Consider the following 57671-nt stretch of genomic DNA (forward strand, 5'->3'; position numbering starts at 1 on the left):
GTTGACCTCGGCACTAGGGACGACAATACCGAATCCGCATTCACTAAGCGCGCCGGACTGACCTACAAGATCAATTCCAATCTTGCCGCCTATGTGAATTATTCTGAAAGCTTCCAGCCTCTCGTGACGCCATCCGCCAATGGCTATGCATTGAGCGGTTCGCTCAAGCCTCAGCGGGGCGAGCAGTATGAAGTCGGCCTGAAATATCAGCCCGACAATTTCGATGGACTGTTCAGCGCCGCCCTGTTCGATCTGACGCAGACCAATGTGCCGACCTACGTGACGCCGCTCATTCAGGAGCAGATCGGCAAAGTGGGCGTGCGCGGCATCGAGCTGGAGGGCAAGGCGGCCCTGAACGATCGTGTCAACCTTACGCTGGCTTATTCCTACTGGGACGCCGAGATCCGTGAAGATGGAACGGGCGGAAATATCGGCAACAGGCCACAGCGCGTCCCGAAACATCTTGCCTCGGCCTGGCTCGACTACACCATCCCCGGCGAAGGGCAGCGCGGCGATCTGACCCTCGGCGGCGGTGTCCGCTATATCGGGCAGACCTATGGCGACGACGCCAACACGGTCTCCGTCGGGGGATATACCGTGTTTGACGCGGCGGTCACCTACAACGTGACCAAGAACGTCAGGCTTGCGGTCAACGCCACAAATCTCTTCGACCGCAAGTATGTCGCGACCAGCTACTATGGGACCGAGTACTACGGCGATCGACGCAAGGTCATTGGAACACTGAAATATACTTGGTGAGACATTGAGCGAGCGATTGAATTCCGCCCAAGCCTCATCGAAGCAACCGATACCGTCCGCATCAAAGGATGCGGACGGCGAGCGCGATCTCGGTGCGCTGTTGGTCCACCATGGCGGAGAGAAATACGGTTTCTGCCGCGGGAAATTCTTGCTGGACGCGCCGGCAGGCTGCGATGTCATCGCGTGCTCGGCGCTTTGCGAAGCAGATTGCTTCAACAGCATCATCGACCGATACGGGGCGAAATTTTTGCCGGCCGATCGCCGCGCCATCGTGTCGCTCTGGACCCTTTATTACTTCAGCATCTTGACCATCAACACGGCGCTCGCATGGCTCGAGCTGCGACGCTGTCTGCCGGTCTCGCTTGACGAGGTCTCGCTATGCCTCGACCGGGAAACGGCAACGCCGGTATCGTTTCTTCTGCCCAATCTCGGACAGGTGCGGGAACTCGACATACACGCCGCAATAAGACCCCTTGTGCGGCAGCACATAGAACCCTTGGCCAATGCGATTTCCCATCATGCCCATCTAAGCGGCAAGCTGCTCTGGGGAAATGCGGCTGGCTATCTCGATTGGATCATCGATGAAACGGGCCGTCAAAGCGCTCCCGCATTGGCTGAGGAAGGGGCGCCGCTGTTTTCCGATCCCACGTTTCCTGATGGCGAGAAGAACCCGTTATGTGGTACCCTGCGCAGCATGCAGGACGAGAGTGGCCTTCCATTCAAACGCCGCAAAGTCTGTTGCTTGCGCTACTGCCTTCCGGATATCGGCGGATGCGGTCTGAGCTGTCCGCTGCCGCAGGGACGGCAATAGACCGGAAGCAACATTGCTGCCTGCACCGTTGCGATAGACTGAAGCCGTCCCAAAACCATGCTTCCCCGTGGCGATATAAAGGTGGCATTGTGGAGGACGTGCGTCTGGTCGACCGGCAGTTCGGCATCACCGCCGTCCGAAAGCGCAGCACAAAGATTTACGTCAGCCGGCAGTCATATCTGCAACAGCGCCGTTCCTGCGTGAAACCGACGCAAGGGAGCTGCCCCGACCGATGAAATGCTTCCACAAATGGAAAAGCGGCGGTCAGCACCTAGATAATTATGGAGGAGGAGTATGCACTATGAACGTGTTGATTGTCGAAGACGAGGGACTCGTCGCCCTCCAACTTAAGAAAATAGCGGCCGATGCCGGGTTTTCGGTTCTCGGCCCGGCATCCGGCGTTGAGCAGGCGTTGGCCTATGCCAGACGCGCCGATATTGCCTTGGTCGATGTCGGCCTTTCGGAGGGAAAAAGCGGCCCCCAGCTCGCCCGCCGACTGATCGATCGCTTTCATACAACGGTTATTTTCGTAACCGGAATACCCGAGGCGATCCGGCAGGGATTCGGCGGCGCCTTTGCGATTATTCCAAAGCCGTTCAGCGATAAGCAAGTTGCCGACGCCCTGGGTCGTGCCCGCGACATGCGGATGAGGGGAGAAAATCAAATCACGCCTCACGGGGCATGAAGCTGAACGGAGGACGATTGGTTTGACCAGGTGCTTCGACGATCAGAAAGATGGTCGAAGGTCGCTCCGCTGATGTCGCCTGAACCTGATGACTGTATTTGGGAATTTGCTTCCGCGGTGACCGGTGGCGTCAATGGAACCTTTCAACGGTACCGGCATTATCGTCGTTATTCTGCCTATATGGGGGGATGGCGATGAGCATGGAATCAAATTCAGCGCCAGCCTCGGCAAATTTCCTCTCCTTTGTTGGAAATCCAACGGCATTGCAGGTCAGCCAGGACTTCATCGAAAGGCTGCCCGTGGCAATTTACGCCTGCGATGCCGACGGTCGTATCCTCTGGTTCAATTCACTTGCCGCTACTTTATGGGGCCGCTCGCCTCTCATCGGCGATGACAGTGAGAAATATTGCGGCTCATACCGCCTTTACACTGGCGGCCGGCGAATTCGTCGGGACGAAACACCGATGGCAACCGTGTTGCGCACCCGCGCTCCGGTGCATGGTGTCGAAGCAAGAGTCGAGCGGCCTGACGGCTCCTCCATCTGGGCCATGGTTCACATCGACCCGGTGGAAGACGAAACAGGCAAATTGATCGGCGCCATCAACTGTTTCCACGAAACCACAGCCCTTCATAACGCGAACGAAGATCTCTCCGAATTTTTTGAGAACAGCGCCGTCGGTCTGCATGTCGTAGCCGATGACGGAGTGATACTCCGCGCCAACCAGGCCGAACTCGCCATGCTTGGCTATGCCGAAGGCGAATATGTTGGCCACAATATCAAGGACTATCATCTCGATCCGTCAGTCATCGGTGACATTCTCGATTGCCTGCGCAATCACCGGCCGATCAGCCAGTATCCCGCCAAGTTGCAGGCAAAGGATGGCTCGGTCCGCCATGTATTGATAACGTCGAACGGCCGCGCCCGCGATCGGAGAGCAACCGGCACACGCTGCTTTATGATCGACGTCACCGATCGGGCCGAGGCCGAGGCTCTTCTCCACGAGCAGGAGCGCAGGCTTGCAACCACTTACGAGCATGCCGGTAGCGGCATCGCAGAGATCGATGCCGGCGGGCGACTATTGCGCGTCAACTTGCGGCTTTGTGAATTGATGGATTTGACCGCCGACCAGCTCATCGGCCGGTCGATCTTTGACGAGACGTTTTCTGAGAATGTCGAGCATGATCGTGAGCAGTTTCAGCGTCAGGTCGCCGGCAACATCGATCGATACTCCGTCGAGAAGCGGATTTTACGAAAGGATGGCAGCTCCTTCTGGACCTCGGTTACCTCATCGAGCGTTCGCGACGCGGACGGACGCTTTCTCTATGCGGTGCGCGTCCAGCACGACATAACCGAGCGCAAGCAGGTGCAGGAGGAGCTCGCCGCCCGCATCCAGGAGCAGGCGGCACTCTACCGGCTCACAGACAGGTTGCAGCATGCGCGATCCCTTGGTGATGTCTACGAACTGGCTCTGGATGCCATTCAAGAGGCGTTGCGGTGCCAACGCTCATCGATCCTTTTGTACGACAGCGCCTCGATTTTGCAATTCGTGGCTTGGAGGGGGTTGTCCGACGCCTATCGTGCGGCTGTTGAAGGCCATTCGCCTTGGAAAGCGAATGAGGAAAATCCGCAGCCCATCTACATTGCGGACATCAGGCGGGCAGCGCTCCCGGAATCTTTGAAGAAAACCATACTCGCTGAAGAGATACGGGCTATGGCCTTCATTCCCCTGCTGGATAGTGGAAAGCTTGTCGGGAAGTTCATGGCATATTTCGATAAACCGCATGTCTTCACGAACGGGGAGATCGACATAGGGTTGGCGCTCGCGCGTCAGCTTGCTTTCGGCATCGAGCGAATGCGGGCTCAGAAGGCGGCGCAGCATTTGGTCTCGATCGTCGAATCCTCGCACGATGCGATCGTGAGCAAGAATCTTGATGGCATAATCACCACCTGGAACCGCAGCGCGGAACGGCTGTTCGGCTATGCCGCCAATGAGGTGATCGGCAAATCGATCACCATTATCATTCCGCCGGACCGGATGGATGAAGAGACGGAAATTCTAAGGTGCATCCGCACCGGCGAAATGATCGATCACCTCGAAACCGTGCGACGGCGCAAGGACGGCAGCCTTGTGGATATTTCGCTGACCATATCCCCGGTCCGCGACGCCAAAGGGCGGATTGTGGGAGCCTCCAAGATCGCCCGCGACATTACCGAGCGCAAGGAAGCGGAGACCAGGATTCGAGCGAGCGAACGGCAGCTTCAGGATCTCCTGGCAGCCATTCCGGCGGCGATCTATACGACGGACGCACGGGGTAAGATCACATATTTCAATCAGGCGGCGGTGGAGTTCGCCGGCCGCACTCCGACGCTCGGCAGCGATGCGTGGGCTATCAGTTGGAAGCTCTATTGGCCGGACGGAAAGCCGCTGCCGCATGAAAAGTGCCCCATGGCGATCGCCCTCCAGGAGAAGCGGGCGGTGCGCGGTGTCGAAGCCGTGTCGGAACGGCCCGACGGCACGCGTGTTCCGTTCATTCCCCACCCGACGCCGATATACGACGCGGATGGCAATATTGTCGGCGGCATCAACATGCTGGTGGACATCAGCGAGCGCAAGCAAGCCGAAACACAGCAGAGAATGCTGCTCAACGAACTCAACCATCGGGTCAAGAACAACATGCAAATGCTGCAGTCTTTGCTTTCAAGCGCCGCAAGGCGGAGCCAGAGCGAAGAGGCGCGGCAAATCCTCGAGGATGCGACAGGCCGGATCAGCGCGATGGCGGCTGCCCAACGCGTCTTGTACGATACGATCGATGCGACCAAATTCAGTCTGCCGCAGTTTCTGGATGCCGTCTGCTTTGCCGTGCAACAGACCCTGCCATCATACGCAACAATTACCCGCAAGGCCGATGCCGGCGAGCTTCCCAATGACGCCGCCATGCCACTTGCGCTGATTATCAACGAGCTGGTCACCAACGCCTTCAAGCACGGCGGTGCCGCCGATGCTGATTTTAACGTTCGGGTCTCGCTGCTTCAGGAAGGGGAGGCCGACGTTCTCTCCGTTGAGGATGACGGACCGGGTTTCGAACTGAGTTCGGTGCGTCACAGATCATCCGGCCTTCGGCTGGTTGAAGGCCTTGCCCGCCAGCTCGGCGCCACTTTCACCGTAAGCTCAGGTTCGCCGACGCGCTGCAGTGTCGCGTTTTCGCGAATGGCTGAGAGGCAGGGCTGATCTTGAGTAACGATACCATTCTGATCGTCGAAGATGATTTTTTTATCGCCATGGACGTTGAGGCGACACTGACCGCTGCGGGATATTCGCTCGCGGGCATCGCCTCCTCGGCGGAGGAGGCGATCCGGCTCGCCGTTGCGCGTCGACCGGCTCTGGCGATCATGGACATAAGGCTTTCGGGCAAACGCGACGGCGTGGATGCGGCGCTGGAGCTCTTCAGAGACCACGGTATTCGCTGCATTTTCGCGACGGCTCACGCCGACCACGACATCATCCAGCGCGCCGGCCCGGCGTGCCCGCTTGCGTGGCTGCAGAAACCCTATTCGATGCCGTCCCTGATCAGCGCGGTTCAGAAGGCTTTGAGCGAGATTGCGTCAAAATCCGACGATCAGGAACCCGGCTAAGCCTCGCGCCGTTGGACGAAAATGGGCACATCGAGACTATTTGCCATCGCGATACCAGCGCAGCGACAGGCAGGAGAGACCTGCATCGATCCTGCCGATTTCGGTGGTCTTCATCGGTGCAATCCTGTAACCGAGCTTATCGAGCATCTCCAGCGTGCGCGGATAGTCGGAAGGGACCATCAGGACGTCATTGACACGCAGAGCATTCGCCGCCGGCTCTTCGCCTTCCGGAATGATGATCTGCTTGAAATCCTTGAAGACGCCGGAGCGTGCAAGGCGGGCGGTCGAGAGCACGGTTTCCTCGTCCAGCAGCGAGCAATCGGTCTTGAAATGAAGCACGCCTTCTGGCGTGGCAACCAGTTCGGCTTTGCGGCCGAGCTTATCTAAGCAGCCGGCGAGAGCCTCGGCGCCCGCTTTGTCGGTTCGCGCCGAAAGGCCGATCATGACACCCTTTGGTGTCGTCAGAACATCGCCGCCGTCGACGAACCCGTGACCCGGGAGATCGAGGACGATGTCGAACCTCTCACGCAAGGCGGATGCGATGGCCGCTGACTCGCCCGCGCGGCTTGCTGCGCCCGGACGAAGCAGGATCGCACCCTCGGTGAACACGAGAGCGGGATCCTCGACGAAGATGGAGTCGGGAAAGGCCTCCAGCGCGGGCAGGATGGTCACTTTCACACCAGCGTCGCGCATAGCGGCAATATAGTCGTCATGCTCCGCTTTTACGCCTTCATAAGTCGGGCCGGCATGCTCCCCGGCACGCAGGCCATCAACGACCGAGCGCGATGGCTCGCGAACGATGGCGGAGTTGAAATGATAAACTGATCTGGGTGAGGACATTTCCTAATACCTTATTGCCATTCAGAGCGCTTCTACCGTGCTTGCCGATGGTCGTCGACAACGCTGTCCACGGCCGGCAGGCGGGAATATGCCCTAGCCTTGGCGCTGATGTCATTCGTTGGTTGTGAAATCGTAGCGTCTAAAATCTACAAACGCGCACCTGTCCGGGGCAAGCGCTCGCCCCGGCGGCTAGCTCGTATTTGCGAAGAACGGATCGCTCAAGGATCAATCGTCGATCCGAAACCCGACCTTCATCACCACCTGATAATGCGCGACCGCGCCATCCTTGATGTGTCCCCTGATTTGATCCACCTCGAACCATTCGAGGTTCCTCATAGTCTTCGAGGCGCGCGAAATCGCCGTTTCGATCGCGTCGGTCACCGAGGTTCTGGAACTGCCGATTAGTTCCACTTTCTTATAGACATGATCGTTCACGTTATCCTCCCAGATTCGTGCAGACTATGTTTGGCTTCGAACTCCCGGGCCGCGTTCCTGTGGCCGGCTACGAGACGTCTGTTATTTCAGATATCTCGCATTCACGATCCGGCAACAGTCGTCCTTTGTCAAACGGTGGAATCGCACTTGAGGCAGTTCCCGACCAGGCCTTCGCTCGGCCGCGATCATCGCCGCCTACGCGACCTCCCTGAGCGCGCTTAAGCGGCCCGATTTTTTGCTCAACGTTTCCACGGTGAGGAATTTTGTAAACCAATGTTTCCGGCAAGAATTTTCGCTGGTTTCGCCAGCGAAAAACCTTCTTTTGGAGAGGAGTTTGTATAAAAGTCTGAAGAAACGGAATATTGCCTATGACTGTGACCACCGCGCCTGACATCTTGATTGTCGACGACGACCACGAAATTCGTGCGCTTCTGAGCCGATATCTCGAGGAGCAGGGCTTTCGTGTCTCGACGGCAAGCGATCTCCGCGGCTGCAACGATGCCCTTAATCGGCGCCCCCCGGATCTCCTCGTTTTGGACGTCATGCTGCCCGATGGATCGGGCCTTGATCTTTGCCGCGATCTGCGAAACCGCCGTCCTCGTGTCCCGATCATTCTCCTGACCGCTCTCAAGGAAGACATCGATCGGATCTTGGGGCTTGAGATCGGCGCGGACGACTATCTCGGCAAACCGTTCAACCCGCGAGAGCTGGCAGCGCGTATTCGGGCGGTCCTGCGCCGGGTAAACGAGGATCCCTCTTCCGAGCCGGAGCAGCGTCGCTTTCTTTTTGCCGGGATGACCCTCGATCCGCAGCTTCGCCGCGTCACCAGGGACAACGGCGAAGTTATTTCATTGACCGGAGCCGAATTCGATCTGCTCAAGGCCTTTATCGAACGAGCCGGCCGGCTGCTGTCGCGAGACCAGCTGCTCGACTTGACGCAGGGGCGTGATCGCGACCCGGCCGATCGTTCGATCGACGTGCTGATGAGCCGATTGCGCCGCAAGCTGGGGGAGACGGCCGAGGAGCCAGTGTTCAGAACGATCCGAAACGGCGGATATCAGCTCGTTGTCCCGGTGACGGCCGTTAAGGGCGATCCATGAGGTCTCTAGGCGCCCGGCTGGCGATACTCTTGCTGACGGCTATCGTTCTGGTGGTCATCACCTCGTCTTTTGCGGCAAACCTGGTCATGCGAGGGCCGCGGCCGGAAGCAACCATGGAGCCGATGGCCCATCAGCTCTCCATACTTGCAAAGCTCGCGGAAAAAGACAGGGCTGCGGCGATTGCTGCTGGCGTAGTCATAGCTGCTGCTCCCGCAGACGGGCAACCCGATGAACCGCTTTCCGGATTTCTGATGGAAAGCCTGCGCCGAACCGGCGACGTTCGGGTGGCGACCGTATCTCGCCAACCGACCGGTACTATGATTGCCTCTCTCTACCTTCCCGATGGCAAGTGGATGGTGATGCCGTTGCCGGAACTAGGCCCGCCGCCTGGGGGGTGGAAGATACTGGCGGGATGGCTCGGCCTCATCATTGCAGGCAGTGTCCTGATTTCAATATTTGCCGCATCGAAGATAATGAAGCCGCTTCGCCTGCTTGAGCGCGCTTCAGCCGAAATTGGTCCGGACGGGACGCTCCCGCATGTTCCGGAAACCGGTCCGGGCGAAATTCGCGTCACGGCACGCGCACTCAACGAACTATCGGCAAGGGTGAAGGCTGCAACCGAGAGCCGGATGCGGCTGGTCGCAGCCGCCGGGCATGATCTCAGAACACCCATGACGCGCATGCGATTGCGCGCTGAATTTATCAAGGATGATGAGGATCGGCTGAAATGGCTCGCCGACCTCGAAGAGCTCGACACGATCGCCGATAGCGCCATCGGATTGGTACGCGAGGAAATCTCCAAGGACAGCCTGCAGTGCGTAAGGCTCGATACGATCGTGGCAAACATCGTGTCGGAGCTGACGGCGATGGGCATGGCTGTCAAAGCCGGCGAACTGCAGCCCGCGACGATTTGCGCGGGCTCTCTGGCGGTCACAAGGGCTCTGCGCAACCTTTTGATCAACGCCGCAACGCATGGTCAATCGGCAATCGTTACCGTCACTCGCTCCGGCGACAAGGCAATCGTCACAATAGTCGATACAGGACCCGGCATTCCGGAAGAACGCTTGAGCCAAGTGTTCGAACCATTTTTTCGGATCGATATCGCACGGCAGCGGTCTTTCCCGGGAGCGGGCCTTGGTATGGCCATCGCCAAGGAAATCATTTCCAGGTTCGAAGGTGAGATCACCGTGCGCAATCGGCACCCGAGAGGTCTGGAGCAGATGGTTGCATTCAAGAACCGCAGCGATAGACCCGCCGCTGGTTGAGAGGCCGCCTTTGTTCAATGGCGGAGTCCCGTTTCAGCGTGGGCGCCTATTATCAAACATAGGCCGTCCGGTCTCCAAATTCGCTATCCTTGTCGAAATTCGTTGATCCTATGCGATCGCTTTCGCCCGAAAGCGATGATTGCTGCTTGCTGTTCGAAGAGGTGGACTCGGAGCTGGTATTCGAAGCAGTGCCAGTTTTGGTAGATTGACCGGCGGTGCTCGACTGCTCGCCGGCGGATTTTTCCAGCTTGGCCAGTTTTGCCTCCAAGGCGGCGAGGGCCTTTTGCAGCGTTTCAGCCTCGTCAGGGTCTTTTGTATTGGCAAGCTGCGCCTTCTTCGCGGCGATCTGTGCCTCAATCTTCGCGGCATCGTCCGAGGTTGAGGAAGTTGTGGAGGTGGAGCTCAACTGAGATCCCGTTGTCGCTGCAGAGATTGCACTGACCATTTTACGTCCTGATCGTTGCTTCGTTATTCGGAAGCCAGACCATGATGCGTAGTGCATTAATTGAGCGTAAATAGTCGAACGCGCGAAATCGAATGTAATTTTGCTTGTCGCGAATGATGTATTCCAGCAATCTGCAAAACATATCAATAAATCCAGAGTGATATATGGATGCATCGAAAGATGTACTGGATAAATACAAGGGGCTTCGGTTATATTGGAAACGTCCGGACAAGAAATTTCCTAAAAATGCCTTGTTTCCGCAACGTTCGGAAACACTTTCGACGATAGTTGCTGTAAATTCATATGCGGTCCTGAGCCTTCAAATGCTCTGGTCACCCGCATGCCGGCTTCGTCAGACGCCCCCAACATGAATGGCGAAGCCGGTTTTTCTTTCTATGAGACGAATGATCAATCTTTACATACTGAGATTCTAGAGCATGTCCTGCGATTGATGAATCGATTGTGAGGTGACGGGGCCGGTCGAAGCTGATTCAACATCCACAGCGGAGAGGTGGATGATGGGACAGGCCCTGAGCGATGATCTCCGAATACGAGTTTTGAAAGCGTCTGCGTCGGGCATGTCGGCTCGGCAGGCTGCGGCTCGTTTCGGTGTTGGGATTTCGACAGCGATCCGCTGGATCGCAAGAGCGAAAGAGGGTGAGTTAACTGCTCGGCCACAGGGCTGGAGACGACCTTCGGCAGTGGATGCACACGAGGAATTCGTTGTCGCGTTGATCGACGAGCGTAGGGATGTGACGCTCGATGAGATGGTTGAGCGCTTGTCCTTCGAGCGGCAGGTGAAGATCAGCCGCAGCGCACTTGGCGCCTGGCTCCGAGGCCGTGGGTGGACCTTTAAAAAAAGACCGCACACGCACTGGAGCAGGACCGACCGGACGTCCTGAAGCGCCGGCGCGCCTGGTTCGATGGTCAATTGGACCTCGATCCGGAGAAACTGATCTTCATCGACGAAACCGGCCTCTCGACCAAGATGTCACGTCTGCGCGGACGTGCATTGCGAGGTGAGCGTTGCCGTGCCGGCGTGCCGCACGGCCATTGGAAAACAACGACTTTCACCGGTGCGTTGCGGCTCAGCGGAATGACCGCACCATTCGTCTACGATGGCGCGATGAACGGCAACGTCTTCCTTGCTTATGTCGAACAGGTGCTGGTGCCGACCCTGGAGATCGGCGACGTGGTCATTATGGATAACCTGCCTGCACACAAGATAGCCGGTGTCCGCGATGCCATCGAACGTGCCGGCGCCAAGCTCATGTTCCTTCCGCCCTATAGCCCGGACTTCAATCCAATCGAGAACGCATTCTCGAAGCTGAAAGCCATGTTGCGAGGCCGAGCCGAGCGAAAGATCGATGCTCTATGGGATGCGGTCGGGGCCTTGATGCCTCGCTTCACTGCGGCAGAATGCGCAAACTACTTTAAGGCCGCTGGATATGACCCAGATTGAACAGGATTTGCTCTAGTCAGCCACGATCAGTCTCGTGAAAGAGCTGCCACGGGATCGAGCCTTGACGCATTGCGCGCCGGCAGGTAGCCGAAGGTAAGCCCGATCGCACAGGAACAGGTAAATGCGAGTGCGATGGTACTTCCCGAATAGACCATGGCGAAGTTTGACCCCAACCGGTTGAAGGCAAGGCCGAAGCCAAGCGCAAGGGCAATCCCTAGCGCGCCGCCCAGGAGGCAGACCAGCACGGCCTCGATCAGGAATTGCTGCAATATATCCTGTCGGCGGGCACCGACTGCCATGCGAACGCCGATCTCGGCGATACGCTCGGACACAGAGACGAGCATGATGTTCATGACGCCGATACCCCCGACAAGCAGCGAGATGACGGCAATTGCGGAGACAAGCAGGGTCAGCGTCCGCGTTGTGCTTGCAATCGTCTGACGGATGTCGTCGGTATTGAGAACGAAAAAATCCTTGGTGCCGTGCCGGCGCTCCAGGAATTGCGTCACCGCGGCCTCGGCGAGCGTGCTTTCGGTATCGTCTTTGACGCGCACGGTGACGCTGCGCAGCGACATATCGCCGAGGAACCGGGCCTGCACGCTGGTATAAGGAAGATAGATCGACAGATTGTCGCTGGAGCCGAAACCACCCTGCTGCGAGGCGATGACGCCGATGACGCGGACAGGCAACTGGCCGACGAATATCACCTGCCCGGTGGGATCGAGGCCCTTGCTTGCAAAGAGCGTTGTTGCCGTATTCTGATCGATCACGGCATCCTGCACCATCCGTCGCACGCCGTCTGCGTCGAACAGCCGTCCGGCCACAAGTTTCGAACCCTTGACCGAAAAATAAGCGTCGCCCACGCCATTGATCAGCGCATTGGCCTCCGTCGAGCCGAACCGGACCGTCTTGCTGGTCGAAACGGTCGGCGTGACGGCGGCGACATAGGTCAGTTTGGCCAGGGCATCGGCATCGGCGACCACCAGGGTCTTTATGCGCCCTGAACGGATATCTCCGAAACTTTTGCCTGGAAAAATCTCCAGCGTATTGGTGCCGAGATTGTTGATATTGGCCAAGACCTTGCGCTGCGATCCTTCCCCAAGCGCAACGACGCAAACGACCGAGGCGATGCCGATGATGATGCCGAGCATGGTGAGGAATGTGCGCAGCCGATGCGCCTTCAAGGCGAGGATCGCCATGAGAAAGGCCTCGCGCAACCGGTTGCCCAGCTCACGCCAGCCAGCGCTACCGCGCTCCTTCTCGGACATGGAGCCGTGATTGCTAGAAACCCGCGTATTTTTGTCGGATGAGCGCCTGTCGGCGACGATGTGGCCGTCGGAAATCTCGATGACGCGCTGCGCGCGGGCCGCGACCTTCATGTCGTGGGTGACGATCACTACGGTATGGCCTTCGGCATGCAGCTCAGAAAGGATGCCAAGCACTTCATCGCCGCTTTGCTGATCGAGCGCGCCGGTCGGCTCATCGGCGAGGATGACATTGCCGTTGTTCATCAAGGCACGCGCAATGGAAACACGCTGCTGCTGGCCGCCGGAAAGCTGACCCGGCTTGTGCCCGGTCCTGTCGCCCATGCCAAGACGGTCGAGTAGCGCGATGGCGCGGGCATGCCGCGCCTGATTTGGCTGGTCGGCATAGATCGCCGGGACTTCGACATTGCCAAGCGCGCTCAGCTCGGAAAGCAGATGATAGCGCTGGAAGATAAAGCCGAAATGCTCCCGCCTCAGCGTTGAAAGCGCATCGCTGTCGAGCCGATGCGTATCGGTGCCGGCGATCGCATAGGCGCCGTCGGTGGGGCGATCGAGCAGGCCGATGATGTTCATGAGCGTCGATTTGCCGGAACCGGAAGGGCCGACGATGGCGACCATCTCTCCTTCGGCGATCGACAGATCGATGTCCTTCAGCACGGCAATGGTACGGTCGCCGGATTGGTATTCCCGGCTCACTCCCTTCAGTTCTATGAGTGGGACAGCCATCGCTCAGAACCCCATGGGCGGCGGTGGCCCGCCGACACTGCTGCTGGTCGTCGTGCTTGTGCTTGCTTCGCCGATAACGACGCGCTCGCCTTCCGAGAGGCCCGACCGCACCTCGGCGGTGACGTTGTTGTTGAGGCCGATGATGATTTTTCTGGAGGTCTGCTGTCCGTCCGCTGCGACCACCTGCACATTGTAGGATCCGTCAGCGGCTTTCGCTCCAAGCGCCGATGATGGAATGACCAGCGCATTTTTCGCCGCGCCAAGCACGATATGGACTTCAGCCGACATATAGGTGCGGAAACGGTTGTCCTGGTTCGATACGGCGAAGATGCCGTTGTAGTAAATCGCAGACGACGATGAGGAGGAGGTCGACGTGCTGCTGGATGAGGTCGTGCTGGAAGAGGTGACGCTGCTGTCGCTGGTGATCGATTCCGGCGCCGGCTCAATCGATTGCAGCACGGCATCGTAGCGGGTGGCGGGATCTCCGAGGATGGTGAAATAGACCGGCTGGCCCACCTTGGTCCTGACGACGTCGGCCTCCGATATCTCGGTGCGAACGATCATCGTGTCGAGCTGGCCGAGAATGACGATCGTCGGCGCTGATTGGGCCGCATTGACCGTCTGGCCTTGCTGGTTGACGATGGCAAGCACGGTCCCGTCCATCGGTGCGGTGATGCGCGTGTAGGATAGATTGGCCCGCGCCGTCTCCACCGCGACTTCTGCTGCAACGATCTGCGCATCGAGCGCAGCGATCTGGGCGGTGATCTTCTTGACGCTGGCCTCCGCACTATCGAGATCCGCCTTGGAGCCGGCTTGATTGCGAAAAATCGTCTGCTGCCGCGTCAGCGTCTGTTGCGCATTGGTAAGGTCGGCTTCGCTTTCCTCGCGCTGCGCCTTGACATTGGCGAGCGAGGCCTGAGCGGTTTTCAGATCGTTGTTTTGCGTCGTGGAGTCGATCTCGGCAATTAGCGTATCCTTCTTGATCTCATCGCCGAGCTTGACATTCAGCGCGGTAATCCGCCCCGAGACCTGCGCGCCGACCGCGACCAGCTTGACCGGTTTGAACGTCCCCGACGCAAGCACCGCTTCCTCGACATCCCCTCGCGCAACCGTGGCGGTGATGGCGGACGAGCTCTTTTGGGCGAAGATATCGTCGTGAAACAGGAATGCAGCGGCGGCAAGCAGAGCGAATATGGCGAAAGCCAAGCCTGGCCGCCGAAACCGGTTTTTTCGCGGGGTGCCCAACGGTCGCGCGCGCAATAAGGCTCGGTCAGCTTCTTTCAGTTCGGTTCGTATCGTCATCGGGCTTAGGGAGTTCAGCATGGTGCGGACCGCTGTTGGCGTCGGCCATGGCGGGTCCGAAGGTATCGACCTCGCCTCCCAGCCTCCGCCCAGAACCTTGTTGAGGGCGACATAATCGGTGGCGATCAACGCCTGGCTCTCTATCAGGGCTTCTTCCGCACTGTAAAGCGAGCATTCGGCGGGTATTCTTGATAAGGGATTGGTCCGGGGATGCCGGGGCGGGGCTCCCCGGACCATGCCGCCTTTTCTGGGGTCGTCGCTCCTTCCAACTGACAGAGATCGGACAAATTACGTCCGGGGGGTCAATCCCTGTCGGGTGGAGATAGAATGGCTTGTCCATAAAGGCGGAAGCTTCCGGCTCCTAGTGGAACCGGCCAGGACCTGGATCGAGCGACCGTTCAGCATCCTCAAGCTTCTTGAGCTGATAAGTGGTCAAAACGGAGCGAAGTGCCGCCGCTTTATCTTTCAGCACGCGGGCCTTGGCAGCACGGTCCAGCATGTGATCGGCAATCTCTTCGCCGAACAATTCGGACGATTTACTCGAACCGGCATCAGGCGCCGATGGTTTCGTTTCGGTCTCCGAAACGGGCTTCGGTGGCATTTGCTCCGGAACATCGAGAAGGTCTGTCAATGCGGCGGTATAGTCCCTCCAGGCATCAAGCTGGGCGACATGGATACCGATCAGCGTTTCCATCGCCGATAGCCTGCTTGCAAGCTCCAATGCGTGATCCGGCCGAGGCGGGAAATCGGGAGGCGGCGCGTGAGGCGGCGGGAAGGGCAAACCGTTGTCAAATGCCATCATAGGGCCGCCCAACCGAGGGTCGCCGCGAAAGCCGGGGCATGGCCCTCGTTCCGGCCCCATCCACACCGGCGGAGGTCCCATCCTCTCAGCACCGACAGGTCCCTGTTCGATGCTCGGGATTGGAGACTCCTGGGCAAGAGCCGGAACAATCATGCCGCCGATGGTTGTTGACATTAAGATTGCGACAATACGCAAGTGCCTCATGATCAGTGCCTTCGAATTCGCTTCAATTCACTGATGCAAAGCTAGTCGGAGCATATAAACGGCATGCGTCTTTATGTTTCCAAGTATTTCTTCGCGGGGGATTGTTGCGAACGAAGTTTGCTGTAACCCTCTCAGCAAAAATTCATTACAAAATTTTTCTTCGTTTGTTCGTCCAGGCTTTGATATGGACGGAATGACGGATGGAGCAACCTGCGATTTGTCGCTACGTGCCTTGACGGATAGTTCTGGAGGAATTCGTGCAACCGCGAAGATTCAGACTTCATCAAAGAATCCAAGCTAAGTTCTTTTAAAATTTTGGATAAATGATTGTGGCCTGGCAAGTTCTGATCGGCAATGTTGCAGCCGTCTCGCTTCTCATTTCGGTGTGGATGCACCTCCACTACCGGCTCTATCGTCTTTCTGAGGTCCAGGCCAAAATCGCCTTCGGTCTGATGATGGGACTGGGAGCGATCGTTTCCATGGCGTTGTCCGTCGAAATCGATAGTGGCTACTATGTCGATCTACGCTCCACCTTGCTTGCCGTGTCGGCTGTTTACGGCGGGCCGCTGGCTATCTTGGTCACCGGCATGCTTACGGCAGCCTATCGGATCTCCATGGGCGGCGCGGGCCTTCAACCGGGCCTGATCTCGATCGCGGTCGTGTCGCTCCTCGGGACGTCGATGCATTTCTTGTTTCGCCGGCAGCCGATGAATTTCAAGAGAATTGCCGCCTCCGCCTTCACTGTAGCTTCGGTTTCCGTGGCAATGAGCCTTGCATATCGCGGCAATGGCTCCCCGATCACAGCTCTCGGATTCATCGCTATGGGGTTCGTTGCAACCTTGGTCGCGGCCTCTGTTATCACCTACTTCCACGCCTTCACCGTCGAGCGAGACATCTTGCGGGCTGCACTTACTCAAGCGCCCGACCTCTATTATGTCAAAGATCGCAAGAGCCGTTTCCTGGTAGCCAACCTGAACGTCGCACGAAACCACGGTCGCACGAAATCGTCTGACATGGCCGGTCTGACCGATTTCGATCTCTATCCTAGCGAAATGGCGCAGGCGTTTTTCGATCGCGAACAGGAGATCATGTCGACGGGAGATCCGATGGTGGATTTCGAGGAGCCCTATGTCGTCGAAGACGGCCGAAAGCGCTGGTTTCTGACGTCAAAGGTGCCTTTGCGAGATCGCTATGGCAATTTGATCGGGCTTGCCGGAGTGACGCGTGACATCACCGAGGAAAAGCGCCTGATACAAGAAGCCGTCGAAAGCAAGAATGTGCTTTCGCAGGCGATGGCGGAAATGTCTGACGGGCTCGCCATGTTCAATCCGGACGGCAAGCTGGTGTTCTGCAATGATCAGTACCGCGCCGCATTTCCTCGCTCGGGATATGCCAGAAAGCCGGGTGCGCACATTTCGGATATTGTCCGAGCCGTGGTGCGAAATGCGGAGAGGATCGATGTCAGCCCTGACGTCAGCGAAGAATGGATACAGGCTTCCGCCGCGCAGCTTTTCCTGACGCGCGACACTGAAATTCCTCTGTTCGACGGACGCTGGCTCAGCCTGCGCACCCGGTTGGCGTCCGATGGATCCGCTCTGGTGGTGGTCTCGGACATCACGTCGATGAAGCATTCTGAGGAACAATTGAAGCAGCTTGCTCAGAAGATGACCGGGCTTGCCTATACCGATGCATTGACCGGTATTGCCAATCGCCGGGTATTCGACGAAGTGATCCTAACGGAGTTTGCCCGCGCACGCCGAAACAGCTCTCCCCTTAGTCTGCTGCTCATAGACATCGATCATTTCAAGAGCTTCAACGACACTTACGGTCATCTTGAGGGCGACAAATGCCTCAAGGCCATCGGCGACATTCTCCGTTCGGTTGTCACACGACCGTCCGACCTTGCGGCGCGCTTTGGGGGCGAAGAATTTGCGATCGTTCTGCCTGGAACGGACAGAGACGGCGCCTTGAACCTCGCCGAGGTTCTGCGCTCGACCCTCAATCAACTCGCAATACCACACAGCGCAAGCAGCAAATCGATCGTGACGACCAGCATCGGAGTGGCAAACATGTCCGATGGATCGACGTTCGCAAGTGTCGCCGATTTGGTGCGGGCCGCGGACCAAGCACTCTATGGTGCCAAGACGAAGGGCCGTGACTGCATCGCAGCGGCTGGCGAGCAGGCAACGGCCGCATAGTTGGATTATTCTAAATTTGCCGTCAGGTCCGCTTTCCGGGAACAAAGCGCGCTACCAAATGTTCGATGCGCGGCGAGCTTCTCCCTTAGCTCTCCAACGTGCCGCTCCCAGTGCGGCCATCAGAAGACTGTCTACGGAACGCTTCCGCTGTCAATGCAGCCTTCTATAAAGCACGGCAGGGAACACGCCATGCGCCCTTCCCACTGTCCCCTGCCGTGTCTGGCATTATAGAAAAAATCATTTTTCGCCGGCTCGATCGCGATGATCGAGCCGGCACAATTTCATCGCGTGGCTTCCTGGGTTCGCGGGGCGGCATGGAGTTCGTTCAGCAGGATGGCGGCGGCCCCGATTGCCGCCGGAACGGCGAGCGCGCAGAAGATGCCACGGAAATCCCAGCCGAAGCCGAGCAACAGACCGCCGATCGACGACCCCAGAATGCTGCCCAGCCGGCCGACGCCCAGCATCCAGCTCACACCGGTCGCACGGGCAAAGGTGGGATAGCGGCCCGGAGCATAGGCGTTGAGACCCGTTTGGCCGCCGCTCATGAAGAAGCCGACTATGCCGACAATCAGCGCGAGGGCAACGGAGGTCAGGCCGGTGAATGCGAGCACGATCAGAGCGACGGCGCCGAGCAGATAGGATAGGGAGATCGCGCTCTTCGACCCGATCCGGTGCATGGCAAAGCCCACGACAACCGCACCGATCGTGCCGCCGAGCTGGAACATGGCGGTGACGCTGGCCGCGGTTTCGATCGGCATTCCGGCATCCTTGATCATGGTCGGCAACCAGCTTGTCGTCAGGTAGATGACCAGCAGACCCATGAAGTAGCACAGCCAGAGCGTCAGCGTGCGTATGATGAACGTGGGTGTGAAGAGGAGCGCAACAGGCTGCGCCGCGGTCACCCGTTCGTCATCCAGCGTAAATTCGGATACGGCTTTCAGGTCCTGACCGGTCACGCCGGCGAGCTGATTGCGGATGCGATCGGTGGGAGCTCCGCGGACGACCATGAAGCGGGCCGATTCCGGCAGCACGAAAAACAAGATCACGGAAAGCGCGAGCGGCACGATGCCGCCGAAGACGAGCACCGAATGCCAGCCGAACGTCGGCAGCAGGTATGCCGCGACAAAGCCGATGATCGCCGAGCCGAAGTTGAAGCCGGTGAACATGATCGCCAGAATAACGGAGCGCTTTTGCTCTGGCACGTATTCCGACAGCAGCGTTGTCGTATTGGGCATTGCGGCGCCGAGGCCAAGGCCGGTCAGAAAACGGAGTACCGCCATCTCAGTGGGACTTTGAGTAAGCGCCGTTAGCAGGCTCAAGATGCCGAAGGCGAAGACCGAGCCGAGTAATACGCGGCGACGTCCGAACCAATCGGAAGAGGAACCTGCAAAGATCGCGCCGATGGCCAGGCCAACCGGCGCCGCAGCCATAACAAGTCCAAAGGCAGGCTTGGAGATGCCCCAGTCGCCCGTGATGGCCGGAGCAAGAAAGCCCATGATCGCGACGTCCATGCCGTCGCAGAAGACGATGAGGAAGCAGAGAACAGTCAGTGTCCATTGCATTCGCGACATCGGGCGGCTGTTGATGTAAGACCTGATCTCCAGGACGGCTGGCTGTGTCATGTACTCCTCCGACATGATGGTTGCGCGTGTCCGCACGAGGCTGATGGCTGGGCGCTCTCGAACGGCGTTGTGCTTGGATCATCCAGGCATCGATCCGCTCGAGGAATGGCTTTGCGAAAGCGCTTGATCGACGCTTGCCGTCAACCTCCTCTGCCCCTCGCGCTTCGTTGACGGGCCAAGCAGTACGCGTCTTGCACCATCACCTCCAATCCAATCAGAGGGCCGGGGTATAAGCAGCGGCTATAGAGTGCCAGCGCCCCAAGCGAGGTGGTCCCGGAAATCGCAAACGTCCAAACCTTCGCAATGCCGCGTCGCGGCGTCACGCGGCTAAAGGGATGGTCCCACCTCTTGAGGTGGCTGGTAACGCGCAGGCGCGCGAGCATCAAAGAGGTTCACATGCCGCGCGGCATGTCTTGGAGGAAAGCGTCTTAAGGGAAGGCTATAGCCGGCTTTGTCTCGCTCCCGCTTCCTCACGGATGTCGTCGAGAAAGGCTGCCTGAGCGGCCGTGGGCAGCCATCCTTTGCGTATGGTGATGCCGATCGGCCGTTCGGTATGGGCGAGATCGAAGGGCAGGGATGCCATAAGGCCGCGCTCGATTTCCGCCGCCGCCTGGCCGCCGGAGATGAAGCCGAGATGGTCGCTCTGGTCGAGCAGCTCGCGCATGAGGATCAGCGAGCTGGACTCGACCACGCTTCTCGGTCCCTGCGATTGCCCTTGGAACAGGGCGTCGAAATGGGCTCTTATCGGCGTGCCGCTGGTTGCGACGACCCAAGAATAGGATGCCAGGTCGCCTATGCATATCGAGGATTTGCCGACGAGCGGATGGCTTTTGCCTGCGACGATCACCACGATGTCATTGAACAGCGTTTCCTGCTCGACATCGTCGATGGGAAGGGGATTGCGCATCGCTCCGATCAGGAAATCAATCTCGCCGCGCCGCAGCCCGCCGAGCAGTTCGGCGTAGACGCCCTCGACAATCTTGATCGGTAGCTTCGGCCGCTTCTTGCGAAACCGGGCGATCGCCGACGGGAGGATGAAGGAGCGCGACAGAGGCATGCCGCCCACGACGATCAGCCCGGACTCCTGCGCCCGGGCTTCGGCGAGATCCGCCTCTGCCTGATGCAATTCGGCGAAGGCGAGGCGGGTTGCCTGCGCCAGGTTCTGCGCCAGGCGCGTGGCAACCATCCCGTAGGACGTTCTCTCGAACAGGGGACGCGCGGCCTCCTTTTCGAGTTGGCTCACGGCGCGATGCACCGTCGGCTGCGCCACCCCAAGCCGCCGCGCCGCAAGCGTGAAATTCTCCAGCTCTCTGACGGCGACCAGGGCTTCGAGTTGCGCCGAAGTGGCCGTGACCTTGAGCCTGGAGGCAAGCTCGGTCAGCGCCGGATCGAGATAGGAGAAGGCGCGCCGTACGCGTAGAACCAGGAGCTTGCCCTCCTCGTTGATGAAGAGGCCATGCGGCGAGCGCGTGAACAACGCATATCCGAGCGTCTTTTCGATCTTGGATATGGCCTGCGTGACCGCCGGCTGGGATACGTAGCAGATCTCGGCCGCGCGTGTGACGGAGCCCGTTTCGACGACGGCCAGGAAAACGCGCAGGTGCCGCAGATTGTGCCTCATCGGATCGCCGCAGCCTCCTTGTCCCTTTCCTCATCCATCCGTTTGAGGATGCTGTCGGCTCGGCTTGCAAGGTCGTCGATATCTGCTGGGACGGAGAGTGCTGCGATCTCATCCTGCCAATCAGCGATGGCTGCCGACATCCTGTCCGGAAGCCCGAGATCACGGACCGTCGCGGCAACTTCCCGCATTTCGGCTGCCCGGCGTGCGCCATGCACCATCATTCGTTCGAGGTTGTAGGAACTGCGCTTGGCCCAATCTATGCCGGGATCGGAGGCCTGCAATGAAGCGATGACGGCGTTTTCCACGCCGGCACGACGAGCCGCGAGCATCGCTTCAGCCGTCAGAGCCTCCAGGCCCTTGATGATGACGGAACGCAGCATCTTGATCGAGGACGCTTGCCCCACCTTCTCGCCCGCAGGTTTCGGTTTCATCCCGAGATGCTCAAGTGCCTCGATAGCCGCTTCGGCATGGGGACCGGAAACCAAAAGTGGCGTCAGATGGCGGGCCGGATGCACGGGTGACATGATGGCGACATCGACATAACGGCCGCCTGCCGCTTCGATCGCCTCGGCTGCGATGATCTTGGCGGAGGGTGAGCAGGAATTGCAGTCGAAATAGAGCGCCCCGGCCTTGAGCCATTTTGCCGCCTCTCTTGCGGCAGGCAAAGCCTGATCGGCGGTGACGAGGCTGAAGATAATCTCGGCGTCAGAGAGTGATTGCCGGGCTTCATCTGCATGCCGGACGTTCAGTTCGGCGCAGGCCGCTACGATTTGGTCGGCACGATGCGGATCAGCGATCTTGACGTCATAGGCGGCAAGCATCGCGCCGTCAGGTCGCGTCCAGCCCGATGCGAATGCGCGTGCCGCTTCGCCGAATCCGATCATGCCGATCTTGAAGTGGTTCATCATCCATCCATCCCACGACCATTCTGTCAGTGCTGGCTTTAGATCAAGAAAGATCGCGTCGCTATTCGTTATAGCAAAAACTTATGGGCAAGGCTTCGAAAGAAAATTGGCAAGCAGCCGGTTCGGAGCGACATACGGTTTCGAAAAACAGGAGGTTTCCATGTCCGACAAGAAGACCGCGTTGGTGATCAGTGCCCATGCTGCAGATTTCGTCTGGCGCTGTGGAGGGGCGATCGCCCTGCATGCCGACAAGGGTTATGAGGTCACCGTCGTCTGCTTGTCCTTCGGCGAGCGAGGCGAGTCCGCCAAGCTCTGGAAACAGAAGGATATGACGCTCGATCGCGTCAAGGCTGCGCGGCGTGCCGAGTCGGAAAAGGCCGCGCAGGCGCTCGGCGTCAATGACCTGATCTGCTTCGACCTCGGCGACTATCCCCTGCGCATGACGGACGAGGACAAGTACCGCCTCGTCGACGTGATCCGCAAGGTGCAGCCCTCCTTCATGCTGAGCCACTCGCAATATGATCCCTACAATACCGACCATATGTATGCGACGCAGATCGCGCTCGAAACCCGCATGATCGCGCAGGCCTGGGGTCACAATCCCGGCGAAAGCGTCCTCGGTGCGCCGCAGCTCTATCTGTTCGAGCCGCATCAGACGGAGCAGATGGGTTGGAAGCCGGACGTGTTCCTCGACATCACCTCCGTCTGGGATAAGAAGCGGGCCGCCATCGAATGCATGGAAGGGCAGGAGCATCTGTGGGAGTTCTATACCCGCGTCGCCCAGAACCGTGCCAACCATTTCCAGCGCAATTCCGGCGGCCAATCCGGCGGCCGTGCGGCCCAATATGCGGAAGGCTTTCAGTCGGTGTTCCCGCGCACGGTCGACGAGCTCTAATGACACTCTCGGGAGGAGCCTGAAAATGGAACCCTGTTTCGACATCGCCCACCTCGGTCACGTCGAGATGTTCACCGACAAATACGACGAGAGCCTCGATTTCTTCGTCAATGTCTATGGATTGACCTTGGCGGGCGAGGACGAGAGTTCCGCCTATCTGCGTGGCTGGGACGATTACGAGTTCCATACGCTGAAACTGACGCGCCATGAGACGACCGGGATCGGGCACGTTGCCTACAGGGTCTCGTCGCCGGAAGCGCTTGAACGGCGCGTCAGGGCAATCGAGGCAAGCGGTTACGATGTGCTCGGCTGGGTGGACGGCGATATGGGCCATGGCAGGGCGTTCCGATTCAGGGATCCTTTCGGTCATATCTTCGAAATCTATTGGGAGACGGTCCGCTACGATCCGCCGCCGGAGGAGCGGCCGAAGCTCAAGAATCTCGCCCAGCGCTATCATGCGCGGGGCTGCCATCCGCGCCGTCTCGATCACCTGAACCTGCTCGCGGCGGACGTGTTCGAGTTCCGCAAGTTCATGGAGACCTGTCTCGGATCGCGCGTGACGGAAATGATCCAGCTCGACAATGGCCGCCTTGGCGGGTGCTGGTTCACGGTCAACAACAAAACCTATGACCTTGCCTGCACAGAAGAACACGGCGGCGGCGATGGGCGCCTGCACCACGTAACTTATGCGACCGACACGCGCGAAGAAATCCTGCGTGCGGCCGACATTTTCCTCGAAAACGGCATCCACATCGAGACCGGGCCTCACAAGCACGCGATCCAGGGGACTTTCTTCCTCTATGTCTGGGAACCGGCGGGCAACCGGGTCGAGCTCGCCAATTCGGGCGCACGGCTGATCCTCGCACCCGACTGGCAACCCGTCGTCTGGACCGAGGCCGAGCGAAAGAAGGGCCAGGCCTGGGGTCTGAAAACAATCGAAACTTTCCATACGCACGGGACACCACCCGCAAAGAAGCAAGGAGACCATTGATGGGAGTCGTCGTTCAGAACATCTCGCGCGCTGAACCTGACCTGATCGGAAGGCTTGCCAGGGCAGGGGTCGCGACGGTCCACGAGGCGCAGGGCCGAAAGGGAATGCTGGCAAGCTACATGCGGCCGATCTATTCCGGCGCGCAGGTTGCGGGATCGGCGGTGACGATTTCAGCGCCTCCCGGCGATAATTGGATGGTCCATGTGGCGATCGAGCAGCTCGGGGAAGGAGACATTCTTGTCCTTGCGCCGACGTCGCCTTGCGACAATGGTTATTTTGGCGATCTGCTCGCGACCTCGGCCATGGCGCGCGGCTGCCGCGGTCTTGTGATCGATGCAGGTGTTCGCGATGTGCGAGATCTGACGCAGATGGGCTTTCCCGTCTGGTCGAAGGCGGTCTCCGCCCAGGGGACCGTCAAGGAGACGGTCGGCTCGGTGAATGTACCCGTCGTCTGCGCCGGAGCCCATATCGAGGCCGGCGATGTCATCGTTGCCGATGATGACGGCGTCTGCGTTGTCAAGCGGGCCGAAGTGGCGGACGTGGTGGCAGCGGCGGAGAAGCGGCTTGCCAACGAAGAAGCCAAACGCAAGCGTCTGGCATCTGGTGAACTGGGCCTCGACATCTACGGCATGCGCGAGACGCTGGCGGCAAAGGGCCTCAAATATGTATGAGGAGGGCATCCCCTGCTTGTGGATGCGCGGCGGCACGTCGAAGGGCGCCTATTTTCTCGCCGAGCACCTGCCGACCGACAAGGCGGAACGCGACGATCTCCTGCTGAGGATCATGGGCTCGCCCGATCCGCGCCAGATCGACGGCATCGGCGGGGCTGACCCGCTAACGTCGAAGGTCGCCGTGCTCTCCGCATCCACACGCGAAGACGCGGATGTGGATTACCTCTTCCTGCAGGTCTTCGTCGATCAGGCGCTGGTGAGCGATGCGCAGGGATGCGGCAACATCCTTGCGGGTGTCGGTCCCGCCGCCATAGAGCGCGGTTTGGTGAAGCCGGCTGGGGATATTACTGAAGTTCGCATCCACATGCTCAACTCGGGCGAGGTCGCGGTCGCCAAGATCGAGACGCCGAACGGGCGGGTGAACTACGCGGGGACCGCCTCGATTGCGGGCGTGCCGGGCAAGCATGCCGCCGTTCCGCTGCTGTTTACGAACATTGCGGGAGCGATGTGCGGCGCATTGCTGCCGACAGGCAACGAGATCGATATCATCGATGGCGTCGAAGCAACTCTCATCGACAACGGCATGCCCTGTGTGATCATGCGGGCGTCCGACTTCGGCCTGACGGGACAAGAAAATCGCGAGGAGCTTGAGGCGAAGGCCGAGGTCAAATCGCGGATCGAGGCAATCCGCCTCAAGAGCGGGCCGATGATGAAACTCGGCGAGGTCACCACCGCATCCGTTCCGAAAATGATCCTGGTCTCTTTGCCAGAAAATGGCGGCGCCATCTCCACGCGCAGTTTCATCCCACACCGCGTCCATGCGTCCGTCGGTGTGCTTGCGGCGGTGACGGTCGCGACGGCCACACGCCTGAAGAATAGCACGGCGGGAAAAATGGTGAACGCGCCGGCAGACGGTCGCTACGAGATCGAGCATCCGACGGGAAGCATGGAGGTGTTCCTGGATCTGGACAGTCAGGGAGAGATAAAGGGAGCGGGCACGATCCGTACTGCGCGAAAGCTGTTCGACGGCAGGGTTTTTCCGCACTGAGGGCGCTCACCTAGGCGGTGTGGACAAATTCCTTATGCCACGATTGCCCTTCAAGCGCCCTCGCGCAGGCAGAGAGCGAGGCGCGAAGCCTACCGCGGGGTGGAACTCCGTCAAGGCCGAGCAACGCTGCCAGGGCCGCCGCTTCGCCAGGGGCCCTGGCCGACGAATTTTCGAGGAGGGTTTGAGCTTGTTGTTCGTTCCTTCGTCACGACGCCAAAAACCGACCCCTCCTCAATTCACAACCCGAAACGTTCACCATAGACGATAATGGATAAGAGATGTCGTCAAGACCTTATGAACGAGAGCAGGTCGGGGTTGAGGACATCCGCATGTGTGGTTAGCATGCCATGGGGGTAGCCGGCATAAGTTTTCAGCGACCCGTTCTTAAGCAGGTCGACCGCACGCGGCACCGAACTTGCGAATGGGACGACTTGATCCGCCTCGCCATGCATCACCAGCACCGGCACGGTGATCTTCTTGAGGTCTTCGGTATAATCTTCGAGCCAAGAGTCGACGGTCGCGTAGTGAGCGAGAGCACCGCCGGCCATGCCTTGGCGCCACCAGTTCGCGATGATTGCCTCCGAAGGCTCGGCCCCATCGAGGTTGTAGCCATAGAACGGGTTCTCAGGGACGAAACGGTAGAATTCCGACCGGTTGCCCAGCACGCCTGCCCGGATCGCTTCGAACCACTCCGGCGGCTGACCGGACGGGTTGTCCTCGCTCCGGTACATGTTCGGCGTCAGTGAGGCGACCAGCACCGCTTTCGAGACGCGCTCCTGGTGGCGAGCGACATAGCGAGCCACCTCACCGCCACCTGTCGAGTGCCCGATATGGATCGCGTCGCGCAGGTTGAGGTGTTCCGTCAGGGCCGCGAGGTCGGCAACCCAGTGGTCCATGTCGTTGCCGGTGCTGGGCTGGTCGGACCGGCCATGGCCGCGCCGGTCGTGGGCGATCACCCGATACCCGTGACGAAGGAAGAATGTCATTTGGGCATCCCAGTCGTCCGCTGTCAGCGGCCAACCGTGGCTGAAAACGATCGGCTGACCTGACCCCCAATCCTTGTAGAAGATGTTTACGCCATCTGTAGTAGTGATCGTGGACATTGTTCGGTTCCTTTAGATCAGCCGCGGACAGACGTCATCACTCACTGGCGCGGCGTTCCAGCGAGAAACTTGTGAAATAAATATGACCGGTCGTATATTTACTGGTCAGAATCGTTCAGGCCACAAGGGCGGACAAAACGAAACCTTTAAAGCTGTCGAACGGCGACCGGCTACGTTCGACCTTGGCACGCGTGACTGCGCCTTCGAACGCGTCGATCAACGCGGCGGCAACCCCCAGATCCTTTCCAGCCGGCAATTCACCCTGGGCCTGGGAGAATGCGCCCATGACCATCAGATTGGCTATCGGAAATCCTCGCCCGAGAAGGCAAGGCTCTCTTTTCCGATCATCTTTTCCTCATCGCTTGACAGTTGACGTAGCGCGGACTGGTTGATTCAAGCCTGCTTTTTGGAGGCAGGCTTGAGCCGGGGCGATCTCACCGGGGCGGAATGGCGCATCCTGAAGGATTTGCTGCCCATCGAACGTAAGAACCGGGGTCCAGGCCGACCTCCCGAACAGAACCGTTCGATCATTAACGGCATACTCTGGCGGCTGCGGTGCGGTGCTCCGTGGCGCGATGTGCCGCCCAAATATGGGAGCTGGAACACCATCTACCGCCGGTTCCTGCGATGGAGCGAGGCCGCGGTCTGGGAGATCGTGGCGGTGACGCTGGCCGAGATCATGGCGGACAGTGGTCACTACAGCATCGACAGCACCACCGTCCGCGCCCACGTTTCGGCAGCAGGCGGAAAAGGGGGGCTCATCGACGCGCTCTTGGCCGCTCGCGGGGTGGGTTCACCAGTAAACTTCACTGCCTGGCTGACGCCCTCGGGCGACCGCTTGCGTTCCACCTGACGGGCGGCGAAGCCGCAGACTGCAAGGCGTATGAAGCCCTGATTGCCTTGCCAGAGCGGGCACCGGATGCCCTGCTTGCTGACAAGGGTTACGATGCTGACGCTATCCGTGCTGACCTTGCGAAACGGAACATCAATCCCGTCATCCCCGGTCGCTCAAACCGCCAGGTGAAGATTGAGCATGACCGCACGCTCTACAAGGGGCGCAACCGCATCGAGCGCATGTTCGGCCGCCTCGAGATCAACCGGGCCATCGCAACCCGCTACGACCAACTGGCCAGCAGCTTCCTCGGCATGGTCCACCTCGCCACTGCCAGATACTGGCTCAAATTTGTCCACGTCGCCTAGGATGAGCTAATGGGTGGCGTTTTTGAGTGGAATATTATTTAGTCATAGTGAAATTAGGTCTTCTTGAGGGAGATATATTCAAGAAGCCGCGCTTGCCCTGAGGATGTTCTTAAAATCATTGGTTATCATAAAGTAAAATTTAACTAAAAACTCATTACAAGTCCTCAGTTTGGTGAACGCCCTGGGGTGGATAATGAGGAAAACCATATTTGCTGCTTTCGTGATGGCGATGTGCGCCTCCACTGCGAGCGCACAAACGATCGGCGTAGCAATGTCCGATCTGGATAAATTCCGGGCGATGGTGCTGAACGGCGTCCTTTCGCATGGAAAAACGATTTCCGGGCTGAAGCTGGTCTCGCAAAATGCCAAGGGCGACAACGAGCTTCAGAAGAAGCAGGTCCAACAGATGATCGCCGATAAGGTCGACGCCATCATCATTGCCGTCTCCGACGGCGACCTCGGACCGCAGATGACCAAGCTTGCGGCCGACGCCCATATTCCGCTGATCTACATCAATAACGTTCCCTCGAATCTCTCCGACTTGCCGGAAAATCAGGTTGTCGTCGCGTCCGACGAAGCGGAATCGGGAACGTTGGAAACCAAGCAGGTCTGCTCTCTCCTGCAGGGCAAGGGACGTGTCGTGGTGTTGATGGGCGAGCCCTTCCACCAAGCCGCCCGCGCCCGCACTCAGGATATCGACAACGTCATTGCCACGCCCGAATGCAAAGGCCTGCAGGTTGTCGAGCGGCAAGCCGCCTATTGGTCGCGGGATTATGCCGATCAGCAGATGCAGGAATGGCTAACGGCCGGGGTGAAGTTCGACGCGGTTATCGCCAATAACGACGAGATGGCGCTCGGCGCGATCCGGGCCATGAAGCGGAATGGCATGTCGATGAAAGATGTCATTGTTGCAGGCGTCGATGCAACCGACGACGCCCTCGCCGCGATGGAGGCGGGCGATCTCGATGTGACGATCCTTCAAAGTGCGGTCGGACAGGGCGCGACGGCAGTCGATGCGGCAATCAAGCTCATCAATGGCCAGCAAGTGCCGCGCGTCAACAACGTGCCGTTCGAACTCGTCACGCCCCAGAATATCGCCCAATACCAGCCGAAGAGCCAGTGAGCAAAAGAGGATTATGATGTTGCGCTTTTGGAATAAACTCGGCATCCGCGCACAGATTACGGCCGGTTTCCTGCCGCTGATCCTGCTCATGAGCTTGCTGTCGGTCAACGCAATTTCCGGTATGGGCGGACTTTCGTCCATCTTCTCCTCTTATCGCGGTACTGCGGGTCAGAGCCTTGCCATTTCGGATCACAGCAACCAGCTCCACGAAATCCAGATGTCGGTGGAAGCTTTCAGATCCAACCCGACACAGGAAATCGTGGACCGCTTCCGCGCAGGGGTTAAGGCATTTGCCGCTGAAGACCAACGCTTTGCCGGCAACAGTTCTCTGGAGACAGGCATGGCGACCATCCGCCAGGATGTTGACGCCTATGGCAAGGCTTTCGAGCAGGTCGTAACCCTTCACGCCCGGCGCGAGGCCCTGATCGCCAAGGTCACCGAGTTCGGTCCTTGGACCAGCATTGCGCTCAATGACGTGATGCGCAGTGCATGGAGGCAGAACGATGTGACGCTGCTGCATATGACCGGCGCGACGCTCGAAGCCTTGAACCGTAGCCTCTATTTCTCCGAGCGTTTTATCCACTCAGGCGATCTGGCGTCCTACGACATTGCCCAGGCGGCGCTGAACGACGCCATGGCTTTGAACGACGACGCCGCCAAGGCTGCAAAAAATGAACTGCAGCACAAACGTATTCTCGGTGCCGGTCGGCTCATGCAGAACTATACAGGCCGCCTTGGCGACGTCAGGGACGTGATGCTGGCGACCAATAAGATCCGCGATAGCGAACTTAATGTTCTGGCGCCGAAAATCGCCACCGGCTTCCGAGATCTGCAGGCGACGGTCATGGATGCACAGAAGGCTCTCGACGGTTCGGTCGATACCACAGTTGCGTCCGCGACCCGCTCGACGCTGGTAATCAGCGGGCTTCTGATCGTGATCGGTCTCGTACTGGCCTATTTCATCGGGCGACTGATTTCCTCTGCTGTCCGCAAGATGGCGTGGACGATGGAGCGCCTTGCCCGTGGCGACGACACAATGACGATCGAAGGTACTGAACATCGTCACGAGCTCGGCGCCATGGCACGTTCGCTGAAGGTCTTCCAAGAGACCGGACATGCCAAGGTCGTCGCGGAAGCCAATGCCGAGCGCGCTCGGCTTGCGGCCGAAGAAGAACGCCTGCGCCAGGAAGCCGAGCGGCTTTCGGATGCCCAGGTGATGGAACATGCCTTCCAGCAGATCTCTCTCGGTCTCGATGCGCTCTCGAAGGGTGACCTTACAGTGCGCGTCGGTGAGGTTGACCGCCGCTATGTCCGCATTCGGGATCATTTCAACAGCGCCGTCTCCAGCCTGGAGGAGGCGGTGGACTCCGTCATCCGCGCTGTCGGCACGATCAGGTCGGGGCTCACGGAAATCTCCTCCGCATCCCACGATCTTGCCCGTCGTACGGAACAGCAAGCCGCTTCGATTGAGGAAACGGTCGCGGCGTTGGGCGATGTGACACGGGGCGTCAACGGCACGGCGGAAGGGGCAAGTCATGCCCAGAGCGCCGTTGCGACCGCCCGTGCCAATGCGGAAAACGGCGGCGCGATCGTCGCCCGCGCGATTGACGCGATGACGGAGATTCAAAATTCTTCGTCCAAGATCGGCAATATTATCGGCGTTATCGATGAAATCGCCTTCCAGACCAACCTGCTTGCCCTCAATGCCGGCGTGGAAGCAGCGCGTGCGGGAGAGGCAGGTAAGGGCTTTGCTGTCGTCGCCCAAGAGGTGCGTGAACTCGCGCAACGGTCGGCCAGTGCAGCGAGAGAGATCAAGGAACTGATCTCCACCTCTTCCGCCCAAGTCACGACCGGTGTGCAGCTTGTCGGGGAATCCGGCACTTCGCTCGAACAAATCGTCGAGCAGGTCATTGCCATGAGCTCAACCGTCGCCCAGATCGCCGTTGCGGCTCGTGAGCAGGCGGCAAGCTTGAGAGAAGTCTCGGCTGCCGGAGATCAAATGGATAAGGTCACCCAGCAAAACGCAGCCATGGTGGAAGAGACGACCGCAGCCGCCCAGAGCCTGACCCAGGAGACCGAGAACCTTGCCGATCTCGTGCAACGGTTCAGGACGCGCAGTGCGGCTCAATCCACGCACCGCCTCTATGCAATGGCGTCTTAACGCTTAGGCAAAACAACTGCGAATTATCTGAGCCCGCCGCGTGCTACAAGCGCGGCGGGCTCAAGCTCCGGTGACCCGCGCTAACACCTTGAGCTGCGGCCACGAAGACCGCAGCTTATAAATGAATATCCGTGAGCTAAGTTCCCTGCGATCAACGCTCGGCGGACGGCACAATCGACATATTGTCTCCCTTATTCGTCGCGAGTGGCCGGGCTGCCCAGCGCGTTTTTATGCATCCTTTTGAATCGTCGCGCGTTCTCCTGTGATCCAGCAAAGCCGTATGAGGGCGATGCTTGCGACCATTGTGATACCTTTTCTATGAAGGAGCCCGAGATGAACGCTTCTAGGCAGCCGGAAGGCTTTAGCACGGATGCCGAGTTGCAGGCGCATCTCGCCGCGCTCGAAGCTGATGCGCCGGCGGAAGAGGGGTTTCAAGACTCCATCGACGATATGGGTGCCGAACGCCAGCGCCTTGATGCCCTCAAAAGCGATATCGCCGATGTCAGAGACGAGATCAAAAATCTGCGTGAGCGCTTGGCCGCCGTTGCCCAGCAGGCGACAACCGTTGTCAGAACGAACCTCGATTGGGCAGATGCGAGCGCCCACGCCCAGCTCGGCGCCTATCCATGGGCAAAACTTGCAGGTGCGATGGCAATGACCTTTGTCTCCGTTCGCTTGTTGAAACGATTGCCGCTCGGAAGGATCGCAGGTGTTGCGATCCCGCTGATCATGAGTTGGCCTGACGAAAAGTCGTAACAGCGCTCGATTGGAGCGTCGCGCGGTTCTGCAATATTGTGCGCGAACATAAGCAACTGCCACCGCTCGCGCTTTCGATATGCGGAGTTTTGTCGCAACTGTAGGCTTCAGAAACTCAGCCCCCAGCCGGAAACCACCGCCACCGGCTATCCTATCCGCTTTTGCCGCTTTCACTCCCGATGAGAGCTGAGCGCATAAATATATGCCACCACCGCGGCGGCGCCGATGGCTAGAAGAGGTCGTTCCCTTACGCGTTCTCGAAAATTGTCGAGCATGCTTCCCGCCGTTGACGGGGTGTCCGCCTCGGGGTCGCGCCAGGACCTCTCGTGAGAGAAAAGTCCCTGCCGCCCGTCGCCACTTCGCCTCTGGCCGAAGCGAACTTGGTCGTCAGTCAGCCGACCGTCGGGATTGGCCGAGAAATCGGCTTGACGTTTCACCCGCTGGGCCTCCTCCGCATCAGCGCGGCCTGATGGAATGTCGCTGTGGGTAACAGACACCGGGTCCGAAGCCGGAAAGGTATCCTCGAGACCTTGTTGGAGCTGACCCTTGCTGGCCCTTCGCCGCTGCGCGGCCTGTTCCCGCTTCATGGATTCCACTGCAGGGGATGTTTTCGAGTTGTCTGGCATGACTTGCTCTCCTTCAAGAACGGCCGAGGCCAGCAGCACGACGCCGCCGAGAGACCCCGCACCCGCCGGGCAAACGACATTGCATTCATCATCTCCTCGCCGTGGGCGGTCAGTGTTTCGTCTCCGACCCATCGACCGGTGGATACGGTTGACCCGGATCGAAATTGCCATTGCTCAGCGCATCATAGGCGTTGAGGCTTCCGCCGCCGTCCCGCGTGCCGAATGCAGTGAGCTGAACCATCATCACCTTGGCTTGATCGATCGCTGCAATATCATCCATCTGCACGCCGCCGCTGTTGATCTGAACGGAAACGGCTTCGCCTCCCTCGCCGGAGAACTGGACCTTCAGCATGTTTCCTTCGCGGATGACCTTGGTGTCCGTGAGATGCATTTTTGTGCTCCTTGCCATGAGAACACAACTCGGCTGACGGCTCGCGGTTCCCTGGCCTTTTGGATATGATCGGGGAGATCATGGGCGCAGCGGCGGTCTATGATACCGCCCCGCTGAAACGCGAGTTCCGGGAAATGAAATCCCGACCACGCGCTGAATCCACCAGGGCAAAAGACATCATTCCTAAGCTCCTTTCCTTTTTGGGAGGGATTGAGCCTCCGGCAGATTCTTCGGTCGCCCCCGGGAACATACATTCTCTCAACCGATTAGGTCTGCGCCCCCAATTCAGAGGAACGACAGCGAGGAATCCAATGAGGAAAATTTTACTAATGTCGACCGCTCTTCTCATGGCCGCTTCGGCAGGCTTTGCACAAAGCCAGAAGCCGACGACCACGCAGGAGACGCCTGCGGTCGCGACACCAGACACAAAGAACCCCGGGGCGCCGGTACAAGGCAAGAACAGCTTCACCGAAGGCCAGGCTAAATCGCGAATGGAAGAGGCCGGCTATACCAACATCACCAACCTGCAGCTCGATGATCAAGGTGTGTGGCGAGCATCCGCGATGAAGGGCTCGAAGACAGTCCAGGTTGCGCTGGATTACCAGGGCAACATCGTCACGAAGTGAATGGCCGTCGCAATCAAGAACACGAAGGAAGGAATATCTCATGGCAACTGTAGCTGGACTTTTTGATCACCATGACGATGCCAAACGTGCCGTTGAGCAGTTGGAAGACGCCGGCATCTCGTCGGACAATATCAGCATTGTCAGCAGGACCGTCGAGGGCCGCAAGGTCGAGGAGCAAGGCAACAGAGCCGCCGAAGGCGCGGGCACCGGAGCAGGTATTGGCGCGGTGGCCGGTGGAGCGGGCGGCCTGCTGGCTGGGCTTGGAATGCTCGCCATCCCTGGTGTCGGCCCCGTCGTGGCCGCAGGTTGGCTTGTCGCCGCTCTGGCCGGCGCGGCAGGCGGTGCCGTCGTCGGCGGCGCGGCCGGTGGCATTGTTGGTGCTTTGATAAAGTCCGGAGTGCCGGAGGAGGATGCGAATGTCTATGCGGAGAGTGTTCGACGCGGCGCTTCGCTCGTCGTAGCGCGTGTTGACGGCGAGGAGATCGCCATCGCAAACCGGATCCTTGAACGTCTGCCGCGCGTTAGTCTCAGCGAGCGTCGGGCACTTTATGCAGGGCAGGGATGGCAGCGTTTTGACGATACGCTCGATCCTTATGTCGACGCGGACGTTGACACACGTCCCTATACGTCTTCGCCACGCAGCTAGTGTCGCATCGGCACTGAGCCGGCCTTCGTTGCCGGCTCAGTGCACCAGCGCCATGCTCAGCTTCTGCGTGTTCGAAGCCTTCGAGTTTTCAAAAGGTGGCCGCTGAAAGGGCAAGAAGAGCCGATCGTCATCCTCCATGACATCCCCAGTGTGCAGAATTTTCCCCATGTAAGCATTCGCCTACGTTTTCTATTGATAGAACGTGCCCCCCCAACAAGGAGTGCATTCAATCGAGGTGAGCGTCGGGCGGCTCTGCTCGGGTGAGCGTTCCTTTGTCGAGGAATGATGCCCCCTATGTCAAAGTTAATTGGCGAACCGGATTTTATGCCTACTGTCTGAAGGCGGTGTGACCTTTGTAGGAGGATGAGATGGTTCAGGCATTTGGCCGCCGGACGCCGCCGCTTTATCCGGAAGACGTTATGATGATGCAAACGCTCCTAAGAGATTATTGCGAGGACCGGTGTTGCGAAAACGCGAGCGACGAAGCTCAGGAGGCGGCGCGAGAGCTGGTCTATTGGTTTCAGATCGGTGTGACAAAGCAAAGCCAGCTCCGTGAGCTGCTGTATTCGCGGGCATGGAGCTAGCCGGGAGAGACGGTATGACCGACAGTTTGGCCGGTGCGGATAATGATTGTAATCCGCACTTTGAATATTCTCCCCTGTCCCGGCCGTTTATTGTCGACGGGACAAGCGTGATCGTGGAAATTTTTCGACCGTTTGGTGAGGACTGCGGATGGAACCTCCAGGTCGTCGATGAAGGACTCGATATCACGGTTTGGATGGACGTGTTCGACACCGACGCGGAGGCGTTTGAACAATTCCTTCAGACGGTCGAACTCGAAGGTATCGAGTCCTTCGCTGCGACATCCGTCAAACCTTTGCACTGACGCGACGTTTGTGTACCGCATCCGGTAGGTTTGTCAGCTCTGAGGCTTGCTTGCCTTGCCTCCTCGTCTTGCCAGCAGGTTTGCGACCACGAGCAGGACAATCGACAGCAGCATCATCAGTGTCGCAGCAGCGGTGATCGTCCGCACGCCGGACGTGTTGCCACAAGTAACTGCAGCTCATGCGTTCGGCGAGCTTGGCTTGTAAAGCACCACTCGGTTTCGACCGGATTGCTTGGCGAGGTAAAGAGCCTCATCAGCCTGGTTCTGAAGCTGCTCCGGTGAGACGGCGCCGACGTTCGGCACGTGGACTACCCCAATGCTGACGGTGACGCATGGCGACATTCCGGATGCAGGGTTCGGGAGGGAGGCAGTTTCGACCCCTTCCCGAATTCGTTCGGCAACTGCAATTGCCTCTTCCTCATTTACGCCCGGAAGCACAATGAGAAACTCTTCGCCGCCGTAACGTGAAACACGGTCGCGATTTTTTCTCATGCTGCTTTGAATGATGCCGGCAACCTTTACTAGGCAGCGGTCCCCCTCGCCATGGCCGAGACTATCGTTCAGCAGCTTGAAATGATCGATGTCGCACATCAGCATGGCAATCCCCTCTGCGCGCGGGCTGTCCCCACTCCAGAGACGATTGAGCATTTCCATCATCCATCGTCGGTTGGCGATGCCGGTGAGGGGATCTGTTCTCGCAAGAAGTTCGAGCCGAGCATTCGCATCGGCCAATTCCGCCACTCGGCTCTTGTCTCGCAACTCAAGAAGGAAGGTCTTCTGCGCCAAAATCGTCATGGTGCGCCGGGCTACGACCGTTGCGACGATGCCGCTGGCGAAGAACAGCGTGGCCGCCTCCAAGCTTCCCAATTCGACACCCGGGTTCCGCATTTGGAAAAACAGATAGAGACCAAGCGCCATGACTGCGATCATCGTCGTCCACGCCAGCGGTATGCCAAAGATGATGATCGCGGTAATGGCCACGAACAGCATGATGTTCAAATGTCGTTCGTAAAACTCGCCTCCCGCATTCACGCCCACCAGCGCTACTGACAGGAGGATAAGGAACATGCCTGCGATCAGGACAATCCTTTGGAGCTGGAAAGCGCGCGGTATTTTCCAGATAAAGGCCGTGGTCAACGCGGCCGGAGGAAGGATGCAGGCCGGCGGAAGCATCGCCATCGCTATCGCCTTTGGAAGCAGGATTGCGTTGAGGCCCCATGTCAGCACGTCGATCAAAGCGACCCAAATCATCCAGGAGCGAATGATCTTGGCCGTTCGAAGCCAGGAGCGTTCTTGATAGAGGCGATAAAGCTCGCCCTTTAGGCGAATATCACGGGTACGCCCCTTCAGAAGGCGTTCCACCTCATCCATGATATTAGGGTTTTGCGCCTGGAGTGGCATCTGGGTGGGCGCGTCAGAACTCACCGAAACTTTGTTCTCCTCAACATCCATCCTAACCCACATAGCGGAGCATTTCTTACAGGCAAGAATGAGAAGGCCAGACCGAGAATAGGCCCATCACTTTGCCACTCGAGCTATAGACCATCGAGCAAGGGCATGTTTTGACCTATGTCTTGTTCCGGTCGGAGACGGATCACGCCGGCGCCTGCATCTTTTTCCCAGCGCATGCGTTCTGCAGATGCAGCGATCTGAATAGGACTCACCTCATGAGCAAGCGTGAACTCATCGACACCGGCACCGACAAGCGTTACGTCCGCCGAAACGAAAAGGGTCAATTCAAGGAGAGTGCCGACGTTGGTCGATCGCTGTCGGCAGATCGCCGTCATCAGGCCAAGCAGGAAGCCAAGCCCGGTGAAGGCGATCGCGGCGACCGCAAGTCGAAGCGCTGACGTCGGTGAAGCTCGCAAGTTTCAATGTCAACGGCATCAACGGCCGCCTCGACATTCTCCTGCATTGGCTGGCGGAGGCCTCTCCGGATGTGGTCTGCCTGCAGGAACTGAAGGCGCCGGATGAAAAGTTTCCTCACCGCGCGCTTGAAAGAGCCGGATATGGGGCGATCTGGAATGGCCAGAAAAGCTGGAACGGCGTTGCGATTTTGGCGAAGGGACACGAGCCGATCGAGACGCGCCGTGAGCTTCCAGGCAATTTGGACGATACGCACAGCCGCTATATCGAGGCGGCGGTCAACGGGATGCTCATCGGATGCCTTTATCTTCCGAACGGCAATCCGGCGCCCGGACCTAAGTTCGATTACAAGCTGCGCTGGTTCCGGCGTCTCATTGCCCATGCGGAAGAGTTGCTTGCATTGGAGGTCCCCGTTGCGCTCGTCGGCGACTTCAACGTCATGCCAACCGATCTCGATGTCTATGCGCCTGAGCGCTGGCGCGATGATGCGTTGTTTCGACCGGAAGTGAGGGCAGCTTACCGGGATCTTGTTGCTCAAGGATGGACTGATGCATTGCGCCATCTTTACCCGGATCGGCGCATCTACACTTTCTGGAAATATTTCCGCAACGCCTTTGCACGAGATGCGGGCTTGCGCATAGACCATGTCCTGCTCAGCCCCGTATTGGCAGATGACCTCATTCGGGCAGGTGTCGACAAGTCGATCCGCGCTCTGCCTCATGCAAGCGATCACGCCCCGGTCTGGATCGAACTTAGAGACTGAATTTCTCCAGAGAGCGCAACCCAAGGACTTTGCGAAGCGGCCAGCGCTGTTTACGCCGCTCCGGACGGATCGCCCGTTGGCAACAGTGCTGGATCAAGCGGCGGATCGTTCGGATTTTTACTATCTTCCGGATCCTTTGCTGGCGTCACTGGCGGCTTCTCCTGGGTGCGATCAGACACTCCAGGCGATGGATTGGGATCACGAGGCGTCTCGTCGGATTTCGGTGCATTTGTCGGCATATTCGTTCTCCTTTTTAGGCGGGAGAACGGCATGAACTTCTGATCTGCCGTTCAAACCTCTCTGACAGAAGAACGTTCCACGAGGCTATTCGCTCCGTCGTCAGGACCAGGCGGATGGGTCCTCCTTGGTCAGAGATCATCGGGTCTGTCTGCGGGAACAATCTGGGTGGCTATGCCCATTGTCAGTTTCATCCGGTCGCCTGCTTTCAAAGCGGAATTAACTTTTATTAAGCGATTAAATTGCATTCGACGAATACAAACGTAAATGTTGCAAAAATGCACGCTGCTCATCAAAAACGAGCGCGAATATGCGCCTATCTCAGTTCTAACTATCCGTGTGCCGAATGAAGTCTGCTATGGAGCAGGTCAGGCCGATGAGCGGCTGCACTGTCTCAAGTGCTGTTTCATGAATTCGATAATTTGTCGGTGGGCAAGGCGCTGTCTTGCTCAATCGAGTAGTTTTGACCTTAGGAAGGTTTGCATGACGTTTGCCGTCTTGAATGACATGTTTTCCACCAAGAGCCTCGCATCCGCAATTCTCGTGTCCTCCGTCCTGTGTGCGTCTTCGGGCATGGCTCAAGAGCAGCCGGCGGCAGGCGCGGCAGGGTCGACCAATGCTGGCGCTCAGCAGAATTCCGCTGGTACCCCTGCGGCGGGCCAGCCGGCGCCGCAAGCCCGTGTGCAGAAGTTTGACGACTGGTACTATCGCTGCGTCGATGGCAAGGCAGCGGACGGTTCGGCGACAACGAATTGCGAAGCGGCGCAGATCGCGACGGTGAAGCAGGGCGAGCAGGACGTCAACATTCTGACCTTGGCGATTGCGAAAGCGCCTGCAACGCCTGCGCCTACGCAGAAAGGCGGGAAGCAGGCGGTGAGTGATCTCGTGCTGACGACGCTTGTGCCACTCAACATGTACCTGCCGGCGGGGCTCAGCATCGATGCGAGCGATAAGCCCGTCGTTCAGCTTGCCTATCGCAATTGCAACCAGGCCGGTTGCTGGGCGCAGCAGAAGCTGGATGCGAAGATGGTCGCCGCACTTGCAAAGGCATCGGATGGGATCGGTCACGTGCAGATGATGAATGGCCAGAGGGTCAATATCAAATTCTCACTGAAGGGTTTGGACGCGGCTTTGGACGCGTTGCGGAAACCGGCTTCCAACTGACGGCGCGACTGAACGATTCATGACCTCGGCCCGGCAACCGACGGCTGCTCCACGCAGTCTTGCCTTCACGGCGTCCTCCCTCATCATGCGTATCCTTGCGTTGCTTATCGCAGCTTTGACGGCGTCGATGGCGGTTGCGCAGCAATCGCCAAATGACGATTTCGCCCGCCGTCATGCACAGCAGAATGAAGAAAAGCGCCTCGACGCGCTGCGCAAGAGCACGCCGAAGCCCTCGGAGCTACCGACCGATGAACGGCAGGCCGCCGGCGCGCAAAAAGGCGGCCCGTGTTTTGCAATCACGGATGTTGAGGTGGAGGGGGTTAAGCAATTCCCGGCCGCTGATATCGACAAGGTGACGGCACCCTATCGCAACCGCTGCATCGGTGTCGGCGATATCAACACGTTGCTCCGCGATCTGACCTATCTCTATCTCAACAGGGGTTTCGTAACCTCGCGTGCCTACGTGCCGGCGCAAGACATCGCCAAGACGAAGACATTGCATCTGGTCGCTGTCGAGGGCGATCTCTCCGACATCTACATCAACGGCAAGCCGGCGCCTGTTTCCGGTGTGATGGGCTCCGGCATGCTTGCCACCGCCTTTCCCGGCATGAAGGACCACATCGTCAACCTGCGCGACATCGAACAGGGCCTCGACCAGATCAATCGGCTGAGTTCCAACAACGCCAAGACGGCAATGCTGCCAGGCAAGACTAGCGGCACTTCCATCCTCAATATCGAGAACAAGCCCAGCCATCCCTGGCACGTCTCCTTCGGCAACAGCAACCTCGGCCAAGAGCAGACGGGATATTCGAAGACATCGACCTCACTCGGTTACGACAACCTCTTCGGCGTCAATGATCAGTGGAGCTTTGGCTACGAGCATACGGGGCCGAACTATCCTTGGCGGGATGACGGCCAAGGCCGGAGCGATAGCCTGACCGGCAATGTCAGCGTCCCCTACGGCTATTGGACGCTCTCGGCAAACGGCGCCTGGTACGGCTATGACAGTTCGGTTCCCGGCAATTTCGGGACCTTGCAGACGTCGGGCAATTCCAAGCAGCTCGGTGTCGGTGCCGACCGCGTCATCCTCCGCGACAAGGATTCGATCACCACCTTAAACAGCGGCTTAACCTACAAGGAAACCAATAATTTCCTGCTCGGCAGCAAGATCGAGGTCGGCAGCCGCAAATATACCGTCGGGGACCTCGGCATCTCTCACTCGCGGCGCATGCTGGGCGGCCTCTGGGTCTTCGATCTTTCCTACAACCAAGGTCTCAACCTCTTCGATGCCGTCGACCCAGGCGATGCCGGGGCAGGCAATGCCAATCCGCGGTTCTCAAAGTTCACCGGCACCATCACCATGACCCGGCCGCTCCAGCTCGGCGAACAGCGCTTTGAGGTCAATTCGATCCTGACCGGACAATATTCGCCGGACAATCTGTTTGGAGCCGAACAGATCTCGCTCGGCAGCAATTCTACTGTCCGCGGCACGCATGAGAGCACGCTTTACGGCAATGATGGCTTTTTCATTCGCAATGATTTCGTCTGGCGGACGCAGCCCTTCGTCGACAATGCCGCCCTTGCTAAATTGCTCGGCGAGTTCCGCCCCTATGCCGGGCTAGACTACGGCCGGATCGCCTCTCAGACGCGCTATCAGATCGAGGGCGGCGACATGCTCGGCTGGACCGTTGGGGCCAAGCTCGCAGGCGGCAATCTCAATCTCGACATCGGCTATTCCGACGTGCTGGCCGGCACTGTCGATAAAAAGAATACGGGACTGCTTTTCGTCAGCTCCTCCGTACGGTGGTAACCAACATAAAGAGGAAAATCATGAATTTAGTCATTCGAAAAGACAACAAGACAGCGCCTCTGGCGTTACGTTCTGCGGCTGCACTTCTTTGCTGTGCAATCGCGCTCTCGAGCTGCGGTGGCCGCGAGGCGCACCCGATCGCCTCGACCAATGTTGGCGACGGTGGGCTTGATTGCGGCGGGGTTTCGCGCGAATTCGCAGCCAACGAACGCCAGATTCTTGCAACGGTCAAGGAGCGCTCGCAAGCTCAAGGCAAAAACGTCATTCTAGGCGCCACCGGCGTTCTTCTCTTCTGGCCGGCGCTATTCTTCATGGATCCAAAATCACCGGAGAAGGTCGAGATCGACGCCTTGCGCAATCGCAACCAGGTGCTGACCGACCTTGCCCGTTCGAGAAAGTGCCCGGCGCCCAAGTCGCAATTGGGCGAAGTTTACAAGAGGCTCGACGGCGGTGTGAAGACGCCACCGGCCAAGAGAGACTAAAGCGAACTGTGCGATCGCGGCACAATCGGGGGCCGCCGCGATCGCACCAAATAACAGATTTTTTGTTTTAAATCCGTTTACCTCAAACCCATGCCGACGTTGACTCCCATCCCGAAGCCATGGTCTCGCTCTGCATGCCACTACAACCAAGACGGTATTGAGCTGTCGCAAAAATCAAGCACCGGAAGGCGTGCCATGAGCAGGATGATCGTGCGGCGTAAGCCTGCGACAGCAAAATGCGGCATCGAAGCAGGCGAGGTCCTTGGGCCGCCTCTCATGCGTTTTGCCCACCAGTCTTTGGCGCTGCTGCTGAGCGGCCTGCTGATATTCCAGCCGGCGATTGCCAATGCCCAATCGATCTCGGCAAGCACGACGGCCCCTGTCGCCAACCAGCCGAGTGTCGGAGCGGCTCCGAACGGCGTGCCGCTGGTCGACATCGTCACCCCAAACGCGGCTGGACTGTCGCACAACAAATACAACGACCTGAATGTCGGGACCCAGGGTGCCATCCTCAACAATTTCAAGGGCGAGGAAGGCACCTCGAACCTTGGCGGGGTGACGCCGGGCAATCCGAACCTCAATGCCTCGAACCCGGCCTCGGTGATCCTCAACGAAGTCACCAGCGGCAACCGCTCGGCGCTGAATGGCCCGACGGAAGTGTTCGGGACCAAAGCGGATGTCATAGTAGCGAATCCTAACGGAATCACATGCAACGGCTGCGGCTTCATCAACACGCCGCATGCGACGCTGACCACCGGTGTACCCACGATCGGCGCCGACGGCAGCTTGACGGGCTTTACCGTCAATGGCGGCGACGTCACCTTCGAGGGCGCCGGCGGCAATTTTGCGGCCAGCCCCGGTGCAGTCGATCTCTTCGACGTCGTCTCCCGCAGCATTCACGTCAACGGCCCGGTCTACGGCAAGACGCTGCGCCTGACCGCCGGAGCGAACAAATATGACTATGCGACAGGTGAGGCGACGGCGCTAACCTCCGTCTCCGGCACGCCGGAATATGCCATCGACGGCACGGCGCTTGGCGCCATGCAGGCCGACCGCATCAAGATCGTCGTCACCGAGAAGGGCGCCGGCGTCAATATGAGCGGCGACATGGCCGCCAATGCCGGAGACCTGACGCTGTCGGCCGACGGCAAGATTTCGATCGGCAATGTGTCGGGCAGCCAGGGCGTCTCCATCACCTCGAAGTCCAAGGTGACGGCCGCCAAGGTGAGCTCGAAGGCAAAACTCGCTGTTCAGGCCGATTCCGGCATTACGCTGCAATCGGTCGCTGCCGACGACGATATTACCCTGTCGAGCGGTGCCGGCCTGTTGAGTGTGACCGGCGACGTCAACAGCGCCACCAATCTTGTGATGACCTCGGCGGGCGGCATCTCTGGTGCGAACGTCACGGCCGGTGGAACCGCGACGTTGTCGGCCTCGGCCGGCAATATCAGCCTCACGGGGGCCGCCAGCAGCAAGGGCGCGCTGTCGATTACCGCCACCTCCGGATCAATCTCGGCCGCATCGCTGTTGAGCTACAACAATATCGGCCTTGATGCCGGCCTCGATATTTCCGTTGCCGGTACTGTCTTTGCCCAGGGCAAGATTGCCGCCACCGGCCGCTCGATCTCGAGCGGTGCCACCGTCTCCGGCCTCGACATCGCCGCAACGCAGGCGGATGCGGCCGGCAAAACCGTGCTGGCGAGCGCCGCCGACCTGCAACTGACGGCGACGGGCGGTGCGGTCAATGCCGCAAGCCTGCTGTCCTCCGGCAACATCACGGTCGATGCGACGTCGCTGACGGCCCAGACCATCACGAGTCACGGTACCATCGGCATCAACGCCACCGGCGCGACGGCCGCAAACGGTCTCGTGAATGTCAGCGGCCAGATCCTGGGCGGCAGTGACATCACCATCTCCGGGGCCGGCATTCAGGCAACGACAATCGCCTCCGGTGTCGATTTCACCGCCACCGATGCGGCCGGCGGTAACATTGCTCTTGGGACTGCCGGCACGCTTAATCTGTCCGCCGCCGCCGGCACGGTCGATGTCGGCACCTTGTTATCGGCCGGCGATCTTACCGCTCAAGCCGCGCTGCTGCAGGCCAACAATCTCACCAGCCACGGCAATATCGACATCGATGGCGGCGTCGATGTCGCCAGCCAGTTGCTCGGTGCCGGCGCGATCACCATCAACGGCAATACCAATGGCGTCAGCGCCGATCTTCTTGCCTCCGGCGTCGACTTTGCCGCGACCAAGGCGGCCGGCGGCAATATCGTGCTGGCGAGTAACGGCGATCTGACCATCGACGATAGCGCCGGCGCCGTCCAGATAGGGACGATCCTTGCCGCCGGCGCGATCGATGCAGTCGGCCAGACGATCACCGCCGACACGATCACCGGCCACAAGGACATCACGCTTGCCGGCGCCAGCGGCACGGCGACGGGCAGCGGCCGCGTCGATGTCAGCGGCCAGGTCCTTGGTGGCGGCAATGTCAGCATCACCGGCTCCGGCATCACCGCCGATGCCATTGTCTCCGGCGTCGATATCGCCGCCACCGACACCGCCGGCGGCACGATTATCCTTGGCACAACGGCCGCCGGAACCGGCAATCTGACATTGACCGCCTCTGGTGCGCTCACTGCCGGGACGCTGCTGTCTTCAGGCGATCTTAATGCGAGCGCCGCGAGTATCACCGCCGACAATATCTCGGCCCATGGCGACATGACGCTTGGCGGCGCCATCAGCGTGAGCGATCAGATCCTTAGCGCCGGCAATGTGCTGATCACCGGCCAAAGCCTGGCGGCCCAGACCCTCGTCGCCGGCATCGACTTCGACGCCACCAATGCCGCCGGCGGCACGATCGTGCTCACATCCAGCGGCGATCTGACGGTTGCGGTCAGCGGCGCCATTACAGCCCCGACCATACAGGCCGCCGGCAATCTCAATGCCAGCGGCGCGACGATCACCGCGGATGCGATCACCGCCCACAAGGACATTACCCTTGCCGGTGCGACTAACGTAAGCGGCCAAGTCCTTGGCGGCAGCAACATCGATATCTCCGGTTCCAGCATCAAGGCTGGCGCCATCGTTTCCGGCGTTGATTTTGCCGCAACGGCTGCCGCCAACGGCGCCATCGTCCAAACGACAAGCGGTGATCTGACGCTGGCCTCGACCGGCAATATCGACGTTGGAACGCTGCTGTCGGCCGGCGATCTCAATGCGACGGGCACCACCGTCGCCGCGGATGCCGTCACGGCCCATGGCGACATGATGCTCGGCGGTGCGATCGACGTCAGCGGCCAGATCTTGGGCTCCGGCAATGTATCGATCTCCGGCCAGAGCCTGTCAGCGCAGACCCTGGTCGCCGGTATCGACTTCGACGCCACCAATGCCGCTAGCGGCACTATCGTCCTTGGCCAGACCGGCGATCTGACGGTGGCGGTCAGTGGTGCCGCGGCAGCGTCGACGATCCAGGCTGCTGGTGCTATCGACGTCAGTGCAGCCACTGTCACCGCCGACACGATCACCGGCCATAAGGACATCACACTTGCCGGCGCGACGACTGTTAATGGCCAAGTCCTTGGTAGCGGCGACATCACCGTCTCCGGCTCCAGCATCATCGCCAGCACCATCGTCTCCGGTGTCGACTTTGCCGCGACAGCTGCGTCTGGCGGCGGCATCGTGCTCGCCAGCAGTGGCGATCTGAGCCTCACCTCGACCGGGATCATCAATGCCGGCACGCTGCTCTCTGCCGGTAATCTCAATGCTGCTGGTTCGTCGATCGCGGCGGACAGCATCACCGCTCATGGCGACGTGACGCTTGGCGGCGCCATCAGTGTTACCGATCAGATCCTCGGTTCCGGCAATGTGCTGATCACCGGCCAGAGCCTGGCGGCTCAGACCCTTGTCGCCGGCATTGACTTCGACGCGACCGATGAGGCTGGCGGTAATATCGTCCTCGGCCAAACCGGCGACCTGACCATTTCGGTCAGCGGCACTGCCGCGGCTTCGACCATTGAGGCCGCCGGTGCGATCGACGTCACTGCAGCGTCCGTTACCGCCGATGCCATCACCGGCCACGGGGCCATCACGCTTGCCGGCACGACCACGATTAGTGGTCAAGTTCTCGGCGGCAACGACATCAGCATCTCCGGCTCCAGCATCAAGGCTGGCGCCGTCGTCTCCGGCGTTGACTTCGCCGCCACGTCTGCTGGCGGCGGCAATATCGTCCTTGCCAACGGCGGCGATCTGACCCTTGCTTCGACGGGGATCGTTGATGCCGGCACGCTGCTGTCGGCCGGCGATCTCAACGTGACGGGCACCAGTGTCAGCGCGGATTCCGTCACAGCCCATGGCGATATCATGCTCGGCGGCGCGATCGACGTCAGCGGCCAGATTCTGAGCTCTGGCAATCTATCGATCTCCGGCCAAAGCCTGTCAGCACAGACCCTTGCCGCCGGCATCGACTTCGACGCCACCAATGCTGCCGGCGGTGATATCGTTCTTGGCCAGACCGGCGATCTGACGGTCTCCGTTAGCGGCGCGGCTGTGGCGTCGACGATCCAGGCCGCCGGCGTCATCGATGTTAGCGGCGCCACCGTCACCGCCGACACGATCACCGGTCATCAGGACATCAGCCTTTCCGGTGCGACCAGGATTAACGGTCAAGCCCTGGGTGGCGGCGACGTCACCATCTCCGGCTCCAGCATCGAGACCGGCACCATCGTTTCCGGTGTCGACTTCGCTGCCACATCCGCCGGCGGCGGCAATATCGTCCTTGCCAGCAGCGGTGACCTGACACTGGCTTCGACCGGCAATATCGACGCCGGCACGCTGCTGTCGGCGGGGGATCTCAATGCCAGTGGCACGACCGTCACCGCCGATGCTGTCACGTCGCATGCTGATGTGATACTCGGGGGTGCGATCAGCGTCAGCGGCCAAATTCTCGGCTCCGGTAATGTCTCAATCACAGGCCAGAGCCTTTCCGCTCAGACCCTTGTCGCCGGTATCGACTTCGATGCCACCAATGCTGCCAATGGCACTATCGTCCTCGGCCAAACCGGCGACTTGACCGTTTCGGTCAGCGGCGCCGCCGCGGCGTCGACCATTCAGGCCGCCGGGGCAATCGACATCAGTGCAGCTTCCGTTACCTCTGACGCGATCACCGGACATAAGGACATCACCCTTTCCGGCGCCACTGCCGTTAGCGGCCAGGTCCTTGGCGGCGGCGCCATCGACATCTCCGGTTCCAGCATCACAGCGAGTGCGGTCGTTTCCGGCATCGACTTCGACGCAACGGTGGCCGCCGGTGGCAACATCGTCCTTGCCAGCAGTGGCGATCTGACGCTGACCTCGGCCGGCGACATCAATACGGGCACGTTGCTGTCGGCGGGCGATCTCAGCGCTGCCGGTTCGACCGTCACTGCCGATGCCATGACGGCGCATGGCGATGTGACGCTCGGCGGCGCCATCGTCGTCAATGGTCAGGTGCTCGGCTCCGGCAATGTGCTGATCACCGGCCAGAGCTTAAGTGCCCAAACCCTTGTCGCCGGCATCGACTTTGACGCCACCAATGCTGCCGGCGGTGATATCGTGCTTGGCCAGGCAGGCGATCTGACGGTTGCGGTCAGCGGCAACGCCGCGGCATCGACCATGCAGGCTGCCGGCGCCATCGATGTCAGCGCGGCCACTCTCACTGCCGACGCGATCACCGGGCACCAGGACATCACGCTTGCTGGCGCGACCACAGTGAATGGCCAGGTTCTTGGCGGCGGCGATATCACCATCTCCGGTTCCAGCATCACCGCCGGCGCCATCGTCTCCGGTGTCGATTTCGCAAGCACGGCCGCTGCCAATGGCAATATCATCCAGACATCCAGCGGCGACGTCTCACTGACGTCGACGGGCGATCTTGCCATCGGCACGCTGTTGTCCGCCGGTGGTCTCACCGCGCAAGCGCTCGACCTGACGGCGGGGAGCATCACCAGCTATGGTACCGTCGATCTGAAGGCCAGCGGCACGACGACCGGAACCGGTCGCGTCGTTGTCAGCGGCCAAGTGCTGTCGGCCGGCAATCTCACCATCGACGGCAGCAGCCTCAGTGCCGGCCTTCTGGTGTCCGGCGTCGATTTTGCCGCGACCGATGCGGCCGGCGGCAATATCGTGCTCGGATCATCGGGCGCCATGAACCTCACCGTCTCCGGCAATGCCACAGCCGGCACCATCCTGTCTGCTGGCGACTTTGCTGCGACGGCTGCCGATCTTCAGGCCGGCAGCATCACCAGCCAAGGTAAGGTCGGGATCAACGGCAACGTCGATGTCACCAGCCAGATCCTGGCAGCCGGTGATCTCACCATCAACGGCGGCAGCATCAGCGCGCCGGTGCTGATCTCCGGCATCGACTTTGCCAACACCACCACAGCCGGCGGCAATATCGTGCTCGGATCATCGGGCGCCATGAACCTCACGGCGACAGGCGATATCGTCTCGCAAACCATGTTGTCGGCCGGCGACTTTACGGCACAGGCGGCCAATCTTCAGGCCGACAGCATCACCAGCCACGGTAAGGTCGGTATTCTCGGCAATGTCGATGTCAGCAACCAGGTGCTTGCCGCCCGCAACCTCACCATCAATGGCGGCAGCATCAGCGCCCCCACCCTGATCTCCGGCATCGATTTTGCCGCGACCAATGCCGCCGGCGGAAGTATCGTGCTGGCATCGTCCGGCGCCATGGATCTTGACGCCTCCGCCGGTCTTGCAACGTCGACCATGCTGTCGGCCGGTACCATTGACGCCAGCACTGCCACCATTACAGCCGGCGCCGTCACCGCCCATGGCGATGTCACCCTTGCCGGCAGCAGCAGTGTCATTGTCACCGGCCAGCTTCTGAGCGCTGATGACGTCTCGCTCTCCGGCCAGACCGTCCAGGTCGGTCAGGCCGTCGCCGGCGTCGACTTTGCCGCCACCGCGCAATCGTCAAACGGCGCCATTGCTCTTGGATCTAATGGCAATCTCGATATTGTTGCAGCCAGTGCCACAGCCGGCACGCTGATCGTCGCCGGCAACCTCGATGTGGCGGCCAGCGCCTTTACCGGCGGCAACATCACCAGCCACGGCACGGTGGCGATCGGTTCGTCCACCAGTCCCGGCGCGATTGCGATCAACGGCCAGCTTCTCGGCGCCAGCGACGTCTCGATCACCGGATCCAGCATCAGCGGCAATGTCATCGTCGCCGGCGTCGATTTTACCGCCACCAGCCAATCGGCCAGCGGCAATATTGTTCTCGGCAATGCGGGTGATCTGACGCTGCAGGCGACGTCCGGCGACATCTCTGTCAGCAGCCTGATGGCCGCCGGCAGCATCACCGCCAATGCGGCGGGCAATGTCAGCACCAATGCCGTTGCCCATGGCGACCTGACGGTAAATGCCGGCAATGCGATCACGCTTAGCGGCCAGTCGCTGGCCGCGCGCAACGCCAATCTTGCTGCCCGGTCGATGACAATCAACAGCCTGGTGTCCGGCGTCGACTTTGCCGCCACCAGTGCGGCCTCAGGCGGCAGCCTGATGCTGCAGCACACCGGCGCGCTGACGCTTGCCGCCTCCAGCGGCAGTATCAGCGCCAATGTACTGCTCGCCGGCGGCAGCGTTGCCGCCACGGCAACGCAGAACATCGGCTATGCCAGCCTGCAGAGCCTTGGCAATGCCACGCTCACCGCACCCGGTTCCATCAGCTATACCAGCACCACCCGTGTCGGCGGCAATCTCACCCTCAACACCGGCGCCCTCGATCTTTCCGGCAGCCGGGGCAGCGCGATTGCCGGCGCCGGCACGCTGATCGTCAACGCATCCTCCGCCAACCTCTCCGGCAGCAATCTCGTCTTCGGCGGCCTGACACTCAATCTTTCCGGCAATGCCGACCTCTCCAATGCTGACGTCAGCGCCGTCACCAATGGCGGCGGCTCAGGCGACATCACCGTTTCCGCCGCAGGCCTTACCACGACGGCCGGCACCTCGCTGCTTGCCGCGCACGACCTGACGCTTAATCTGCCGTCGCTCGGTAATGCCGGTCAGCTCGCCGCCGGCAACGATCTCACCTTCAACGTATCAGGGGATTTCTACAACAGCCCCTCCGGCCTCGTCTTTGCCGGCAACAACGCCAACTTCTTCGTCGGCGGCGTGCTCACCAACGACCAGGGGGCTCTGCTGTCCGGTAATGGTCTTGCCATTGCAGGGCCAGGCGGCGGTCGCAATGGCGCCGTCGTCAACTCCGCCGGCCTCATTCAGTCCGGCGGCAGCATGTCGATCCTGACCAACGGTCTGACCAACACCACGACCTCCGGACCGGTGATCCAGCGCAATGTGCAGATCTCCAACACCATCCTCAGCGCTTATGATCTGATCACCGAGACCTACAAGTGCGAGACGCGGTGCGGCACCGGCTCGGGACAACATGAGCCGACCTATGCCTGGACGGAGACCGTCGACCATCTGGTGAGCCAGATCGTCTCGCAGGATCAACTGATCTCCGGCGCCGGCGCTTCGGCCAAGATCCGTGCCGGTGGTCCCCTGACCATCAATGCGATCAATCTGACCAACGCCTATAGCTCGATCGAGTCCGACAGCAACATGCTGCTGACCGTCGCCGGCACGTTGACCAATGACGGCGCGACGCTGAACCGCACCACCACGACCACCTGCGACAGCTCTACGCCCTGCCAATATTATCCTGACGTCATCAAATCCGATACGACGCAGGGCGGTCCGGATTGCAGCGGCCCCAACAATCCCTGCATCGGCAGCAACGATCCGTCGCTCACCTATTCCGACAATCCCAATGGCAATCGTGACGCTTCGAGGGACCTTGCCGCCGGGTCAACAGTGAGCCTACAGTCGATCGGCGCCATCTCGGGCGTCATCGAGGCGCGGGGCGCGCTCGTCATCAATGGCGGCGGCACGGTCAACAACGTCGCCGCCAATGGCTCGATCAACGGCGGGGTTGCCATCGATGCGCCGGCAACCGCGAGCAATCCGCTCGGCGCCTTGAACAACATGACGGCCGGCGGCGCCCTGTTCAACGTCAATGCCGCACTCGCCAGCGTCGCCGCCAATAGCGGTGCCAGCGTCGGCAGCGGTCCGTCGCTTGCAAGCACCAGCACAACGATTGCCAGCGGTCCGACGGTCAATGGCAGCAGCCTGACTGCAGGCAGTACCTCGATCAGTGGCGGTAGCCTGACGGCGAATGGCAGCGCCTCAGTGGACGGGAACAGCGTGGCTGTCGCTAACGGCGTTTCGATTAGCGGCGGCAGCTTGACGGCGAATGGTAGCGCCTCGCTGAGCGGCAACGGCGTGACCGCCGCCGGCGGACCTTCGATCAATTCGACTGCCTTGACCACCGGTGGCGCCTCGGTCAATCCCAATAGCCTGATGGGCAAGCTCACCGCCGCCATCGGCAACAGCGGCAATCTTGCCCAGATGCTGCAGGTGAATGGCGCTCAGCTCGCCGCACTTGCCAAGCCGCAGTCCGGCGGCGTCGGCGGCACGGTGCCGGGCCAGGTCTTCCTGTTCGAAACGCGGGCAGCCTTCCTCGACGTATCGAAGTTCTACGGCTCGGCCTATTTTATCGACCGGATCGGCTATACGCCGGAGACGCAGGTTCCCTTCCTCGGCGACGCCTATTTCGACAACCAGCTCATTGACGAGCAGTTGCGGCAACTGGTCGGCGATGGCCTCGGCGCCGGCTCCTTCATCCCCGGCAACAATGCCACCGATCAGATGAAGACGCTTCTCGACAATGGTGTCGCCTATGCCGAGGCCAACGGCCTTGCCCTCGGCCAGGGGCTGACGCCCGAGCAGGCGGCTTCGCTCACCCAGTCGATCGTCATCTACCAGACCGAGATCGTCGACGGTGCGCAGGTGCTGGTGCCGGTCGTCTATCTCTCGGCCGCCGACCGCGCCAAGGTCAACAACAGCGCCGCCGTCATTGCCGGCAACACGGTCAGCATCGATGCCGGCTCCGTCGACAATTCCGGCGCGATCGCTGCCGCCGACGGCATGACCATCAATGCCACCGACATCAAGGCCAATGGCGGCGTCTTCCTCGCCGGCGGCAACATGAACCTCAATGCCACCAACGGCATCACGCTGGCCGCCCAGACGATGAACATCGGCGGCCAGACCGTCGTTGCCGCCAATGGCGGGGTCACCGCCGGTGGCAATCTGAAGATGGATGCCGGCGCCGGCAGCCTGACGCTCACCGGCACCAAGGTCGCCGCCGGCGGCTCGGCCGAGCTTTCCGGCAAGACCGTAACGCTTGGCGCCGTCAAGCAGGACAATGGCGGCACGCAGGCGCTCATCGGCACCACTGTGACGACGGGCGGCAATCTCTCTATCGCCGGCACGAACGGCGTCAACATTATCGCAAGTTCCGCCAAGGTCGGCGGCGACCTTTCCGTCCTCTCCTCGAACGGTTCGGTCAACATCATCTCCGCCGGTGTGGAGAACACCGTCCTTACCAAGGACCGGCTGAGCCTTGCCCAAGGCGGCACCATCACCACGACCACCAGCCAGATCCAGCAGGGCTCGTCGCTGATCGCCGGCGGCGCCATGCTGGTCTCCGGCAATCAGGGCGTCTTGATCGCCGGCTCGACGCTCGATGCCAAGGGCAATCTCGGCATCGTCTCGACGGGCGGCAACATTGCGATCACGGCGACTGAAGATCAGACTACCAGCCGGTCGAAGACGATCGCCGGCCTGGCCACCGGCTACAAGGGCGGCAGCGCGTCCTCGACTTCGGTGACCAGCAACGGCTCGTCGATCACCTCCGAGAATGGCAAAGTGACCGTCGAGGCTGATGCCGGCAATCTCAGCGTCATCGGGTCCGATATCGCCGCCAAGGGAGGCACCGCCACCCTGGTCGCCAAGGGTGACATTACCATCGGCGAAGCGGCCGACAGCGCTTCCTCCTCAAGCAAGTCCGGAAATACCAAGAGCAGCGAGACGACGACCACGGCTGAGGGATCGACGATCTCCGGCCAGACCGGCGTCAGCATCGCCTCCACCGGCGGCAACGTCACGATCTCGGCTTCCGACGTCACCGCTGGCGACGCAAACCACACCGCCGATGCCAAGATCAGTGCCGCCGGCAACATCGTCGTCGCCTCCGGCAAGGATACGGAAGAGACGACCTCCGACAGCAAGTCGAGCGGCTTCCTCTCCTCCAAGAAGACCCATACGCACACCTATGACGAGGACACCGTCGGCTCCTCCATTACCGCATCCGGCAACGTCAACGTCGCCGCTGGCGGTGAGACGGTCGTTTCCGGTTCCAGCATTGCCGCCGGCGACAATCTCGCCCTCTCCGGCTCGACCGTCACCGTCATGGCGGCAGAGGAAGAGCACGAGAGCGACAAGCAGACGAAGAAGGCCGGCATCGGCGTCGGTTCGGGCGGCGGGTTTATCTCGATTTACGGATCGAAGGAGTCGAAGAGCAGCGAGAGCGAGATAGACAATATCGGGTCAACGCTTTCGTCTGGCGGCACGACAACCATCACCTCGACGCAAGGCGACGTCAACATCTTCGGCTCCTCGTCGCATTCCGGCGACGGCACGGTCATCTCGTCGGCGCGAGACGTCAATATCGCGCCGGGTGCAGAGGAACAGTCTTCTTCCAGCCAGACCAAACGCTCCGGCTTCGGCATCAACTTCTCCGTCGGTAGTGGCAGCGTCTCCGTCGGAATCGGGGTTGGCACGTCGGAGGAGAAGCGCTCGAAGGACGCCAATATCAATGCAGTGAGCTCGCTCGACAGCGACGGCGGCATCACCATCACGGCCAATCGTAACATCAACGATCAGTCCGGCCAGATTGCCGCCAACGGCGCGGTCGATCTGATCGCCGGCGACAGCGTCAACATGCTCTCAAGCAACGACGTCACCAATGCCTCGGAGATGCAAAAAAAGAGCTTTGCCGGTGTCAGCATCACGGTGTCGTCGCAACTGATCAGTGCGGCTCAGTCCGGGGTGCAGGCTGCCAGCTTGCTTTCGGGTGACAGCGGCGTCTACGGTATCGCTCCGGCGGTGTTGGCCGGCGTCAATGGCTACAAGGCGATATCCCAGACAGTGGCCGCAATTAAGGCTAAGCCGGATCCGGACACTGGTCTCCGCCCCGCGGTCGCGTCGATCTCGCTGACCGCCGGCTACAGCTTTAGCGAAAGCTCGTCGGAATCGACGACATCGATCCCCGTTCCACCCGAGATCCGTGGCAGCTCGGTCACCATCATTGCCCAATCCGGCGATGTCGTCGGCCGTGGCGTACAGATCAGCGCCGGCGTCGGCAAAGACGGCCAAGCTACGACGACGACCGACGATCCCAACAATGGCAATGTATTGATCTCCGCGGCCGGTAATGTCGATCTCGAAAGCGTACAGGCAACCAGCGACGGCAAGAGCAGCAGCAAGGCCGGTAGCGTCAGCGTTGGTGTAGCAGCTGGAATTGACGCTGGCGGCAATATCTTGGGCGGTGGCCCAACCGCCAACGCAAGCTTTAGCTCCGGCAAGGAGACCAGCAATTCGGTCACCCAGGTCAATTCGAATGTCTCCGGCACGAACACAGTGACCGTCGTTTCCGGCGACACGCTGACGCTGGCGGGCGGCATTCTCTCCGGCAACACGGTCAATGCCAGCGCCGCCAATGGTATCAATATCGAGAGCCGTGAGGACATCGCATCCTATGACGAGAAGACGAAGAGCGCCCAACTCGGCATCAGTTCGGGTGGCGTCAGCGGCGGCTACAACCAGGGCACAATTGCGGGCGAATACGCCAACGTATCGCAGCAGAGTGGCATCTTTGCCGGTTCAGGCGGCTATCACATCGCAACAGACGGCACCATCGAGCTGGTCGGCGGCTTTATCGGCTCGAGCGCCGATCCGACGAATAACGATCTGACCGCCAATCAGATCCTTTATTCCAACATCGAAAACTCGATGTCGGCCTCCTCGGCCAGCTACGGCTTCAGCCTTGTGGGTGCCGGCATTCCTATCCCAGTCGTCGGTCAGCCGGCGAAGCAGGACGATCACGGCGAGACGCTGGCGACGATCACGCCCGGAAACTGGAACCTGACGAACCAGCAGCAGGATCTCGCCAGTCTCAATACCGACGCCTCTAAGGCCAACACCCCGGTCGATCCCTTCGACATCGACAAGCTTAAGGCGCAGCAGCAGAGCGCGGCGGCCTTGTCGCAGCTCGCCAATATGGCGATCGGCTCCCTTGCCAACAGGATGCAATGGGACGAAGGCAGTCCGGAGAAGATTGCCCTGCATGCGGCAGCAGCCGCCGTCGTCGCGCAGCTAGCTGGCGGCAACGCCGGTCAGGCCGCCGCAGGGGCAGCCGTGGAAGAGCTCGTCAACGGCATTCTGCAGGATGTGCTCGCTGCCAATCCCAATCTGACGGATGTGGAGAAGAAAGCCGTCGGCGAATGGGCAGCTGCTTTCGTCGGCGCCGCAGTCGGGGGCACATCAGGCGCCGCTGCAAGCCTTGATAACTTCAATTACAATTACCTTTCACACCCGCAACGTCGCGCTGCGCTCAATGAAATTAAAGAAAAATGTGCAGATGGAGATCAGGCTTGCGTCAATGCAATCGTTAAGAAATACCTGCAGCTCAATTATGACCAGGAAGCTGCGCTCCTCGATTGCCGGACCAGCGCCTGCGTCCAGGCCGTCAAAGATTCTTTGGCCGATTCCGCTGAGACCCTTCAACAGGACGCGGAAGATCTCTCCAAATATTCGGAGAAGCTTGCCGATAGACTTTTGACGCAACAGCAGAGCGTCAGTGGCGCTGAGGACCAAACCTCCGTCGATCTGAGGTACGCTCAAGCTGCTGCGTCCTATTGTGAAGCACACCCGGGCGACAACAACTGCTCATTGAAGGGCAAGCTGCTGGTGGTGACGGCGGATGGCGTAACTGCCATTGCCTTGGGCGGCTTGGGCGGGGCGTCGATCGGTGCGGTTGAGCAGGCAGCCGATCAGATTCAGCGAGCTACCGCCGAGTCCGTGGAGGCGAGTGCGAAGACAGGCGTGCCCTCAGGGATCGGAAATGTCACTGAATTGACCCCGGTTTCGCCAACAACTTCCGGAAACATCAGTGCAGGTTCCGTCGGTCGCAATGGTCTCGGCATAATTGGTCTTACCCCTGCCCAAGAGGTAGAAGCGAGCACCATAGCCACATACGGCGATCAGACCGGACAGTTGACCGAGCGACTCGTCGATTCCGTCGCTGCCGATCAGGGTTTGACCGTATTGAGTGGCGGCAAATATGGCAATGGCCGCAACAACGGCTTTGACCATGTCCTGGAAGCACCTGACGGCAGCGTTACTATTATTGTAGACGCGAAGCAGATGAATAGCGGTTCGTTTTCACTATCGAACAAGGGTGCGGGCAACGCGCAACAAATGTCGGATTTGTGGGTCGACAACGTGCTGGACGCACTCGATCAGACTTCGCAAGCGGTTACTAGTATTCGAAATGCAATCAACAACGGCACACTTTACAAAGCGGTGGTAGGAGTTGACAAGGCGACCGGCAAATTGATGATGGTCCGCGTAAAATAGGGTGATGCATGGCTGATGACGATCCAAGTGAAGCCGCTAAGAAGCGCTTAATTCATGTGAAAGGACATGTCGAAGTAGGCTCTCTTTCCGCCCAACAGGCCCTATCTTTTATTGAAAATAGCAAAGGCAGTTTCGAAGGATGTTTGCGTACTCTTCGCAGCTATGCCTTCGCAAATGCGATATATTCATGGTTCGGCTTGCAGGAATTGGACGCGATGAAAGAGTGGTTCTTTCTCTCAGCGAGCCTGCGAAAAAAAAATTATGAGATCGAAATTGACAGGAACAGTGCAATGGCGAAGCTTTTGGAACTTTTGCATCCGTTGCTGTCAGACAATAGAGACCTAATCGAATGGTATGCGAATAACCCGGATCTCTACTATCAAGATCGTATCGAGAATACGAAAACTAGTGATTTCTTTGCCTATCAGGGCGTCGTTGCAATTCAGGGCGATTGGGATCGCCTGAGAGATCGCTGCGCACGGGTTTTGGCCGATCCGCCGAAAACGTCGCAGCTGAAGAAATACATCATCGATCACCAGTTTTTCCTGGCGCTGGCGAATCATGACCTTCCGCGTATGGAGGCGGCGATTGCTGCAGTCGCCGAGCCGCGGGCGGTGCGGAACCGGGCTAACGACGAAAGTGGATATACAGAGAGCCTGATTTCAACTTACGCTGTTATTTATTCTAAAATTGCCTGGTTCCATGGGTTTGAAGTTAAGGTCAACTCTCCTTTAATTCCAGCGGACTGGCTCCCTATTCAGCCCTTGTTGCGTTATGATGTCCGCTACAGATTCTTAGCTTAAGGGGCTGCAAGGCTCTTTGAGAGAAAAACTATTTTCAGCTATGCCCAGCAACTACGGGGTCTATCAGCCTGCATCATTCTGGTGATCAAAGAATCTAGTCTGACGTTTGCATAAGGGAAGAAAAGATGGAGCGGCTCTGCAATCGCGTGAAGCTGAAGCGCGACGGATGAAAAGTCGCCCGTCGCGCTCAAGTATAATTCCTTCTCCCTAAGCATATCTCGGTCGCCTAGTCTGGTCTCCCGATAGCACACTTGCAAAGGTCCTCTCAGCGATTCTCGCAAAGATAGTATATCGTGCTTTTGTAATGCAAGTTACTGTAGTAAATCAGCAAATGACAAATAATTAAGCATGTTTGTGTAGTCTCGTATTCTATCTTTACGGGGAGGCACCCATGGCGTCAATTCAGAATAAAATCATCATCGCAAGCGTCGCGATTTTCGCGTTGGCAGGGGGCGCGACGGGTGTTGGCGTATGGTCGACATCCATCCTATCCGGAAACAACGCCGAAGTTGCTCGTTCGGCACAAGTGCTTCGAAACCACATGCAGGCCGACATGATGCACGACGCGCTTCGCGCTGACGTGCTTGCCGCTCTGCTGGCAACCAATCCGGCTGCCGGTTTGGCGGCGGACGCGGTGAAGGCTGATCTGGCGGAACACGAGGCGTCGTTCCGGGAAATGATCGCGGCCAACAAGGCACTCGCGACCGATGCGGCCACGCAACATGTGCTTGCCGGTCT

43 protein-coding genes and 1 pseudogene (2 of these 44 only partly in view) are annotated in these 57671 nt (G+C 59.6%); 29 read left to right on the forward strand and 15 right to left on the reverse strand.

What is annotated here, in order from left to right:
* The 5 genes from N2601_RS21600 to N2601_RS21620 all read left to right on the forward strand — a co-directional run.
* Nucleotides 1-759: the end of a TonB-dependent siderophore receptor gene (locus N2601_RS21600; RefSeq protein WP_104826397.1), read on the forward strand. Its footprint begins 1401 nt before the window's first position; only the last 759 of its 2160 coding nucleotides appear in the window; its start codon lies off the left edge, out of view; its stop codon occupies nt 757-759.
* Nucleotides 760-763: 4 nt separating this feature from the next.
* Nucleotides 764-1570 (forward strand): siderophore-iron reductase FhuF, encoded by an 807-nt coding sequence (gene fhuF / locus N2601_RS21605; protein ID WP_158704559.1) that lies wholly within the window; start codon nt 764-766, stop codon nt 1568-1570.
* 301 nt (nt 1571-1871) lie between these two features.
* Complete coding sequence (locus N2601_RS21610; RefSeq protein ID WP_104826399.1) at nt 1872-2255, forward strand: response regulator; 384 nt, start codon at nt 1872-1874, stop codon at nt 2253-2255.
* Between the two features lie 200 nt (nt 2256-2455).
* Nucleotides 2456-5485 carry a PAS domain S-box protein gene (locus tag N2601_RS21615; protein ID WP_158704560.1) on the forward strand — a complete coding sequence of 1010 codons (3030 nt, stop codon included), beginning with the start codon at nt 2456-2458 and terminating at the stop codon, nt 5483-5485.
* Between the two features lie 2 nt (nt 5486-5487).
* Nucleotides 5488-5889 carry a response regulator gene (locus N2601_RS21620; RefSeq protein WP_245464161.1) on the forward strand — a complete coding sequence of 134 codons (402 nt, stop codon included), beginning with the start codon at nt 5488-5490 and terminating at the stop codon, nt 5887-5889.
* 36 nt (nt 5890-5925) lie between these two features.
* Here the strand turns inward: N2601_RS21620 and N2601_RS21625 are convergent, their stop codons facing one another.
* Together N2601_RS21625 and N2601_RS21630 are read right to left on the reverse strand one after the other, a co-directional pair.
* Nucleotides 5926-6729 (reverse strand): arginine deiminase family protein, encoded by an 804-nt coding sequence (locus N2601_RS21625; protein WP_260304845.1) that lies wholly within the window; start codon nt 6727-6729, stop codon nt 5926-5928.
* Between the two features lie 225 nt (nt 6730-6954).
* Nucleotides 6955-7164: a dodecin gene (locus N2601_RS21630; RefSeq protein ID WP_104826402.1), complete on the reverse strand. Its 210-nt coding sequence runs from the start codon at nt 7162-7164 to the stop codon at nt 6955-6957.
* 368 nt (nt 7165-7532) lie between these two features.
* Between N2601_RS21630 and N2601_RS21635 the strand changes: the two genes are divergently transcribed.
* Nucleotides 7533-8264 carry a response regulator gene (locus N2601_RS21635; RefSeq protein ID WP_104826403.1) on the forward strand — a complete coding sequence of 244 codons (732 nt, stop codon included), beginning with the start codon at nt 7533-7535 and terminating at the stop codon, nt 8262-8264.
* Complete coding sequence (locus N2601_RS21640) at nt 8261-9529, forward strand: ATP-binding protein (RefSeq protein ID WP_260304846.1); 1269 nt, start codon at nt 8261-8263, stop codon at nt 9527-9529. The genes N2601_RS21635 and N2601_RS21640 overlap by 4 nt, the downstream gene beginning before the upstream one ends.
* Before the next feature lie 52 nt (nt 9530-9581).
* Here N2601_RS21640 and N2601_RS21645 read toward each other — a convergent pair whose 3' ends face one another.
* On the reverse strand, nt 9582-10148 hold the full coding sequence (locus tag N2601_RS21645) for a hypothetical protein (protein WP_260304847.1): 567 nt from the start codon (nt 10146-10148) through the stop codon (nt 9582-9584).
* 344 nt (nt 10149-10492) lie between these two features.
* Between N2601_RS21645 and N2601_RS21650 the strand changes: the two genes are divergently transcribed.
* A protein-coding gene (locus tag N2601_RS21650; protein ID WP_260303969.1) for an IS630 family transposase occupies nt 10493-11436 on the forward strand; the annotation gives its coding sequence in 2 pieces (ribosomal slippage) (nt 10493-10829 and nt 10829-11436; 945 coding nt in all).
* Nucleotides 11437-11462: 26 nt separating this feature from the next.
* Here the strand turns inward: N2601_RS21650 and N2601_RS21655 are convergent.
* The 3 genes from N2601_RS21655 to N2601_RS21665 all read right to left on the reverse strand — a co-directional run bounded on the left by N2601_RS21655 (nt 11463) and on the right by N2601_RS21665 (nt 15531).
* Nucleotides 11463-13427, reverse strand: coding sequence for a MacB family efflux pump subunit (locus tag N2601_RS21655; RefSeq protein ID WP_260304848.1), 1965 nt, complete (start codon nt 13425-13427; stop codon nt 11463-11465).
* A 3-nt stretch (nt 13428-13430) separates the two neighbouring features.
* Entirely contained in the window at nt 13431-14750 is a 1320-nt protein-coding gene (locus tag N2601_RS21660) for an efflux RND transporter periplasmic adaptor subunit (RefSeq protein ID WP_260305224.1), read from the reverse strand.
* A 340-nt stretch (nt 14751-15090) separates the two neighbouring features.
* Nucleotides 15091-15531, reverse strand: coding sequence for a hypothetical protein (locus N2601_RS21665; protein ID WP_260304849.1), 441 nt, complete (start codon nt 15529-15531; stop codon nt 15091-15093).
* Between the two features lie 527 nt (nt 15532-16058).
* Here N2601_RS21665 and N2601_RS21670 point away from each other — a divergent pair.
* A complete protein-coding gene (locus tag N2601_RS21670; protein ID WP_260304850.1) occupies nt 16059-17933 on the forward strand; it encodes a diguanylate cyclase in 1875 nt (624 codons plus the stop codon).
* 281 nt (nt 17934-18214) lie between these two features.
* Here N2601_RS21670 and N2601_RS21675 read toward each other — a convergent pair whose 3' ends face one another.
* From N2601_RS21675 to N2601_RS21685, 3 genes are all read right to left on the reverse strand, one after another.
* Complete coding sequence (locus N2601_RS21675; protein WP_260304851.1) at nt 18215-19555, reverse strand: MFS transporter; 1341 nt, start codon at nt 19553-19555, stop codon at nt 18215-18217.
* Between the two features lie 439 nt (nt 19556-19994).
* Nucleotides 19995-21176 carry a LysR family transcriptional regulator gene (locus tag N2601_RS21680; protein ID WP_260304852.1) on the reverse strand — a complete coding sequence of 394 codons (1182 nt, stop codon included), beginning with the start codon at nt 21174-21176 and terminating at the stop codon, nt 19995-19997.
* Nucleotides 21173-22084 (reverse strand): NAD(P)-dependent oxidoreductase, encoded by a 912-nt coding sequence (locus N2601_RS21685; RefSeq protein WP_260304853.1) that lies wholly within the window; start codon nt 22082-22084, stop codon nt 21173-21175. The genes N2601_RS21680 and N2601_RS21685 overlap by 4 nt, the downstream gene beginning before the upstream one ends.
* A gap of 157 nt (nt 22085-22241) precedes the next feature.
* Here N2601_RS21685 and N2601_RS21690 point away from each other — a divergent pair, with 157 nt between their 5' ends.
* Genes N2601_RS21690 through N2601_RS21705 form a run of 4 tightly spaced genes read left to right on the forward strand, consistent with a single transcriptional unit; the run spans nt 22242 to nt 25686 of the window.
* Nucleotides 22242-22976 carry a PIG-L deacetylase family protein gene (locus tag N2601_RS21690; RefSeq protein WP_260304854.1) on the forward strand — a complete coding sequence of 245 codons (735 nt, stop codon included), beginning with the start codon at nt 22242-22244 and terminating at the stop codon, nt 22974-22976.
* Between the two features lie 25 nt (nt 22977-23001).
* The gene (locus tag N2601_RS21695; RefSeq protein ID WP_260304855.1) at nt 23002-23967 is read left to right on the forward strand and encodes a VOC family protein; all 966 of its coding nucleotides are present in this window, start codon (nt 23002-23004) and stop codon (nt 23965-23967) included.
* Complete coding sequence (locus tag N2601_RS21700) at nt 23967-24638, forward strand: 4-carboxy-4-hydroxy-2-oxoadipate aldolase/oxaloacetate decarboxylase (protein ID WP_260304856.1); 672 nt, start codon at nt 23967-23969, stop codon at nt 24636-24638. Before N2601_RS21695 ends, N2601_RS21700 begins: the two co-directional genes overlap by 1 nt.
* Entirely contained in the window at nt 24631-25686 is a 1056-nt protein-coding gene (locus N2601_RS21705) for a 4-oxalomesaconate tautomerase (protein WP_260304857.1), read from the forward strand. Before N2601_RS21700 ends, N2601_RS21705 begins: the two co-directional genes overlap by 8 nt.
* Before the next feature lie 284 nt (nt 25687-25970).
* Here N2601_RS21705 and N2601_RS21710 read toward each other — a convergent pair whose 3' ends face one another.
* Together N2601_RS21710 and N2601_RS21715 are read right to left on the reverse strand one after the other, a co-directional pair.
* Nucleotides 25971-26789 (reverse strand): alpha/beta fold hydrolase, encoded by an 819-nt coding sequence (locus tag N2601_RS21710; RefSeq protein WP_260304858.1) that lies wholly within the window; start codon nt 26787-26789, stop codon nt 25971-25973.
* A gap of 115 nt (nt 26790-26904) precedes the next feature.
* Nucleotides 26905-27081, reverse strand: coding sequence for a TetR family transcriptional regulator C-terminal domain-containing protein (locus tag N2601_RS21715; RefSeq protein WP_260304859.1), 177 nt, complete (start codon nt 27079-27081; stop codon nt 26905-26907).
* A 126-nt stretch (nt 27082-27207) separates the two neighbouring features.
* On the opposite strand from N2601_RS21715, the pseudogene N2601_RS21720 reads away from it, so the two are divergent.
* The 4 genes and pseudogenes from N2601_RS21720 to N2601_RS21735 all read left to right on the forward strand — a co-directional run bounded on the left by N2601_RS21720 (nt 27208) and on the right by N2601_RS21735 (nt 32029).
* Nucleotides 27208-27989, forward strand: a pseudogene (locus N2601_RS21720) (IS5 family transposase).
* Nucleotides 27990-28182: 193 nt separating this feature from the next.
* Entirely contained in the window at nt 28183-29112 is a 930-nt protein-coding gene (locus tag N2601_RS21725; protein ID WP_104826415.1) for a substrate-binding domain-containing protein, read from the forward strand.
* 16 nt (nt 29113-29128) lie between these two features.
* A complete protein-coding gene (locus tag N2601_RS21730; protein WP_260304860.1) occupies nt 29129-31273 on the forward strand; it encodes a methyl-accepting chemotaxis protein in 2145 nt (714 codons plus the stop codon).
* A 333-nt stretch (nt 31274-31606) separates the two neighbouring features.
* The gene (locus N2601_RS21735) at nt 31607-32029 is read left to right on the forward strand and encodes a hypothetical protein (protein ID WP_260304861.1); all 423 of its coding nucleotides are present in this window, start codon (nt 31607-31609) and stop codon (nt 32027-32029) included.
* 170 nt (nt 32030-32199) lie between these two features.
* On the opposite strand, the gene N2601_RS21740 is transcribed toward N2601_RS21735, so the two are convergent.
* Together N2601_RS21740 and N2601_RS21745 are read right to left on the reverse strand one after the other, a co-directional pair.
* The gene (locus N2601_RS21740) at nt 32200-32655 is read right to left on the reverse strand and encodes a hypothetical protein (protein ID WP_260305292.1); all 456 of its coding nucleotides are present in this window, start codon (nt 32653-32655) and stop codon (nt 32200-32202) included.
* A 109-nt stretch (nt 32656-32764) separates the two neighbouring features.
* Nucleotides 32765-33046, reverse strand: a complete 282-nt coding sequence (locus N2601_RS21745; RefSeq protein ID WP_104826418.1) for a hypothetical protein — start codon at nt 33044-33046, stop codon at nt 32765-32767.
* Between the two features lie 311 nt (nt 33047-33357).
* Here N2601_RS21745 and N2601_RS21750 point away from each other — a divergent pair, with 311 nt between their 5' ends.
* The 4 genes from N2601_RS21750 (at nt 33358) to N2601_RS21765 (ending at nt 35204) form a co-directional block, all read left to right on the forward strand.
* Entirely contained in the window at nt 33358-33672 is a 315-nt protein-coding gene (locus tag N2601_RS21750) for a PepSY domain-containing protein (protein WP_260304862.1), read from the forward strand.
* 40 nt (nt 33673-33712) lie between these two features.
* Nucleotides 33713-34318 (forward strand): general stress protein, encoded by a 606-nt coding sequence (locus N2601_RS21755; RefSeq protein WP_260304863.1) that lies wholly within the window; start codon nt 33713-33715, stop codon nt 34316-34318.
* Nucleotides 34319-34686: 368 nt separating this feature from the next.
* A complete protein-coding gene (locus N2601_RS21760) occupies nt 34687-34902 on the forward strand; it encodes a hypothetical protein (RefSeq protein WP_260304864.1) in 216 nt (71 codons plus the stop codon).
* Between the two features lie 14 nt (nt 34903-34916).
* On the forward strand, nt 34917-35204 hold the full coding sequence (locus N2601_RS21765; protein WP_260304865.1) for a hypothetical protein: 288 nt from the start codon (nt 34917-34919) through the stop codon (nt 35202-35204).
* A gap of 177 nt (nt 35205-35381) precedes the next feature.
* On the opposite strand, the gene N2601_RS21770 is transcribed toward N2601_RS21765, so the two are convergent.
* Nucleotides 35382-36605, reverse strand: coding sequence for a GGDEF domain-containing protein (locus N2601_RS21770; protein ID WP_445945033.1), 1224 nt, complete (start codon nt 36603-36605; stop codon nt 35382-35384).
* 266 nt (nt 36606-36871) lie between these two features.
* On the opposite strand from N2601_RS21770, the gene N2601_RS21775 reads away from it, so the two are divergent.
* Together N2601_RS21775 and xth are read left to right on the forward strand one after the other, a co-directional pair.
* Nucleotides 36872-37054 carry a hypothetical protein gene (locus tag N2601_RS21775; RefSeq protein WP_260304867.1) on the forward strand — a complete coding sequence of 61 codons (183 nt, stop codon included), beginning with the start codon at nt 36872-36874 and terminating at the stop codon, nt 37052-37054.
* 5 nt (nt 37055-37059) lie between these two features.
* Nucleotides 37060-37833 carry an exodeoxyribonuclease III gene (gene xth / locus N2601_RS21780; RefSeq protein ID WP_260304868.1) on the forward strand — a complete coding sequence of 258 codons (774 nt, stop codon included), beginning with the start codon at nt 37060-37062 and terminating at the stop codon, nt 37831-37833.
* Nucleotides 37834-37883: 50 nt separating this feature from the next.
* Here xth and N2601_RS21785 read toward each other — a convergent pair whose 3' ends face one another.
* Nucleotides 37884-38072 (reverse strand): hypothetical protein, encoded by a 189-nt coding sequence (locus N2601_RS21785; RefSeq protein ID WP_260304869.1) that lies wholly within the window; start codon nt 38070-38072, stop codon nt 37884-37886.
* Nucleotides 38073-38553: 481 nt separating this feature from the next.
* Between N2601_RS21785 and N2601_RS21790 the strand changes: the two genes are divergently transcribed.
* From N2601_RS21790 to N2601_RS21815, 6 genes are all read left to right on the forward strand, one after another.
* Nucleotides 38554-39234 carry an invasion associated locus B family protein gene (locus tag N2601_RS21790; RefSeq protein ID WP_260304870.1) on the forward strand — a complete coding sequence of 227 codons (681 nt, stop codon included), beginning with the start codon at nt 38554-38556 and terminating at the stop codon, nt 39232-39234.
* Between the two features lie 19 nt (nt 39235-39253).
* Nucleotides 39254-41044, forward strand: coding sequence for a ShlB/FhaC/HecB family hemolysin secretion/activation protein (locus N2601_RS21795; protein ID WP_260304871.1), 1791 nt, complete (start codon nt 39254-39256; stop codon nt 41042-41044).
* 20 nt (nt 41045-41064) lie between these two features.
* Complete coding sequence (locus N2601_RS21800) at nt 41065-41526, forward strand: hypothetical protein (RefSeq protein ID WP_104826429.1); 462 nt, start codon at nt 41065-41067, stop codon at nt 41524-41526.
* A 195-nt stretch (nt 41527-41721) separates the two neighbouring features.
* A complete protein-coding gene (locus N2601_RS21805; protein WP_260304872.1) occupies nt 41722-56130 on the forward strand; it encodes a two-partner secretion domain-containing protein in 14409 nt (4802 codons plus the stop codon).
* Nucleotides 56131-56138: 8 nt separating this feature from the next.
* The gene (locus N2601_RS21810) at nt 56139-56933 is read left to right on the forward strand and encodes an immunity 49 family protein (protein ID WP_260304873.1); all 795 of its coding nucleotides are present in this window, start codon (nt 56139-56141) and stop codon (nt 56931-56933) included.
* Nucleotides 56934-57324: 391 nt separating this feature from the next.
* Nucleotides 57325-57671 carry the beginning of a methyl-accepting chemotaxis protein gene (locus N2601_RS21815; protein ID WP_260304874.1) on the forward strand. 1486 nt of this gene lie beyond the right edge of the window, so only the first 347 of its 1833 coding nucleotides appear in the window; the start codon lies at nt 57325-57327; the stop codon falls past the right edge of the window.

This window comes from Rhizobium sp. CB3060 (assembly GCF_025200735.1).
GTDB lineage: Bacteria > Pseudomonadota > Alphaproteobacteria > Rhizobiales > Rhizobiaceae > Rhizobium.

Bases quoted from the DNA above. Each gene is read 5' to 3' on its own strand.
- N2601_RS21610 (WP_104826399.1), top strand. From the start codon at position 1,872: ATGAACGTGTTGATTGTCGAAGACGAGGGACTCGTCGCCCTCCAACTT.
- N2601_RS21615 (WP_158704560.1), top strand. From the start codon at position 2,456: ATGGAATCAAATTCAGCGCCAGCCTCGGCAAATTTCCTCTCCTTTGTT.
- N2601_RS21625 (WP_260304845.1), bottom strand. From the start codon at position 6,729: ATGTCCTCACCCAGATCAGTTTATCATTTCAACTCCGCCATCGTTCGC.
- N2601_RS21635 (WP_104826403.1), top strand. From the start codon at position 7,533: ATGACTGTGACCACCGCGCCTGACATCTTGATTGTCGACGACGACCAC.
- N2601_RS21640 (WP_260304846.1), top strand. From the start codon at position 8,261: ATGAGGTCTCTAGGCGCCCGGCTGGCGATACTCTTGCTGACGGCTATC.
- N2601_RS21645 (WP_260304847.1), bottom strand. From the start codon at position 10,148: ATGCATCCATATATCACTCTGGATTTATTGATATGTTTTGCAGATTGC.
- N2601_RS21655 (WP_260304848.1), bottom strand. From the start codon at position 13,427: ATGGCTGTCCCACTCATAGAACTGAAGGGAGTGAGCCGGGAATACCAA.
- N2601_RS21660 (WP_260305224.1), bottom strand. From the start codon at position 14,750: ATGCTGAACTCCCTAAGCCCGATGACGATACGAACCGAACTGAAAGAA.
- N2601_RS21665 (WP_260304849.1), bottom strand. From the start codon at position 15,531: ATGATGGCATTTGACAACGGTTTGCCCTTCCCGCCGCCTCACGCGCCG.
- N2601_RS21670 (WP_260304850.1), top strand. From the start codon at position 16,059: ATGATTGTGGCCTGGCAAGTTCTGATCGGCAATGTTGCAGCCGTCTCG.
- N2601_RS21675 (WP_260304851.1), bottom strand. From the start codon at position 19,555: ATGACACAGCCAGCCGTCCTGGAGATCAGGTCTTACATCAACAGCCGC.
- N2601_RS21680 (WP_260304852.1), bottom strand. From the start codon at position 21,176: ATGAGGCACAATCTGCGGCACCTGCGCGTTTTCCTGGCCGTCGTCGAA.
- N2601_RS21685 (WP_260304853.1), bottom strand. From the start codon at position 22,084: ATGATGAACCACTTCAAGATCGGCATGATCGGATTCGGCGAAGCGGCA.
- N2601_RS21690 (WP_260304854.1), top strand. From the start codon at position 22,242: ATGTCCGACAAGAAGACCGCGTTGGTGATCAGTGCCCATGCTGCAGAT.
- N2601_RS21695 (WP_260304855.1), top strand. From the start codon at position 23,002: ATGGAACCCTGTTTCGACATCGCCCACCTCGGTCACGTCGAGATGTTC.
- N2601_RS21700 (WP_260304856.1), top strand. From the start codon at position 23,967: ATGGGAGTCGTCGTTCAGAACATCTCGCGCGCTGAACCTGACCTGATC.
- N2601_RS21705 (WP_260304857.1), top strand. From the start codon at position 24,631: ATGTATGAGGAGGGCATCCCCTGCTTGTGGATGCGCGGCGGCACGTCG.
- N2601_RS21710 (WP_260304858.1), bottom strand. From the start codon at position 26,789: ATGTCCACGATCACTACTACAGATGGCGTAAACATCTTCTACAAGGAT.
- N2601_RS21715 (WP_260304859.1), bottom strand. From the start codon at position 27,081: ATGGTCATGGGCGCATTCTCCCAGGCCCAGGGTGAATTGCCGGCTGGA.
- N2601_RS21725 (WP_104826415.1), top strand. From the start codon at position 28,183: ATGAGGAAAACCATATTTGCTGCTTTCGTGATGGCGATGTGCGCCTCC.
- N2601_RS21730 (WP_260304860.1), top strand. From the start codon at position 29,129: ATGTTGCGCTTTTGGAATAAACTCGGCATCCGCGCACAGATTACGGCC.
- N2601_RS21735 (WP_260304861.1), top strand. From the start codon at position 31,607: ATGAACGCTTCTAGGCAGCCGGAAGGCTTTAGCACGGATGCCGAGTTG.
- N2601_RS21740 (WP_260305292.1), bottom strand. From the start codon at position 32,655: ATGCCAGACAACTCGAAAACATCCCCTGCAGTGGAATCCATGAAGCGG.
- N2601_RS21745 (WP_104826418.1), bottom strand. From the start codon at position 33,046: ATGCATCTCACGGACACCAAGGTCATCCGCGAAGGAAACATGCTGAAG.
- N2601_RS21750 (WP_260304862.1), top strand. From the start codon at position 33,358: ATGAGGAAAATTTTACTAATGTCGACCGCTCTTCTCATGGCCGCTTCG.
- N2601_RS21755 (WP_260304863.1), top strand. From the start codon at position 33,713: ATGGCAACTGTAGCTGGACTTTTTGATCACCATGACGATGCCAAACGT.
- N2601_RS21760 (WP_260304864.1), top strand. From the start codon at position 34,687: ATGGTTCAGGCATTTGGCCGCCGGACGCCGCCGCTTTATCCGGAAGAC.
- N2601_RS21765 (WP_260304865.1), top strand. From the start codon at position 34,917: ATGACCGACAGTTTGGCCGGTGCGGATAATGATTGTAATCCGCACTTT.
- N2601_RS21770 (WP_445945033.1), bottom strand. From the start codon at position 36,605: ATGCCACTCCAGGCGCAAAACCCTAATATCATGGATGAGGTGGAACGC.
- N2601_RS21775 (WP_260304867.1), top strand. From the start codon at position 36,872: ATGAGCAAGCGTGAACTCATCGACACCGGCACCGACAAGCGTTACGTC.
- N2601_RS21785 (WP_260304869.1), bottom strand. From the start codon at position 38,072: ATGCCGACAAATGCACCGAAATCCGACGAGACGCCTCGTGATCCCAAT.
- N2601_RS21790 (WP_260304870.1), top strand. From the start codon at position 38,554: ATGACGTTTGCCGTCTTGAATGACATGTTTTCCACCAAGAGCCTCGCA.
- N2601_RS21795 (WP_260304871.1), top strand. From the start codon at position 39,254: ATGACCTCGGCCCGGCAACCGACGGCTGCTCCACGCAGTCTTGCCTTC.
- N2601_RS21800 (WP_104826429.1), top strand. From the start codon at position 41,065: ATGAATTTAGTCATTCGAAAAGACAACAAGACAGCGCCTCTGGCGTTA.
- N2601_RS21805 (WP_260304872.1), top strand. From the start codon at position 41,722: ATGAGCAGGATGATCGTGCGGCGTAAGCCTGCGACAGCAAAATGCGGC.
- N2601_RS21810 (WP_260304873.1), top strand. From the start codon at position 56,139: ATGGCTGATGACGATCCAAGTGAAGCCGCTAAGAAGCGCTTAATTCAT.